The following is a 45644-nucleotide window of genomic DNA, read 5'->3' as shown; positions in this document are numbered from 1 at the left end:
GCGATGGCGGAGGGGTTCCACGCGTACCCATCCCGAACACGACCGTTAAGTCCTCCAGCGCCGATGGTACTTGGACCGAAGGGTCCTGGGAGAGTAGGACGCTGCCAAGCGAAGAACCACTGTTGATAATAATCGACAGTGGTTCTTTTGTGTTATCCGAAATTATTCTCTGATACTCTATCATGATTCTTATAATAGTTTGACTAAGGTGCACAATGTGTCTTCAAAGCAGTGGTAAAATGAGGGGGAATAATTTTATCAGTGCTCTGGAGGATACACCGATACATACAACAATACCATGTTTGTAAGAGATGCTGAATGTCGAATACATGGATTGATTAGCCGGGCATGATAAGATCAGATGACGATGAAGGATTTTATGGGTTCCGGGCGATTTAGAATTTGCTTTAACGTGCATCCTAACTGAAGGGATCTTTACTCAGATTCCTGATATCGGAACAGGAAAAAATAATGGAACTCATCAAATCGATGTATGAAGCTTACGAAAATTGGACATCCCACCAAGGGATGTATTTTTTTTGTGGGTTGTCTTGTACCAGTGGACATGTATTTGCGGGTATTAGACAAGTACATCTTCTGTTAGCTTTACCAGTCTCAATTCCTTGACAGGCTCACAGCGCCTTTGCTAAGATGGCAATAATATATTTTCAGAAAATGATTTTCAGGCCTTGTAGTATAAGGGTTTTGACGAATACAATTCATGACAAATGAGGGGGAAATACCGAGGTGTGGGAAGACAAATTCAGTAAAGAAGGATTTACTTTTGACGATGTATTGCTGGTGCCGCGTAAGTCTGAGGTGCTGCCGAAGGAAGTGGACGTGTCCACAAGATTAAGCAAGCATGTGAAGCTTAACATTCCGCTCATCAGTGCCGGTATGGATACCGTTACCGAATCCGCGATGGCGATTGCTATTGCAAGAGAAGGCGGAGTCGGAATCATTCATAAAAATATGTCGGTTGAGCAGCAAGCTGAAGAAGTAGATCGTGTAAAACGCTCGGAAAGCGGCGTTATTACAAATCCATTTTCCTTGACACCTGACCACCTTGTTTCCGATGCTGAGAGAGTGATGGCCAAATTCCGCATCTCCGGAGTTCCGATCGTGGACGAGCAGCATAAGCTGGTTGGGATCCTGACGAACCGTGACCTGCGTTTTGTGCATGACTACAGCATTCAGATCAAAGAAGTCATGACTCACGAAAATCTGGTAACGGCTCCGGTTGGAACTACCCTAGGGGAAGCCGAAGTACTACTTCAAAAGCATAAAATCGAAAAGCTCCCTTTGGTTGATGAGAACAACGTGCTGAAGGGCCTTATTACCATTAAGGATATTGAAAAAGCGATTCAGTTCCCGAATGCAGCGAAGGATGCTCAAGGACGTTTGCTGGTTGGAGCAGCGATTGGTATCTCGAAAGACGGATTTGACCGTGCTGAAGCTTTGGTAAAAGCCGGTGTGGATGTGATTGTAGTCGATTCCGCTCACGGACATCACATCAACATTATTGACGCGGTTCGTAATCTGCGTAGCCTGTATCCAGAATTGACCATCATCGCTGGTAACGTGGCAACCGGCGAAGCTACACGTGAGTTAATTGAAGCCGGAGCATCGGTGGTCAAGGTCGGTATTGGTCCTGGATCCATCTGTACCACACGCGTTATTGCCGGTATCGGCGTACCGCAAATTACGGCTATTTATGATTGCGCGAAAGTGGCACGCGAGTATGGTATTCCTCTGATCGCGGACGGCGGCATCAAATACTCTGGTGAGATTACCAAGGCACTGGCTGCAGGCGGACACGCGGTTATGCTCGGAAGCATGTTTGCCGGTACGGAAGAAAGCCCTGGGGAATCGGAAATTTACCAAGGTCGCCGTTACAAGGTATATCGCGGTATGGGCTCTATGGCTGCCATGAAGCAGGGAAGTAAGGACCGCTACTTCCAGGATGATGACAAGAAGCTTGTACCGGAAGGTATCGAAGGCCGTGTCGCTTATAAAGGTCCACTCGCTGACACCATTCACCAATTGATTGGCGGGCTTCGCTCCGGTATGGGATATTGCGGAACGAAGACACTTGAAGAACTGCGAGAAGATACCCAGTTCGTCCGCATTACAGGTGCGGGCCTGCGCGAAAGCCATCCGCATGATATCCAAATTACGAAAGAAGCTCCAGATTATTCCTTATAATTCAGAAGTAGGTTTGCACAAAACCAACATCTTCTTGTACAGACAGGTCGAATTTCGTCCTGTCTGTCTTTTTTTGATTAATTCCCTGTGATAGAATAGAACAAGTAAGAATTTGAGTAGGGCAAGAGGGGAGATAGACTTCATTGAGTAAGAAATGGAAACGGACAAGCCGTGTGGCTGGTCATCAAAAACACAAACATCATCTCGTTAAAAAGAGCGTAGCTTCGGTTATGCTTTTGAATATGCTATGCTTATCCGCTTTGCCGGCTGCAATGGTATTTGCAGAAAAGGCTCCGGCAAGTACAGCAGCAACTACCAACACTGCGCAGACAACTGTTGCGGGCAGTATCCAAAAGCCTGACCTGAACGTGTTGTCAGCGGTTCTCATCGAACCGACAACAGGCCAGATACTTTTCTCTGAGAATGCGGATAAACCGCTTCCTCCTGCAAGTATGACCAAGATGATGACGGAGTATATCGTCGCTGAACAGGTCAAAGAGGGAAAGCTGAAGTGGACCGATAAAGTAACCGTAGGCGAGAATCCTGCCCAGACCGTTGGCTCACGAATTTTTTTGGCTCAGGGAGACGTACATACCGTAGAGGAATTGTACACCGCGATGGCGGTTGGTTCAGCGAATGACGCGACAGTGGCTCTTGCCGAGCGCGTGTCGGGTTCCGAACAGGAATTCGTCAAGCTAATGAACAAGACTGCCCAGGAATTGGGGATGAAGACGGCCTATTTCATCAACGCAACCGGGCTTGATAAAAAGGACATGCCTGAAAAATATCGCCCGGATACGGATAAAGAAGATGTCATGTCAGCAATGGATGCGGCCATTCTTGGTAAACATATTGTTATGGATCATCCTGATTTTGCAAAATTCACTTCTATTCAATCGTATAAATTCCGGGAACGTGATAAGGCTCCAATTGTGAACTACAATTGGATGCTTGAATCGAATAAGAATGTCCCGAACTTCAAAGCTTATGCATATCCAGGTCTTGATGGACTTAAAACAGGACACACGCAAAATGCCGGCAACTGTTTTACAGGAACGGCGGAAAGAGATGGAATGCGCCTGATCAGCGTCGTTATGGGAACAGATTCTGAAGCACACCGTTTTACGGAAACGAAGAAACTGCTCGATTACGGCTTTGATAACTTTGAAATCAAACAGGTTGTCGCAGGCAAATCCAAGGTGGAGGGTCTTGATACGGTTCCTGTGAAAAAAGGCAAGGCCACGGAAGTGGGCGTTGTAACGGATTCGGACGTCAGCTTTATCGTACCAAAAGGCAGCGAAGTGAAAGGCGTTCAGTCCAAAACACAGCTCGAGCCTGAGGACAAGTTGGTAGCTCCGATCAAGAAGGGAACTAAGGTGGGTACCGTTACTTATACGTACAAAGCCGAAGGAATAGATCAGCCACAGACCAAAACTGTGAACCTAGTGACTTCCGAGGAAGTCGAAAAGGGCGGCTGGTTCCGTTTGTTCTTCCGTGCCATCAAAGACATGTTTGGAGACCTGTTTAACAGTATCAAGAATCTCTTTTAAGATGTCAGAACGTTTTAGCTTGATGAATACTCTCTGATATCGCAAGCATAACTGCCGCGGACAGCGGCCCTGTCTTCTGTGAAAATACATCAATAATGATGTTTTCTTCATATCGATTTAAGTTCATTACATGATATACATTTCGGGAGGCGTAGATATGGAAACGGGAACTTCGAGAGTCAAAAGAGGTATGGCAGAAATGCAAAAAGGCGGCGTCATCATGGACGTCATGAATGCCGAACAGGCAAAAATCGCTGAGGCGGCAGGCGCGACAGCTGTAATGGCTTTGGAACGCGTACCATCCGATATTCGTGCAGCTGGTGGCGTAGCCCGCATGGCTGATCCTACGATCGTCGAGGAAGTCATGAAAGTCGTATCCATTCCGGTTATGGCGAAAGCCCGTATCGGTCATTTTGTAGAAGCAAAAGTATTGGAATCCCTTGGCGTTGACTATCTCGACGAGAGCGAAGTTTTGACTCCGGCAGATGAAGTATTCCATATCGACAAATGGGACTTCACCGTTCCATTCGTATGTGGAGCGAAGGATCTGGGTGAAGCACTGCGCCGCATCGGCGAAGGTGCATCCATGATCCGTACCAAGGGCGAGCCGGGAACAGGCAACATTGTTGAGGCTGTCCGCCACATGCGTTTTATCAACAGCCAAATCCGCAAGGTGCAAAGCATGTCGAAGGACGAGCTTTATGCCGAAGCGAAGAACCTGGGCGTGTCTTACGACCTTCTCGTTGGTGTTCATGAAAACGGCAAGCTGCCCGTTGTAAACTTTGCTGCAGGCGGTGTCGCTACACCAGCTGATGCTGCATTGATGATGCATTTGGGTGCAGACGGCGTATTCGTTGGCTCTGGTATTTTCAAATCGGATAATCCGGAGAAATTTGCACGTGCGATTGTAGAAGCAACCACTCACTACCAAGACTACAAGCTGATTGCTGAAGTTTCGAAGAACCTAGGCACCCCAATGAAGGGCATCGAGATTTCGAAGCTGAGTCCAGCTGAACGGATGTCGGACCGCGGCTGGTAAGAGAGAGAAGGTAGGGCGACATATGAAAATCGGGGTTTTGGCACTTCAGGGTGCTGTAGCAGAGCATATCCGCAGCATTGAACTTGCAGGTGCACAGGGCGTTGCCATTAAGAAGAAGGAAGAGCTTCAGGAGATTCAGGGCCTGATTATTCCGGGCGGCGAGAGCACGACCATCGGCAAGCTGATGCGTAAATACGATTTTATAGAAGCCATCCGCCAGTTTTCGGCGGACGGCAAGCCTGTTTTTGGAACCTGCGCAGGTCTGATTGTGCTAGCCAAGACAATAGAAGGTCAGGAAGAAGCTCATTTAGAGCTAATGGACATGACTGTGGCGCGTAACGCGTTTGGGCGTCAGCGGGAGAGCTTTGAGGCCGATCTGGATGTCAAAGGAATTGATGAGCCAATCCGCGCTGTATTTATCCGCGCACCTTTGATCCGCGCTGTAGGAGAGCAAGTAGACGTATTGTCCTCCTACAACGGTGAGATTGTAGCGGCGAGACAGGGATATTTGCTGGCATCGTCGTTCCATCCGGAGCTGACCGATGATTACCGATTCCATCAGTACTTCGTGGATATGGTAAAAGCCAGTCAAGCGTCATAAAATCCTGCCTTCGTACCGATATATAACATGACAACACCTTGACTCTTTTGATGATATCTGGGGCCTCCAATAGGGTAAGCTTTGGATAGGAAGACAATAACAGCCTGCTTGTTCCGGATCTATAGCCGGCTGCAGGCTGAGCGTCTTCACAGAGTCGGGGTTATTTTTTTGAAGAAATCAGTAAGTAATAGCTGTTACGGATACTGGTAAGATTTTTAGGAGGATTGTCCAATGTTGGATGTAAAGATATTGCGAAGTGACTATGCCAAGGTTGAGCAAGCGCTCAAAAACCGGAATAAATCGCTGGATTTGATCGCAGGATTTCCGGAGCTAGATACACGCCGCAGAGAACTGCTTCAGGAAAGTGAAACACTGAAAAACCGCCGGAACATTGTCTCGGGTGAAGTAGCCAAACGGAAGAAAAATAAGGAAGATGCTGAAGAGTTGATCCTCGAGATGCGTGAAGTTTCGGACCGAATTAAAGCGATGGACGAGGAAGTCCGTGAGCTTGAAGCATCCATTTCTGAGATGATGATGGCGATTCCGAATATTCCGCATGAATCGGTTTCGGTAGGAGCCTCTGAAGAGGATAATGTCGAGGTTCGTCGCTGGGCAGAGCCTACGACATTCGATTTTGAACCCAAAGCCCACTGGGATATTGCGCAGGGGCTGGATATTCTGGACTTTGAAGCAGCAGCCAAAGTAACGGGATCGCGGTTTACTTTTTATAAGGGACTTGGAGCGCGTTTGGAGCGTGCCCTGATTAACTTTATGATGGATCTTCACAGCAGTGAGCATGGCTATGAAGAAATGCTTCCACCGTATATCGTCAACGGAGACAGCCTGCGTGGTACGGGACAACTGCCGAAGTTTGAGGAGGATCTGTTCAAGATCCGTGATACGGATTATTACTTGATCCCTACTGCGGAAGTGCCTGTAACCAACTACTACCGCGACGAGATTCTGTCGACAGAAGATCTGCCGAAACATTTTGTGGCATACAGTTCCTGCTTCCGTTCCGAAGCCGGTTCGGCAGGACGGGATACCCGTGGTTTGATTCGTCAGCATCAATTCAATAAAGTGGAGCTGGTGAAGCTCGTTTCTCCAGAAACCTCATATGAAGAGCTTGAGAAGATGACAGCCAATGCTGAGCATGTCCTGCAGCTGCTGAAGCTGCCATACCGCGTCATGGCGCTCAGTACGGGTGATATGGGCTTCTCAGCCGCCAAAACGTATGATCTTGAAGTATGGCTGCCTGAGAGCGGTATGTACCGCGAAATCTCCTCCTGCTCGAATACAGAGGACTTCCAGGCGCGCCGGGCGAATATCCGGTTCCGTCCAGAACCGAAAGCTAAACCGGAATTTGTGCATACTCTGAATGGCTCTGCACTTGCCGTAGGACGTACCGTCGCTGCCATTTTGGAGAATTATCAGCAGGCTGACGGCAGTGTGGTTGTACCTGAAGTACTGCAGCCTTACATGGGGAATGTGCAGGTAATTCAACCCAAAAATAAATAGGGCTTGATCATCTAAATAATCTGTGGTAAGATATTTTTGTTACGCTTTATGTAATTGAAAAATGTTTACCACCTGGAGAGGTACCGAAGCGGTCATAACGGGGCGGTCTTGAAAACCGTTAGGGGGCAACTCCACATGGGTTCGAATCCCATCCTCTCCGCCAGAACTAACAACGACAGAAGTCATTCTTGAAAAAGGAAGGCTTCTTTTTTTGTGCCATTTTTCTCCTTCAAAATAACAGCTGCAATGGTGGCTATAACGAATAAATAAGCATGCTTCTCCGCACATTAAAGTGCAGGGGGTGTGATGACATGAACCGAGATTTTCAACTAAACCAAAACCAGTTGGTCGATGCTTGGCAGTCGCAGTTGCCGAAGAATTTGGATCCGTCGGATTCCGCTCAGGTTTTGGCCGATGAGGCAAATCCTAATGCCCTCCGTATCCATATTGATACTGCAGGCCGCCAGATGTATTCCTTTGACTTTCAGTGCTCTTATTTGGATACGCGTGAGGTAAAGGTCGATCTGGTAGATGTCGAGAGGGAAGGGCAAACCGTGGACGAGCGAACAGAAGTCATTCAGGATATGACTCAGGGATACGCCCGCCAAATTCATGAATGCGCACAAGCACTCCATGATTTGACTCATCACTCTTACAAGGGAAATGAGGGAAGAAGATGACTAAGGCTAAGCCCGGGCTGGACAAGAACTTGAGCAACGTCATTGATGAACTGAACGAATCACCAGTAAACAGCCATCATGCGCAGCAAATCCAGCAGGATGAGAATGATCGCAGACATAAAGATGCAGATAATCGTGACAAGCCTACAGACCTGATTCATCCTTAATCTGAAGCATGGGGGGAATTATCGATGAGTAAACCGAAAGCCACTCCAGTACCCGAAGCTCAGCGTTCGGAAGGACGTCGACATCATCGGAATAATGATGGTAACACGATGAAGGAACCTCTTTCCGGCTCTAAAAAAGTGAAAAATCGTAATCATGTGGATCATCTGAATAAAGAGGGCTAAGCTTCTGGAAAATTGGAAATTACGAAAAGCATCTCGGTACATGCCGGAATGCTTTTTTTTGTTGTTATTTTTATAACGTATATGTTGAAATTTACTTATAACAAGCCGTTTTCCGAATTTTTGAAACCCAAAGATACGAATGACGTATAACTGAATGTGAGCTCACACAACAGGAAAAAAAGGAAATAATCTAATTTGCGACCATAAAATTTCCAAAAATCTGTTCCAGTTATAGTTGAAATGGTTTATGATGAATAGGTGTGTTATTGCCGTACAGATGAGAGGGGAGAGAGAAATTGATGAAAAAGAAGTTTGGTATCCTGATTCTTACACTGCTCATGTCCATGACAGTGGTCCTTGCAGGGTGCTCAAGTAAGCAGGATCCGAAAGACGCGATGAAGAGCGCCACGGGAAATGCGATGAAGATGACTTCGTATGAAATGAAAAGCAAGGTGGTCATTAAAGATCTGAAGGTATCCAGCCAGGATACCGTAGATCCAGCGGCTACCGAGCAAGTGCTCAGCATGCTCAAAAACGCAGAAGTGACTATTGATGGGGTATATCAAAACGATCCAATGCAAACCGAGCTTACCATGGGAATTAATTTGAAGGGCGATATGTCCATGAGCTTCAATATCCCAATGGTGATGACGAAAGAAAAGATGTATGTTAAGATTCCAAGCATTCCAATGCTGCCACTTCCGGAGAATGTGGTGAACAAGTATCTTGTTCTGGATATGAAGGAACTGGCTCAGCAAGGTGGAACAACATTCAATCCTGATTCACTCGACACCAAAAAAACGCAGCAGCTTACCAATGAAATCATGAATACGTTGTTTGGCGAATATGACGGAGCGAAATATTTCAAGGATATCAAGGTAAAAGAAGCAAACTTGCCTGAAGGCGTAGATGCCAAGCAAGTGGTGCAGTTCTCTGTAACCAACGAGAATGTGAAGGAAGCGGCAGAAATTTTCGTCAACAAGGCGCTACCTAAAATTCTGGATATCGTCGGCAAGGATGAATACCGCGATATGCTGGGTCTGACTAAAGAAGATATCGATAAAGCTAAAAGCGACCTGAACTCTACAAATAAAGATGAGCTCAACAAAGGCCTGAACGAACTTAAGAACAACCTGAAAATCAACCAGTTTAATGTGAATACGGCAATCGACAAGAAGGATTTCCCTTCCTATCAAAACGCCGTTATGGATGTAGAAATCAATGATCCTGAAACCAAGGATAACATGAAGCTTTCCATGGAAATGACGAACCAATACAGCAAGATCAACGAAAAACAAACCTTCAAAATCGGCATTCCAAAAGACAGCGATGTTATCACGATGGAGCAGCTTCAACAAGAAATGGGCAGTGCTTCTTACTAATTAATGAATAAGCGGTAGTAACACAACAGCCTGGCAGGGTATGAACCCCGTCAGGCTGTTTGTTTGTTGATCCTCATCATTTCCGGCGCAGCTTGCGAAAAAACTGTGTCAGCATAGAGGAGCATTCCTCCTGCAGTACACCCTGAATGATCTCCGTCCGGTGATTAAACCGCGGTTCCTGCAGCAGGTTCATCAGCGTACCGGCACACCCGGCTTTAGGGTCTCCAGTACCATAGATCACCTGAGGAATCCGGGACTGTACAATAGCTCCTGCACACATCGGACAAGGCTCAAGCGTCACATAGAGCTTGCAATCAAGCAGACGCCAGGCACCAATGGCTTGGCTCGCTTCCCGGATGGCTACAATCTCTGCATGGGCCGTGGCATCCTGGGAGGTCTCCCTGAGATTGTATCCGCGTCCGATAATTTCGTTACCCCGCACAATAACAGCCCCGATGGGGACTTCGCCAATATCTTCAGCCAGTTTGGCCTGAGTCATCGCTTCTCTCATCCAGTGCTCATGCACATCTTTATCCACAGTTTCATCCACAATGAGAGGATGTTTCTGCTGTTCCTCCAAGGTAAAAAGCCTCCTCTGTTCTAAAAACGGGTTATTCAGCGAACAAACATTCGGTTGTTAACATGCTGTGAATACTTTTGTTGATAACTTTTTGTTTACGCACAGATTTATCCACAAATTATTCCTAATAAAATGTGGATATGTGTATAAAGTTAATAAGTCATCTTCTTATTTTAGAGAAGGATGAACCGAATATCAATCTAATATGATTCATTTTCGTTATTTTTCGGTAATATGAAGCGATTCGGTTTTTCGGGCAGTCTTTTCAAATGAGAGGGTTTGGGGTTATGATGAAGATGCATTGCCATTAAGAACGTTTTTTAGCTTTCAGTGCCAAGAGGTGGTCCTTTGTCTATTAAAAATAAGCTAACCCTGATCATGTCTGGCTCGCTTCTATTGATATTATTGTTGTACATACTACTAAGTCTCTACACCACACAAGCGAATCTAAAAAAAGACAGTGAGAGTAAAATGCTCATTACTGCCAGGCAAATCGCTACAACCATAGAACAAAGCCAATACAGCTCGGATTATGTGGAAAAGCAGCTCGGGGAGATGCTCAGAATGGCTTCTATTCTGGCAGCTAAGGAATTGCCGGACGACTATCATGATATAGACAATAGACAGCTTAAAAAACTGAGCGAGGAAGTCGGCGTCACCGACATTTCCCTTATGGCACGTACAGAGGACGATATTATGATTATTAAATCCTCGGATCCCAATGAACTGGGAATGTCTACACGCGACTGGGGATACTGGTACAAAGCCTTTAACCAGCTGTTTAACATGCAGGAAGTCACGGTTTCCCAAGGGATGTACATGGACAAGTTCTGGACAGGCCCTTTCGAATATTCAACCTCGAGTCCCGATTATATCGACAAATGGGGCTATTATTACGATGGTAAACGCAACTACATCATTAATCCTTATATAAGAAGCAATGCCATCAACGATTATGAAAAAAAGGTAGGCCCCGAAGCCGTACTAGAGAAAACCAAGAAAGTTAATAAGCACATCCTGGAGATCACATGTATTAATCCCCAGGCATTCGGAAACCAGGGCATATCAGCCACAGGTTTCGACAGTTATAATATCCAATTGCGCAACCGCCCTATTCAGTACGGGACCTATACGTATAAAGATGCCAAGGACACGAAAGCTGTATCTCAGGCTATAGAAACGGGGAACAGCGTTGTATTTGATACGAAGATTCATGGTAAAAAGGTGATGAAAAGCTTCATTCCGATCTTTAACCCAGATCAATCGGTTTATATTATCAGCATCGTTATGGATTATAATGCGATCTCCCAAGTTCTGAAAGGACAGCTGGTGAACTATATCGTAATATCGGCGTCGCTGCTTATTATTATTATCCTTGGCAGTTACATAGTTTCAGGTTTCATTATCCGTCCGATTAAGTCGATACTCGTCAAAGTCAAGGATGTATCGGAAGGACGTTTTGACACGCCGCTGATCATCAACAGCAAGGATGAACTCGGGCTCTTGTCCTCTAAGATCAACTCGATGACGGATAGTCTCAGTGACTACACGAATCAGCTTAAGGAGGCAGTAGAGGAAAATAAGTCGGTCAAAGATCACTTGGAATCCATTATCCAGCAGATTGCCGATGCCATTCATACCGTGGATTGGTCAGGGCGGGTATTACAGGTGAATAAGGCTTTTGAGGAGTTGTACGGCTGGAAAAGCCATGAGATTATTGGGAAGAAGCTGAAAATTGTACCCGATTTTCTCGAAAACGAGGAAGCTCAGAATATTCAAGCCTTGAGGCGAGGAGAACAGCTTCCTCCGACAGAGACCCTCCGCCTCAGAAGAGATGGCTCTCTGGTCGAAGTCAGTATTAGTACAGCGCCTGTAAAGGATGAGGAAGGGCATATTACTTCTTTTATAAGCGTATCAAGGGATATGACGGAGCGTAACAAGATGGATGAGCTTTTGCGGCGCTCCGAGAAGCTGACCACGGTTGGACAGCTTGCCGCAGGCGTGGCGCATGAAATACGCAACCCGCTGACAACCCTGCGCGGATTTCTGCAGCTACAGCGGGAGACTAACCGACTGTCGCCACAGCATAACGAGATCATGCTGTCAGAGCTCGACCGTATTAATCTGATTGTCAGCGAGTTTCTGATTCTGGCCAAGCCTCAGGCCGTTCAGTTTCAGATCAAAAGCATCCGGAGCATTCTGAATGGCGTGATCTCTCTGCTCGACAGCCAGGCGCATTTATTCGGCATTGAATTCAAATTTGAATTCGAGCCGGAAGATTTCAAAGTGCACTGTGAAGAGAACCAGATGAAACAGGTATTCATCAACATCATTAAGAACGCGATCGAAGCCATGGAAGACGGAGAAGACGGTGGAGTTATTACGATCGAATTATTCCAGTTAAACCAAGAAGAAATAGGGATAACAATTACTGATCAGGGCATTGGCATACCGAGCGATATGATGCCGAAGCTTGGAGAACCATTCTTTACCAGCAAGGAAAAAGGCACCGGTCTTGGGCTGATGATCAGCCAAGGTATTATTGAAGGCCATAAGGGTATGCTGGAAATATTCAGTAAGCCCGGAAAAGGGACAAGGGTTGACATCGTTCTGCCTTTAGCAGGAGTGAGGCAACAAACCTACAGATATCATCATAAGGAGGAAGAACCCATTGCGGATTAACAAATTTATTAGCGAGACGGGGTTCTGCTCCCGCCGTGAAGCGGATAAATGGGTAGAAAGCGGTAAAGTAACGATTAATGGCATCACTGCGGTTCTTGGGAGCCAGGCGGAGGAAGGAGACGATGTACGCGTAGGTGGACAGCCTCTGCAGGCGAAAAAGAAGAGTCACGTCTATATCGCTCTGAACAAGCCTGTAGGCATCACCAGTACGACAGAGCAACATATCAAGGGCAACATTGTAGACTTTGTCGGACACCCCGAGCGGATTTTTCCGATTGGAAGGCTGGATAAGGATTCAGAGGGCCTCATTCTAATGACCAGTGACGGCGACATCGTTAACAAAATCCTGCGGTCGGAAGGCAAGCATGAGAAGGAATACATCGTTACGGTGGACAAGCCAATTACGACTTCTTTTCTGACAGGGATGGCTGGAGGCGTAAAGATCCTGGGCGAAATGACGCTTCCGTGCACGATTACGCGTATATCCGAGCGGGTATTCAAAATCATTTTGACGGAAGGGAAGAACAGGCAGATCCGGCGGATGTGCAGCGCATTCGGCTATAGCGTGCGCAAGCTGCAGCGCATCCGGATCATGAATATTAAGCTCGGTTCCCTGCAAAAAGGAAGCTGGCGTGATCTGACGGATGACGAGAAAATGGAGCTCAGCGGTCTGCTCAACTATGACCTTCAATAACAGCCGTGATGAGTCAAATGATCCGAAAATGATTAAAAGCTGTATTTATCGTATATAACGATTAATACAGCTTTTTGCTTTTTAAGGATTTTATTTGGTTTTAACTGATGTTTCCTGCGTAACGTCTGTATATTTGCGGAGAATGGACACCTCAACCCGGCGGTTTATCGCCCGGCCTTCTTCCGTTACGTTAGATGCGATGGGATGATATTCCCCGTAAGCAGTCGATGTAAACTTCTCCGGATCCAGATTAGGGTTTTGCAGCAGGATCTTCATAAAGTGAAGCGCCCGGTCGGAACTGAGGTCCCAGTTGGAGGCATATTCACTGTTAGAGATCGGTACGTTATCCGTATGACCAGATACGACGACATTATAGGTTGGGAACTGCTGAAGCATATTACTGATCGCGATCGCCAATTGCTTGGATTCCGGCTTCACGACTGCACTGCCTGATGCGAATAACGCAGTGTCGCTGATCGTAATGGTGAGCTGGGATTGATTCAGCTTTGTATTCAGCAGATTGGTCAGCCCGTTGTTGTTAATATATTGATCCAGCTGCTTTTTCAGCTTCTCCATGTCTTCTTGTTCCTGCTTCGCGAGCTGGGATTTTTGCTTTTGCTTGTCAGCATTGTTCAAGATGTTTTCGTGGCTGTCTTTTTTACCTTTATCCATGTTCTTGTCCGAAGGTAAAGCTGAATTGAAACTCAGGACACCATTACCGGTGGTGAACGCCGAGTTAAAAGCTTCGCTCATTTCCTCGAATTTCTTGCTGTCAATAGCGCTCATGGCGTACATAACGATGAACAGGGCCAGCAGAAGTGTCAAAAGGTCGGCATAGGGCAGGAGCCACGATTCATCTGCGTGCTCCTCATGAGGCTCATGTCTAGTCTTTTTGTTCACCTGCAGCAGCCTCCTTCTCATTCATTTGAGCACGCTCGGAAGGGGTTAGGAATACCGAAAGCTTTTGGCTGATTGCAATGGTTGAGACACCGGATTGAATGGACAGCAGCCCTTCAATCATCATGAGTTTCAGCTCGATTTCCTTTTTGGACAAACGTTTCAACTTGTTGGAAATCGGATGCCACAATACGTAGCCGGTGAAAATACCGAGAAGTGTTGCAATAAACGCTGCACCGATCGCATGAGCGAGCTCGCCCATATTCTCCATCTTGGTCAGAGCGGCGATCAGACCGATAACGGCCCCGAGCACACCGAGGGAAGGAGCGTACATACCGGCTTGTGAAAAGAGCAAAGCACCCGCACGGTGCCGTTCTTCCGTAGCCGCAATATCTTCCATTAAAACGTCACGTACAAAATCCTGATCGTTGCCGTCGATAATCATCCGCATGCCGTTCCGTAGAAAATCGTCATCGATTTCCTCAACCCTGGTTTCCAGCGCCAGCAGACCTTCGCGGCGGGTAATCGAGGCCCATTCCATGAACGTGGTGATTAAATCACGGCGTTCTATCAGATTTTGCTTCACGAATACCATTTTCAGCAGCTTAGGGAACTTTTTGATCTCCGACATGGGAAAACCAATGAATAACGTGGCGGCCGTACCCCCAAGGATAATAACATAAGCAGCAGGGGTCAAAAGGGCTACCAAAGGAGCGCCTTTGAGTATCATGCCGACTAAGACCGCAAGTACACCGAGTATCAGGCCGATAATTGTTGAAATTTCCATTGCACACCTCATCCATGAGAAATAGAATTGAATCCTTTCGTGCACCAAGATTGCATCCTTGCAAAAATGGTGTGTCGCACAAGAAACGTAATATATTATTTATCGTCAGGATTCTCTTTTTTTTTAAGGGGGTTTTTCCTGTATAATGAAATTGAGGGGTTCATCAGTCCTATCATTGCTTGGTCTTATCGGCCAGTTTATAAAGTCTAACCCTATACAGAATGGACTATAAAGATTAAAAAACGTCGGCGGGAATAAAAATTACGAAAGTCTAGAAGAATATGTAACTAGGGCGGAGGGGAAATGCCATGGGAGTAAAGCATGGTCGTGAATATAGCGAAATTTTGAAAGATCTGACGAATGCGGTGGGTGAAATTCCAGACAGTTATCTGTTCTTCGAAATGGAAGCGAGTGAATGGCACCAGCTGAGCCCTGAGGAGAAGCGGGAAGTGCATGAGGCGCTGGCGGAGGATCTTTTTTATGGTCTCGGAACCGAGCCTGTTATTGAAGTTGGAAGCGGTGTCGTGATGTATGACAAGGATCACCACCGGATCAATCTTCTGATCGGGGATGAGGAACTGACTGTAGTCCCACTGATCTAGTCCGTGCGCCGAATGGATTTTTGATTACTGGGCGTGATAAGATATAACAAGTGTCTGACACTCAAAGACGGCCATATTCATAAATATTCAGTAACCGGAATACAATGGGAAAAGTTAGAAATCCAGGTAAAGACGCATCCTTAAAGCTCTGCTTGAGGGATGTTTGGTTTCAAGGAGGAAATCGAATATGGTTTATACGCACGAAGAAGTAGATGCACATTTAGCGAAGCTGGAAGGCTGGGAACTGGAAGAGGGACGCTGGATTGTGCGCAAGTTTATTTTTTCCAGCTTCATGAAGGGAATTTCATTTGTCGACGAGGTTGCGACCATATCGGAGGCGTTCGATCACCATCCCTTTATAACGATTGATTATAAAAACGTGACACTCAGGCTGACCTCCTGGGATGATGGCGGGATTACCTCACTCGACATCAAGGAAGCCCATCAATTTAATGAATTGTTCGAAAAAATGCGCTCGGGTGAGAAACGTTAGGGTAATTTATAGGTACAATAAAAAACACGCTTCGGTCAAGACCTTTAGGGTCATGAACATGAAAGCGTGTTTTATTTCTTTATGGAAAAAAATCATTATTTTTTGGCTGCAAGCCACTCTGCTACGTTGGCGATTTCTTCACTCTTCAGCTTGTCTTTGAATGAAGGCATGCCACCTTTACCTTTAGTAATAATTGTATAGATTTCTTCGGCAGAAAGCTGGGAGCCGATTTTTTGCAGGTTAGGTCCGACACCGCCCTGCAGTTGATCGCCGTGGCAGCTAATGCAGCTTTGGGCTTTCATTGTTGCTTCAGCCGCTGCAGCATCCATTGTCACTTGAGGCATGGTTGGTTTTTCTTGTTCTGCTACTTGTTCTTTGCCAGGCAGTGTAAACATAAGCACAATGGCAAATACGCATGCGATAGCTACTATACCGCTCATGATCCATTTTTGCATCCGTTTTCGTCCTTTCTATGTAAACGTTCTTCATTTCTTCATTATAACGGAACAAGCTGGTACATCAAATAGTTTGTGACAAAAAAGCAAACGAAAGTAGGGTAAATCCACCAAATATACACAATTTTGTACCATTTATCATTGACGTATTTCAATCTTCCCCATAGACCATGCAGTGAAAGCGCCCGATACCCTCAGGGGTCTGCTTTTCGTAGGTATCGGTAATCACAAATCCCGCCTTCAGATAGGTGCGTATAGCCCGTTCATTCCAATCTTGGACCTCAAGGTCGACAGGCAGCTCGGGATAACGGGCCTTGGCCGCATCGACGACAGCATTTACAAAGCCTTTACCTCTTCCGAGACCGCATAAATCTGGACGCATACCGATTCCCAGCCGGGTGACGTTAACCATAGGGAAGAGCTGTGCAAAGCCACACAGGGTGTTCTCAGCGTCCAAAATGGATATATACTGCTGCTCCCGTATTTCAGGATCGCCAAACTCAACACCAAGCGCCTCCATCTGCTCCCAGGGAAGCCAGCCGTAAATTCGGTCATAGGGCGGTTCATACCTCCAGCTGCAGCAGGTCTCGGCATGCTCGCGGCTCATGAGTACAACACAGAAAATAGGTTTGGAAACGCTCATCACGTAGCCTCCTTTCATAAGAGACAGCGCTGCTAGGTAGGATTTGAATATTTTTGATAAACTATTCCTTATTTTTTATGATGCTCGCATGTTTATTTACCGGCACCAGGATGTCAAGAAAAACGTATATCGAAGTAGATATCTAAAAAAACCCGCTACTTGAGATTTCGGCAAAAACCTCAAGTACGGGCTGTCGTACAAACCTTGCAGATGATTAGAAAAAAATTATTGCACGTCATCATTGTCTTCGGAATCAACGGCGGCGGTTTGATAAGTATCCGTGCTCATGACCCGTTTGGCGCCAACGTAGCGATTGGCGTAGTAGCTGTCACTAAGCGAACTGATCACAACTCCACGGGAAGTAGAGGCGTGTGCAAATTTCCCATCGCCGACATAGATTCCGACATGGGAAACGCCGTGGCCGGAGGTATTGAAGAATACCAGATCTCCTGCTCTCAGGTCGCTGCGTGAAACGGAAGTGCCCATACTGAACTGCGATCCGGATTGATGCGGCAAATTAATGCCCAGTTGCTTATATACGTACATCGTGAATCCGGAACAGTCAAAACCGTTTGTGGTGGTTCCCCCGGTTCTGTACTTCGTGCCAATGACATCATCGATGACTTTGTCCATTTTGGAATCCGCGAAAGCGCTTCCTGTTCCAATGGTAAGTACGATGGCAAAACTCATAACTGCTGCTGCTAGCTTCTTTTTCAAACCAGTATACTCCTTCCGGTGCCTGCGAGGTTAGCTTAAGGATTCGGTAGAAGGTCCCCTATGATCCCTTTGTTGCAAGATCAATTCACCCGTAAATGGTTCCCCCGCTTCCCTAGTGTGAGGAAATTCGGCATGTGCTTTACACTATATACTTCAGGAAACGTCTTTTATTACAAACGGTTCTGCAAAGATTACAAAGTTGTTACTAACAGAACTTATTTTAACAAAGGAATAGCGCTTTGGCAATTGTTTCTATCATAAAAGATCTAAAAACAATCGAATATCATTAATAATGAAGGAGCTTTATAGAACATTTTACAGGAAAAGATCTTTATTTGTTGGACAGGCAAATAAAAAGTCACAGGAGCGAGGGTCGTGTTTAGATGTGGTTTTTCTTGCGATTATAGAATTTATATAAATTTTTTGAAAATCTGTTACCTTTTGACCGTTTCATCCGTTTAATAAGTAACAAGAAACCCGCGAATGGGATTTCGGCAAAAATCTCATCGCGGGCATGTTGTCTTCATATGTTTATGGGTGAGTATTAGTTGTAAACGGCCGCTTTATATTTCGTGGGACTCATGATTCGTTTGGCGCCAACGTAGCGGGGGGCAAAATAACTGTTGCTTAGCTTGCTGATGGTAACACCCTTAGAAGAGGATGAATGTGCAAATTGTCCATTTCCGACGTAGACTCCGACATGTGAAACGCCTGCGCCAGTCGTATTGAAGAATACCAGATCTCCGGGTTTCAAATTGCTCTTGGAGACGGAGGTGCCTTTTTTATACTGAGCGCTGGATTGGCGTGGAATGGAAATACCCAGTTTTTTATACACATACTGTGTATATCCGGAACAGTCGAACCCACTTGTGGTGGTTCCCCCTGTTTTATAGCTGACTCCGATGGTTTTATGGACGACATTGTTCAGAGATGAATCCGCGAATACACTGGTTCCCATCGAGAATATAAGCGTGAATCCAAGCGCCACTGCTGCAAACTTCTTTTTCAAAAAAATAAACCCCTTCCGGTTGCCTGCGAGGTTAGCTTAAGGATTCGGTAGAAGGTCGTCCCCTATGATCCCTCTGTTGCGAGATCAATTCACCCAAAGTGGTTCCCCCGCTTCCCGGTGCCAAGGAATTCGGCCCTAATCGAGCACCTGAAAGTAAGTAACAGCAAATAGTATCTTATCAATTGGAATTTGTTGTTGAAAAATCGTTACAGCACAGTTTGAATAGTTACAGCAAAAATTACAAAGTTGTTACTATGTTCGTACCCGGATAATTGTACCAGAGGAAAGGTGTTTTGGCAAATACATCCGGTACTTTAAAACAATAAAACCCCAGCCCTTTTCATCAAAAAGGGTGGGGTTTTTCTTCTATCAGCGAGTTGAAGTGATGACAAAAAATTAACCATAAATTTTCATTTTTCCGCATGTTTATAAGCTTGCTGATGCCAAAGGTCGAATTTGGCTGAAATGCACCATATCTTCATCACGCAGCTAATCAGATGATATCCCTGCTGAAGGATCAGCGACAGTATGCCGGCCCATATAAGTGATATGCCTGTACAGACACTGAACAGAAGTAGAGTCAATGCTCCAAGGACGAGTGAGATGCCGACGAGAGACAGCGCACCCCGCAGGCAGAGCCATAAAGGAGCAAGGAAGCCGGTACCGCCGGTCTTGCCGAACTGCATGAAGAGCACGAGCTGATGAACTATATAGCTGTATAGAAGCCAGGCTCCCACAAAGGGAAGGACCTGCAGAGCGATCGTTTGCAGCTGCGCTCCTCTTAGAAGCGTCTCATAAGCCTTTGGAATGATCCAGTAAGCGGGTATCGCGATCAATAACCATTCAACCAAGTGGAACAGGAACACCACCTTGCCATGAAGCTTCATTCCCTGGAAGAAAAACAGTCCGAGTTCGCCTTCACGTTCCCGGTGCAGTCCGTAAAATATCCCTGCATTTATGAAGGGTGTAAACAGCATACGCAGTACAAACATGCCTAGCAAAATCCAGAGATACGAGTGCACGGTGCTGCTGGTGGATATGCTCATTTTTCCTTCAAAATAGTAGAGCAGCTGGCTCAGCTCATTAGGCGGAGGGTCGGGATAACGCATCAGAAGCGGCGTGACAGCTGAATGGACCACACGGTACAGAAAGTAGCCCCAGATGAGCTGGTACAGAAAGAGAATGATGACGATATAAAATTGATTTTTAAGACTTTTCCAGCCACTTGAAATATGGGATTTCATCGGTTCTCACCTCACCAGGACAGACTTCCAAGCAGAGTCTCAATCAGCTTGGTGATACTCACGTTCCAGCGGATCAGAACCTTTTTATCCATATCCGCTTTTAAATAGTTGTTAATATGTTTGTTCTCCATCACAATCGAGTACTGCGGATCCACCATCGCCCAGGCTAGAGGAGCGCTATATTCGAGTTTGAACTCGGCGCTGTCGCCTGAGCCGTTCCAGACCTTGTTCAGTGTGTGACCATCCGTAAAGGTGAACAGTACCGGCACTTCCGGGAAGTCTCCGCCCTTCTTCGATATCTTGACGGTGGATTCGTAGATCGGCGATGCATCACCATCTTTTTTGCGTACGGAGATGGAGTCGACTGCGAAATCGGCCATCTCGCTGCCATAAATATATTGGTCAAAGAAGGTTTGCCAGGATTTACGGGTGACCTGCTCGACCACTTTTTGAAAATCAGCTGTTGTCGGATGCTTGAACCGATACTTTTTGGCATAGGTGCTCATAATCTTGCTCATCGTCTGGGCTCCGACCTGCTGTTCCATTCCTTTCAGCAGCAGCTTGGCGCGGTAATATACATTTAGTGCATATTGATCCTGCGAGCCGTATTTCCACGCATCCTGTGTCAGTGACATCGGTGAGGAGATCAGAGATGCCTGTACAGGCAGGTTCGGAATGACACCGTATTCCTGTTCCATGAGCTTATCCTCCGCATAAGAGGTAAAGCCTTCATCCAGCCAAGCTTCTTCAAATTCATTGCTGGCCAGCATGCCGTAAAAATATTGATGCCCGATCTCATGGATAACGGTCCGTTCCAGATCGTAGCCGGGCGAATCATCCTTTGCCCCGAAGGCGGTGACCAGGGTCGGATACTCCATCCCGCCAGCTCCGTTGCCTGATTCAGGCGGTACAACAATGGACAAGGTGGAGTAAGGATAGGAACCGTACCATTTGCTGAAATATTTGAGTGCGGCTTTCGCGGCAAAGAAGTACCGCTCTTTCAAGTCTTTATGGGCAGGGTCCAAATACAGCTTGATTCTTACGCCCGGAACCTCCGCCGAGGAGAAAGGCTCTTCAGCGAATATGAAGTTCGGTGAAGCTGACCAGGCGAAGTCGTGAACATCGTCAGCGTAGAACTGGTAGATTTTTTCCTTGTTCCGTACCTGGGAATTCACCGGAAATCCGGAGGCGGCTACGATATAGTTGTCCGGCACGTGAATGCGGACGTTGTAGATGCCAAAGTCGGCGTAAAACTCGGAGTTTCCATGGTACTGATGTAGGTTCCAGCCTTCTGTCGTCCGGCCTCTTACACCTGTAGGCTCATAGACGCAGATCTTGGGGAACCATTGTCCAGCCATGACAAAATCGTCTGCTGTGCCCATCCGGGCGAATATTTTGGGGAGTTTGACCTCAAACTGGATGCTGAGGGTAATGCTTTCACCGCTCTTGACCGGTTTGGGAAGCCGGACCTTGATAAGGGTCTTGTCCTTGGCATTGCCGTCATCAGGCTGGACATACTGGATACGGTGCATCAGTGAAAGGCCATCGGCGGTTTTCATATCCGTAATGGTCATGGAGCCAAAGCCATCCGAAGGCATCGTGTCATTCCGGAGCTTGCCTCCGGATTCTTTCATAAACGTGGAGTCCATAGATGAGAAGGCGTTGGGATACAGATGGAAGTACAGCTCGTTCACCGTTTTTTTGCCGGGGTGGATCCATGTAAGTGTCTGGGTTCCTTTGATGATGCGGTTATCAGGATCGAGTGTCGTGTCGATATGGTATTCCACAACTCGTTTGCTGAGAATCTCGGCCGTTGGTTTCTGTACAGGTTCCTGCTGAACGATCGGAGCGGGTACCTTGGGAGGCTTGGCCTGATTCGGAGCATACGAGGGCTGTGATTCCAGAGTATCCCTGAAGATGAGCCACCCTGTTCCCGCAAGCAGGAGACAAAGGACAAGTAATGAAGAAATGATGGTTTTGGCGCGTGCTGGAGCCATATACGAATACCTCCCGTTGACAAGCATCTACAGCATGTATATGTTGGCTTTCCAGTGATTATTAGTTAAAATAAAATTAAGTTGGTAGATAAATTGAACTAAAGTTCATTACGGATAGACATTTTTCTTAATAGGAGGAACTACGCCAATGGATAACAAGGAGCAAATCGGTAAAAAACAAATCGCACTCAACATTGTCAGCGGCAAGAGTAAGCATAAAATGGGCTTTGGCGCTGGCTCTATTGATTTGAATAATATTTCACCGGTCATTATTGACCGCGGGGTAGCAAGCATTGATATCGGCGCGATGCATGCCAAAAGCAAGCCGGAGCGCCGGATCCGTTTCTCCACAAACCGTGAGGATGTGCCGAACGGACGCCAGGTGTGGATTGTTTGGGTGGCGGTCGACCGCGATGCGGAAGGTCAATTTTACGGCGGGGCAACTGCCAGCGAAATGTGGATTGATGAGGAAGAGCGCCGGGGCTGGAAAATTCTCGCGCAACATGTGAACCAGATGGATGCTGCGCTCAAGCGTAAATTTATGCTGGATGAGCTTGGAGCCGAGGAGAAGAAGCTGCTGAAGGACCTGCTTGTTTCGCATAACGAAGAATGGTGGGAGAAGTCGCCAGAAGAGCTGAAGCAAGCGCTGGAGGCTTAGAAGACTCATCTGCCGATATCAAAGAATAAAAGGGTCTGCCGACTGCTTGTTGTGAACAACAAGAGTAGGGCAGGCCCTTTTGAATTGAAAAGGAGAATCACCTTTTATTTCAATTTAAACTCGGCTGTAACCGGGTTATGGTCACTGTACTCATGTTTCAGGTCATGGCCTTGAACTTTAATAATCTCGACATTCGGGGAAACTAGAAATCCGTCTATAACGGCCCGGAAATTCACGCCCTCCTGATAAGGTACATCAACGGTTCGAACAGATGGTGTGTTTTTATCCACAGCCCACTGAAAGCCTTCCGGCTTGAAGCTTTCCGGAAAAGGCTGCAGCCAATCCGGCCAGCCCTGAGTCGCTGGAAATGCCTTGGGATCGGTACCGGGCAGTGAGTGGTTCCAGTCACCGCCCACAATCAGATAATTGCCTTTTTCCGTTTCCTTCTTTATATAGTCACCCACAAACTGCAGCTGCTGCTTGCGGATTTTGCCGCCTTTATCAAAAGCAGACAGGTGAAGGTTGACGAGAACCAGCTCTTTGCCATTTTCCACAGGAATCCGGTTTTCAATGAAGGCACGATCCAAATCAAACAGCTGCTGCGGCCATTTTTCATTACCAGGAAGATCAAACCGTGTGGCGCTGGTGCTTTTATAAGAAGAGAGAGTCATGATTCCGCTATGGGTATGGCCTAAGGGATGAAATACTGGAACAGGCACCCACGGAACCTTGTAATTGTCAGCGTAGGAGAAGCTGTAGCCCTGAAGCGATTTTTGCAGCTCAGCGACCTCGTTGATGTCATAACTACGCGAAGATTTAACATCCACCTCTTGAAGAAAATACATATCGGAATGACGGCTGCTTAAAAACGATTGTATACCCTTCAAATTGGCGAGTGTCTGCTTCTTGCTGCTCGAGCGTGAATGAGTCCCGCCATCCATGAAAAAGTCTTGATTCTTGTCCAGCCCGGCATATCCGATATTAAACGTCGTTAAAGTGAAGGATTCCCCCTTCTTCAGCACGCGGTCCTGATTACTCTCGATTGCAATCGGTTCGGTTGGAGCAGGCTTATAGTCGTTCAGTGTCACGTATAGCAAAAATCCTCCGACAAACAAAACGGCGGCGAGTACGATACTACCGAGGATCCATAGGGTTTTTTTGGCCATTCGGAGTCTCCTTTATATAGAAAATATGATAACCATTCTATCACCCATATCTTGGATGCATTCCTAATGTATCATGCGGCTCCGGAGAGGTCTAGCATAGTCGGATGAGAAGAGAAGGCCTTGCCTGGGGCACATGAATGACCGCAGGAAGGCCTTTTGACATAAAGGTTTATTGGGTCAGCCACCGTTTGAAATCACCCCACCAGGAGTGCTCTTCAGGATTGCCAGTTTGTTCGTCAGGCTGCTTTTTCTCTCCCCCGTGAAGCGAACAGTATTCGGTAGGTTCTGTGCCGGCGATGAACACTTCAAGCTTCTTGTCCGGACAATCAGCGGTAGCCAGCTTGCCTGACGATTCATCCACATATACGGTCACCACCCCGCTTGGGATCGCAAAAATCTTTGGAGGCACACTTTCCAAAGCTTTTTCGGTGTACTGGGCAAAAATCGGTGCAGCCCGGTGTCCGTCGAGCGTTGTAATATCACGGCCTTTGTCATATCCGACCCAAACGGCTGTCGCCAGCTCCGGTGTATACCCGACCATCCAGGCGTCGGTATTCGTCGTGCCGGTTTTGCCTGCGACAGGACGCTTGATCATAGAGGAGACCCGGCTGCCGGTTCCCCCGGATTCGAATACACTTTCCATCAGATGCGTTAGCACATAGGCGGCCGCAGGATCGACCGCCTGCTCCCCGGTTGCTTCCGGGGCCTGATACAGCACTTCGCCTGCAGCATCCGTAATTCGAAGAACAGCGACGGGAGGCATGCGCTTGCCAGCGTTGCTCATCACGGCGAAGGCGGACGCCATCTCGAACGGACTGATGGGGGAGGTGCCTAGTGCCAGCGACGGTACGGGCCTAAGCGGGCTGACAATGCCGAGCTTCCGGGCCGTAGCAATGACGTTGTCGGCCCCTACCTTTAGGAGTGTATTCACCGCATAAATATTGTCCGAGGCTGCGATCGCCTCCTGCATGTTGATCTCGCCCAAATATTTTCCACCGAAATTGCTGGGCTGGTACGTCTTACGGTTATTGTCATAGTGGAAAAGGGTCGGTTCACTATTAAAGGTACTGAGTCCGGTCATCATCTTGGAAGACAAGGCGGTTAAATACATGACCGGTTTAAAGGAAGATCCCGGCTGGCGTGTTTTGGCGAGTGCATGGTTAAACTGGCTGGTTTTATAATTTTTGCCGCCGACCATGGCTTTGACATAGCCTGTACGGGGGTCAATGGATATAAGCGCCGTTTCCAGCTCGCTCTGGGAGTCCATGTTTTGAGCAACTGCACCCTCCGCTGCAGCCTGTGCATGGGCATCTAGCGTCGTATAAATATTAAGCCCGCCATGATCTAGCTGCTCTTCGGTGATGCCTAGCTGAGTCGTGACGAGATTTTTGACATAGTCGCGGAAAAAAGGAGCGGACACGCTTATCTGCTGCTGACCCTGCGGCTTGAAGAGCAGCGCCTCGGCTGCAGCCTGGTCTGCTTCCTGCTGCGTAATATCTCCAGTTTCCACCATGGTACCGAGAACAATCTTTTGCCGCTTCTTGGCATTATCCATATGGTTATATGGGGAATAATAGGTTGGGCCTTTCGGAATGCCAGCCAGCATGGCGCTTTCCGCTAGATCGAGCTGAGACGCTGGCTTGCCGAAATACATCTGCGAGGCAGCTTCAATCCCATAAGCCCCATGGCCGTAATAAATCTCATTCAGGTACATCTGCAGAATTTCGTCTTTGCTGTACTTCATCTCGAGTTGGGCAGTATACATGGCTTCCTTGATCTTACGGGTCCAGGTTTTGGCATGAGACAAATACAGATTGCGGGCAAGCTGTTGAGTAAGTGTACTGGCTCCCTGTGCCCGGTCCATTTCCTTCAGATTTACGAGGATCGCTCGGGCCATGCCTTTCAGGTCAAATCCGATATGGTCATAAAATTTCCGGTCTTCTACCGACAGTGTTGCTTGAATCAGTTTTGGAGAAATTTGTTTGAGGGGTACGGGATCATAGCTGCGTCCGCTTGCCGAGAAGGTCGCGATAATGCTGCCCTGGCTGTCGAGTAAGCGGGAATTGCGGTCGGCGTCGGCGACAGGAAGGCTTTTTTGATACAGATATCCCAGCAATATCCCCGCGGCAACAAGCGCGGCCATGGTCATGACCAGCATCAACTTGATGAATGCAGCAAACCGGCTCTTTTGTTTCGTTTTCTTATGACGTGGTTGCGGCATGCGCTCTCGCCCCTTCCATTTATATACATTTATTATGGGGAAGGAGATGCGGAGATATTCACAGGCAGGGATATAAACGCGTGGATAAAGGACAAATAACTGCAGAAATCGACGATTTCCAAGGAAGGCCATCTGCAATATTTTGTTATAAAAAGAGCGAGAAACTGTATCTTTACAGTTATTTCTTACATCGCGTATAATTCAAAGGATGTGTTTATACATCTATAGTTTGGTACAATGTAAAAGTATGAACTTTGTCTTATGACAAGGCGGGGATTCAGCCAGACCGGGAATCATCCGGGAGATCTAAACAACTGAATTAAATCCCCTCTATTCTAGCGGAAAGAAGGTAATAACGATGGAATTGTGGTTCACGGAGAAGCAGACCCCCGCTTTCGGGATTACGGCTAAAATCAAACAAACGTATGTAAATGAGAAAACCGATTTTCAGGATCTGGCTATGGTGGAGACTGAAGAATTTGGAAATATGCTTTTACTGGACGGTATGGTAATGACTACCGAGAAGGATGAGTTCGTTTATCATGAAATGGTAGCGCACCCTGTGCTCAATACGCATCCGAATCCTAAGCATGTGCTGGTTGTCGGCGGTGGTGACGGCGGCGTCATCCGCGAAATCATCAAGCATCCGGAAGTGGAAAAAGCGGTGCTGGTGGACATCGACGGCAAAGTTATCGAATATTCGAAAAAATATCTCCCGTCGATCGCTGGCAAGCTTGAGGATCCACGGGTAGAAGTTCATGTGAACGATGGTTTCATGCATATTCATGAACACAAAAACGAATATGACGTTATCATGGTTGACTCCACTGAGCCGGTAGGCCCTGCTGCTCCGCTGTTTGAGCGCGGTTTCTATCAAGGCATCTATGAAGCGCTGAAGGATGACGGTATTTTCGTGGCCCAAACGGACAACCCTTGGTTCAAGGCTGACCTGATTCAAAAGGTAAACAGTGACGTAAAGGAGATTTTCCCGATCGTGCGTGTATATGGCGCCAACATTCCTACTTACCCAAGCGGTCTGTGGACATTTACGATGGGCAGCAAAAAATATGATCCGCTCGAAGTAAACGAAGCGGATATTCCAGAAATAGATACGAAGTATTACACGCCTCGTCTGCATAAAGCAGCGTTCGTGCTGCCTAAATTTGTGGAAGATTTGACGAAGTAAGGGGGATTTCACACGATGAAACTGGATCAAGCTTACTCCGGCAATGTATTTATTTGCAGCTCCGAGGATTACGAAGGCTCCAAGGCCGTGATTTACGGCATGCCGATGGACTTTACCGTCAGCTTCCGTCCGGGATCGCGCTTTGGCCCATCCCATATTCGTCAGGCTTCCGTTGGTCTGGAAGAATACAGTCCTTACCTGGACAAAAGCATTGACGACATGACATATTTCGATGCCGGCGACCTGCTGCTGCCTTTCGGCAATGCGGCACGTAGTCTGGACATTATCCGCGAGTACGTAGGCAAGCTGCTGGATGACGGCAAATTCCCGATCGGTCTGGGCGGGGAGCATCTGGTGACCTGGCCGATCATCGAGCAGATGTACGCTAAATATCCGGATCTTATTCTGATCCATATTGATGCGCATGCAGATTTACGCGAGCAGTACGAAGGCGAGCCGCTTTCGCACTCTACGCCTGTCCGTAAGGCGGCTGGGCTTATGGGCGGCAAGAACATTTACCAGTTTGGTATCCGTTCCGGTTCGCGCGAAGAGTTCAAATTCGGCCATGATAACATCAACTTCCATCCGTTTGATGTGGCTGCACCGCTGAAGGAGGCCCTTCCGAAAATGGGCAATCGTCCGGTATACGTTACGATTGATATCGACGTATTGGATCCGTCCGCGGCTCCAGGCACAGGCACAGCCGAAGCGGGAGGCATCACCTCCAAAGAGCTGCTGGAAGCCGTGCACCTGATTGCAGGCTCTGCCGTTAACGTGGTAGGGTGCGATCTGGTAGAAGTGGCGCCGATCTATGATCCAACGCAGCAGACGCAAATCGTGGCAGCCAAGCTGATCCGCGAAATGCTGCTCGGTTTTGTAAAATAAAATTTGTTAAAAAGCACCTTTACGGGAAACAGGAGATACGGACGCAAGTCCGCCCTCGCTGAACGTAAGGGTGCTTTTTTATAAGCGGATATGGTTGAATTGAACCAGGGAACTGGATATAGTATTACAATAGGAAAGAACAGAATGGAGCCGTATACTTATGCAAGAAGCTAGAAGGGTCCGCGTTCGTCTTCAAAGCCGACATGAAGGTAAGAATGTGGTACAGGAAACAGAAGCTGAAGTGTTTGAACGCGGCGGTGCGCTCTATCTCAAATATGAGGAGCCGGAAGCGGATTTGCAGGGGAAGAAGACCCGGACGCTGCTGAAGATTACTCAAGATAGTCTGAAAATGATCCGTCACGGTGCGGTGGAATCGGAGCAAACCTTTCAGGAAGGACATATGCTGCCGGGTTTTTACCGCTCGCCATATACCTCATTTAATCTATCAACACAGACAAGCTCACTCAAGATCGAATGGGCCAGCGGGTCAACAGGCATGATTGCCTGGGCGTATGACCTTTACGTCTACGAGGAATGTACGGGACATTTCGACATTAGTTTGCATATACAGGAGGATAATCAATGACAACCAATCCATTAGAACATATTAACCAGCTGGTGACCGAAGCGCTTGCTGATGCCGTAGTCGCTGCAGGTATCGTGAGCCGTGAAGAGCTACCGGTTTTCGCGCTGGAAGTGCCGAAGGACAAGTCCCACGGGGATTTGGCGACAAATGCTGCGATGCAGCTGACACGGATTGCCAAGAAAAATCCACGCCAGATCGCCGAGGCGATTTTGGAGCATTTCGACATGAAGAAGGCTTCTATTGAAAAAGCTGACATTGCCGGCCCGGGCTTTATCAACTTTACGCTCAATAAAAGCTACCTGTACCCGGTGGTACAGCAGGTTCATGAACAGGGTGAGAACTACGGTCGCATTAGTCTGGGTCAAGGACAAAAGGTTCAGGTGGAGTTCGTCAGCGCCAATCCGACAGGCAGCCTGCATCTGGGCCATGCTCGTGGTGCAGCGGTAGGGGATGCACTATGTAATCTGCTCGACTTTGCGGGATATGAAGTGACACGTGAATATTACATCAACGATGCCGGCAACCAGGTGGAGAACCTGTGTAAATCCATTGAAGCCCGTTATCTGCAGGAGCTTGGACACAATGCCGAGATGCCTGAGGACGGATATCATGGTGAAGACATTAAGGGCTTTGCCAAGGAGCTAGTTGCCGAGAAGGGCGATTCTTTGCTACAGATGGACCCGGGAGAGCGCTCGGCGTTTTTCCGCCAGTACGGACTAGAAAAGGAGCTTAATAAGATCAAGCGCGATCTGAGCCGGTTCAGAGTCCATTTTGATGAGTGGTTCAGCGAAACCTCGCTTTATCAAAAAGGACTGGTTGTGGAATCCCTGAATGAACTGAAATCCAAGGGACAAGTATATGAACAAGACGGAGCAACATGGCTTCGCACCACCGATTACGGCGACGACAAGGACCGCGTGCTTGTGAAGAATGACGGCACCTATACCTATTTGACGCCTGACATCGCTTATCACCGCAACAAATACGAGCGGGGTTATGACCGCCTGATTAATATTTGGGGTGCCGACCACCATGGATACATCCCACGGATGAAGGCAGCCATGGAGGCCATTGGCTATGATCCGGAAAAATTGACGGTTTTGATTGCTCAAATGGTCAGCCTGTTCCAAAACGGAGAAAAGGTGAAAATGTCCAAACGGACAGGTAAAGCCGTCACGATGGAGGATCTGATGGAGGAAGTCGGCATCGATGCAATCCGTTATTTCTTTACTATGCGCAGCATGGATTCGCATCTGGATTTTGACATGGATCTGGCGATTTCGACATCTAATGAAAATCCGGTATTCTATGTTCAGTATGCGCATGCCAGGATTTGCAGCATCTACCGCCAAGCTGAGGAACAGGGCGTTACACTGCTGCCGCTGTCTGAAGTTGATCTCAGTCTGCTGAGTACCGAGCATGAATATGATCTACTCCGCAAAATCGGTGAACTCTCTGAGGAGATTGCTACAGCGGCTGCCAACTATGCACCACATCGTATGATCCGCTATGTCTATGACCTGGCGTCGCTGTTCCACAGCTACTATAGAGCACAGCGCGTCATTACCGAGGATGCTGCACAAACGCAGGCTCGTTTTGCCCTGCTGGGAGCGGTTCGTACAGTTATCGCCAATGTGCTTAAACTGGTTGGTGTAAGTGCACCGGAACAAATGTAAGATTGAAAAGAGAAAATTTGGTGAATCAGTTAAAAAGCCGTTCCTGCTGTCAGTCAGCAGGGACGGCTTTTAAGATTGTGAATTTAGCGGTTTTCTTTTCATGCCTTCCTTCAGCAGCTTGAGTGCATTGACTTCCAGCCCCTCGGTTGATCGCCGCTGTCCCTTTTTGCTTCGCAGCGGTGTGGCGGTTTCCAGAAGCAGAGCTTTGATCTCATCGATCTGTAGATCGGGATTCTGCGCAAGCAATAGCGCAATGGAGCCGCTCACATGGGAGGTTGCCATGGAAGTGCCGCTCATCTCGTGATATTTGCCATGAGTCCAGCATGAGATAATTTTGTCTCCAGGCGCATAAATATCAATAAACTCACCGCGGTTGCTGAAACTGGCGATGCGCCGGTGCCGGTCTGTTGCCCCAACCGAGATCGTTTGCGGGTATTTTGCTGGATAGTCGATGTTCCGCCGCTTTCCGTCATTGCCGGACGAAGCGACAATGAAGATGCCGGATAGGTAGGCTTTATTCACTATATCGAGCAAGGCCTTGCTGCGTGTCTTCATGCCAAAGCTCATATTGATGATATTCATGCGGTTGCGGATACACCAGTCGATTCCCTGAATGATGTCGGATACATAGGCAGAGCCGTTATGGTCAAACGCTTTGACCGGATAAATCGTGGCCCGCGGTGCTACACCGATCATACCCTTTGTACTGTTGGCAGCCGCAATTGTACCTGCGATATGAGTTCCATGGCCATTGTCATCGAATGGTATTAAATGCCGGTTCAGCAGATTGATCCCTTTTGCCAGCGATTCCCTGAGATCGGGATGGTAGTAGTCGGCGCCAGTGTCGATCACGCCGATTTTTACCCGGTATCCGGTTGAAGTAGACCAAGCCTTGGGGGCCTGTATTTGCTTGACGCCATAGGGAATGCCCGGGCCTTGATCGACTTTGTTTGGTAGAGTGTGCACCTGGATCAAGCTGTCTTCTTCGATAAGAATGTCATTTTTATAAGAATCCAGATGTTTTGTGTTGCCGATAAGGGGCGTCAAGACGGATTTCAGCAGATGGGACGACGATAGATCGGGCCAATCAGGATGGTGGGCTTTGAGTTCCTGCCATGTTTGTTGGAAACCGTCATAATGCCGGGGATTTACAAAAGTGAGTATTCGTTTGGCTCCGGATGGTGCGGGACTCTCCATGTTCTCAAGCAGCATCTGTATAAATCCGGTGTAGTCCATATTGGGCAGTCCCCCTCATAATGAACCCTGCTTTTGCATTGTATGTGAGAGGCGGCTGCTTCGAGTGGGAACTTGCCCTTTTTAAGGATATAGAAGTTATAAATTTTTAGTGGAACGAAAGTAATTCGATACTCGAGGGGAAAAGTCTGTCTACCTGGTATGTGCGCCCAATTACGTTTTTTATGGAAAATGGGTTCTACCTTAATGTCAAAAGCTGCACAAGGACATAGAATAAATGGAAGAGACGATTGCCGTTCTTTTCGAAATTCCCGGTGGGCAGGCCCTTTCGGGATGGATACAGTCAAAGGGCAGGGGCTACCCTGCCTTTTTTTGTTTGGATGGAGGTACGCTTGTTCACAACATTAAAACTTGCAATTTATTTCTAAATAGGTTTTACTTAGTTTTGATAATGGATATGTTGTTATAAAGTAGGATGTTATACGGGCTGAACAACTTCAAGATTTCCGTATAAGTGAACATTGCGTGAGAGGAAGTGTCCGTTAGTGAGTAACTCACTCCAATTAAAGCTGGACCCTGAAAAGATCAGGGAAATGCCATTGGTGGATTTGGCTTTTGCCGTACTGAAGGCAGCGAATACGCCATTTTATTATCTTGACCTGATGAAAGAGGTTGCCAAGCTTCGCGGCTTGACGGAAGAAGAAATTCAAGATACCGTTGCGCAGCTATATACAGAAATTAATATCGACGGCCGTTTTGCCTGCGTCGGAACGAATCTTTGGGGACTGAAACGTTGGTATCCGATCGACCGCTCCGAGGATCCGATTGCAAGCTCCAAGCGTCCGCGCATCATCAACGATGACGATGACGAGGATGAGGATGACGACTATGCTGATGAGGACGATAGCTTCAGCGTGGATGACAGCGACGAGGATTTCGACCGCATCGATGAGGACCATGACGATATCTACACCGACGAGGATTCCGAGGATGAGGCTGAGGATGACGGCATCATGGAAGAAGATCTCGACGAGGAAGAAGAAGATCTCGACGAGGATGACGAAGAATCCGACGACTCCGACGACTCTGACAAAGACTAATTATTAATACGTTTGTCTTTCTCTCTTGACAGGGAACAAGGCACAGAGTAAACTATTGCATGGGCTTATGATTGAGATTTAAATATGCGTAAAATAATAAAAAGTGCCCCGTCCTACGGGTGTCACTTTTTTTGTTTTTTGAGGCAAAATTTGCCTGTTTTTCAGGCGGTTTTGTCTCTGTAGAATGGACTTTTTTGTTAAAAGTTCACTCTATATAGATGCCGTATTACCCACTTTGTGCCATTTGATTTCAAATGGCGCATTGTTGTTCAAGCGGACGGTAAAAAGCAATAAACCAGCGCAGCTTTGTTTTCGTGTGGAATTCGCGAAAAAAGGTTACGCTAAACATCATATGTCGCCTGAATTTACTGGACTTTAATAGGAGGGTTTTTATAGTGACAAAGTATATTTTTGTGACGGGCGGGGTTGTGTCTTCCCTGGGTAAAGGGATTACTGCGGCTTCACTGGGCAGGCTGCTGAAAAACAGAGGACTCAAGGTTACGATCCAGAAATTTGATCCCTATTTGAACGTGGATCCGGGTACCATGAGTCCTTATCAGCACGGTGAAGTATTCGTTACCGATGACGGAGCCGAGACGGACCTCGATTTGGGGCATTATGAGCGTTTTATTGACATTAACCTGTCCAAAAACAGCAATGTCACCACAGGTAAAGTGTATTCGTCGGTGATCAGCAAGGAACGCCGCGGTGAGTATTTGGGCGGAACCGTTCAGGTTATCCCTCACATTACCAATGAGATTAAAGAGCGTGTATTCCGTGCAGGCCGCGAAGCGGGCTCGGACGTTGTTATTACAGAAATTGGCGGTACTGTGGGCGATATCGAGAGCTTACCGTTCCTAGAAGCGATCCGTCAGATCAAAAGCGAAATCGGCCGTGAAAATGTGATGTACATTCATGTCACGCTGATTCCTTACATTAAGGCAGCCGGTGAAGTGAAAACCAAACCGACCCAGCACAGCGTGAAGGAACTGCGCAGCATCGGGATCCAGCCGAACGTAATCGTATGCCGAACCGAGCATGAATTGTCTGCAGACATGAAGGCTAAGATTGCCTTGTTCTGTGACATTGACGAAAATGCCGTTGTGGAATGCCGCGACGCGTCGACCTTGTACGAGGTTCCGCTGAACCTGCGTGACGAAGGACTTGACGAAATCGTTGTGAACTACCTGAAGCTTACGACACCGAAGCCGGACATGACCGAATGGGAAAGCCTTGTGGACCGGATTAACAAGCTTGAGGAAACAGTGGAAATTGCCATTGTTGGTAAATATGTTGCACTGCATGATGCTTATTTGAGCGTGGTTGAATCCCTCTCCCATGCCGGATTTGATGCTAATGCAGAGGTTAAGATTCGCTGGGTGAACGCAGAAGAGATTACTGATGAGAACGTGGACGATCTTCTTCGTGGTATCGGCGGCATCCTGGTGCCAGGCGGCTTCGGCGACCGTGGTATCGAAGGCAAAATCTCCGCGATCCGTTATGCCCGCGAACGTCAAATTCCGTTCTTCGGCATTTGCCTAGGCATGCAGGTTTCGGTTATTGAATACGCACGTTCCGTTTTGGGTATGGAAGGGGCGAACAGCTCGGAGATCAACCCGGCCACTCCTTATCCTGTGATTGACCTGCTGCCGGAACAGAAAGATATCGAGGATCTTGGCGGCACCATGCGTCTGGGACTGTATCCGTGCAAGGTTGCCGATGATTCCCTGGCGATGAAATGCTACAATGATGAGCTGGTATACGAAAGACATCGTCACCGCTATGAATTTAACAACCAGTATCGTGAGGCGATTGAAAAAGCGGGGCTGCGCATTTCTGGTACCTCCCCGGATGGACGTCTGGTTGAAATTGTGGAGCTTCCAGGTCATCCGTGGTTCCTGGCTGTTCAGTTCCACCCTGAGTTTACGTCGCGTCCGAACCGCCCGCAACCGCTGTTCCGCGAGTTTGTCAAAGCATCGCTTAAACATAAATCCCTATAATTCGATATATAGCAATAATGGACCTCTCCGGAGGTCCTATTTTCATTTGTACGCATAGGCAGGAATTCGTAACTAGAGAGCGAATAACACTAATTGGATATATAGCGTATGGATTTAACATATAAAAAAGATTTAAGGGTACGGTAGGGTCAGGCTGAGTTGGGAGGTTTGCTTAGTGGATAAGAAGAAGGTTTTGATCGTCGATGACCAGAACGGAATCCGCATTTTACTAATGGAAGTGTTCAGCAGCGAGGGTTATACGACGTATCAGGCAGCCAACGGCAAAATCGCATTAGAGATCGTAGAGAATGATGCGCCCGATCTGGTTCTGCTCGATATGAAGATTCCCGGAATGGACGGACTGGAAATTTTGAAGCATATCAAGGAGATGAATCCGGATATCAAAGTCATTATGATGACCGCCTACGGTGAGCTTGATATGATCAAGGAGGCTACCGAGCTTGGGGCTCTAATGCATTTTACGAAGCCGTTTGATATCGATGAAATGCGCGTTGCCGTTAACATGCAGCTCAAACAATAGCCCCGTACAATTCGGGTAACGGACCCTGGATTCTGCTTAGGCAGAATTCTTTTTTTTGCCCGGGTGTATCATAGGACACAGCTTAATTTGAAATGCTTGTTTAGTATTTGTGACATGATGTGGTATAATAATTCCGAATGAGAGAAGTCGGCTAAAAACCATAGACAAAACAATACTTAGGAGTGAATGAACCATGCCATTAGTATCCATGACTGACATGTTAAACAAAGCACTTGAAGGCAAATACGCTGTAGGTCAATTCAACATCAACAACCTTGAATGGACACAAGCGATTCTTAGTGCTGCTGAAGAAGAAAAATCTCCAGTGATTCTTGGCGTATCTGAAGGTGCTGCCCGTCATATGAGCGGTTTCTATACAGTAGTAAAAATGGTCGAAGGCCTTATTCACGATATGAAAATTACTGTTCCTGTGGCAATTCATCTGGACCATGGATCCAGCTTTGAAAAATGTAAAGAAGCGATCGATGCCGGATTTACTTCCGTTATGATCGACGATTCCCACAGCCCAATCGAACAAAACATCGAAACGACTAAAAAAGTGGTTGAATATGCTCATTCCAAAGGCGTATCCGTTGAAGCTGAAGTTGGTACTGTCGGTGGACAGGAAGATGACGTTATCGGCGGCATCATGTATGCCAAGCTTGAAGACTGCGTTCGCATCGTAAAAGAAACAGGCATCGATACACTTGCGCCTGCCCTCGGTTCCGTACACGGTCCTTACCAAGGCGAACCAAATCTCGGATTTAAAGAAATGGAAGAAATCAAAAATGCCACTCACCTTCCACTTGTTCTTCATGGTGGTACAGGCATTCCTACGCATGATATTCAAAAAGCCATTTCTTTGGGAACATCCAAAATTAACGTAAACACCGAGAACCAAATCGAATTTACCAAAGCTGTCCGCGAAGTGCTCGCTGCAAAACCGGATGCATACGATCCGCGTAAATACATCGTGCCAGGACGCGACGCCATTAAAGCAACCGTTATTGGTAAAATCCGTGAATTCGGATCCAACAACAAAGCGTAAGACGCTTTTCATTGTTTCTGAACTTTACCGCATAAGAGAACTTAAGAGTGTTGTTTGAAGGAAGCGGGCGGCCCCTTCGGGGCTGTCCAATTGAATAGGTTGGAATGGAGAGCACACCGCTTAGCCGGTGTTTTTCCATTTCATAACCAAAATTGACACCAAACGATTTTGCTTCTGCGAAGTTTGTGGGGGGAAACTGAGACTTATGGAAAAATTGATGATTAGCGGTGGACGTCCACTGCATGGTACCGTAACAATCAGCGGAGCTAAAAACAGTGCCATTGCCCTGATACCTGCCGCGATTTTGGCCGAGTCCGAAGTAGTGCTCGACAACCTGCCTCATCTGAGTGATGTGGCTGTTTATGGCGAGATTCTGGAGGAACTGGGCGCGAAAGTAAGCTGGAAGGACAGTCAGATGAAAATTGACCCTTCCGATATCAAGTCGATTCCGATGCCGAACGGTCCTGTCAAAAAGCTGAGAGCTTCTTACTACATGATGGGGGCCATGCTCGGTCGTTTTAAGGAAGCTGTCATCGGTCTTCCAGGGGGCTGTAATTTCGAACCCCGTCCGATCGACCAGCATATTAAAGGTTTTGAAGCGTTGGGAGCAAAGGTTACTAACGAGCATGGAGCGATTCACCTTCACGCCAAAGAGCTGAAGGGCGCTAAAATTTATCTGGACGTATCCAGTGTGGGTGCGACCATCAACATTATGCTAGCGGCATCCAAAGCCAAAGGCTCTACAATTATTGAAAACGCGGCCAAAGAGCCTGAGATTATAGATGTAGCAACTCTTCTGAACTCCATGGGGGCAGTGATTAAAGGTGCAGGTACGGAAACCATCCGCATTGAAGGTGTTTCTGAGTTGCATGGCTGCCGTCACTCCATTATCCCGGACCGGATCCAGGCGGGCACCTACATGATCGCCGCAGCCGCCACCCGCGGAGATGTTTTGATCGACAACATTATTCCCAAACACCTTGAAGCACTCACGGCCAAATTGATTGAAATGGGAGTACACATCGAAGAATTGGATGAAAGCATCCGAGTTCTCGGTCAACCGAATTATGGGCATGTGGACGTGAAAGCACTGATTTATCCAGGATTTCCTACGGATTTACAGTCGCCGATGACCAGTCTGCTGACGCAGGCGGAGGGCGTAAGCGTTCTGAGCGATTTTGTCTATAGCAACCGATTTAAGCATGTACCCGAGCTTGTCCGCATGGGCGCTAAGATCCGGGTGGAAGGCCGTGCCGCGATTATTGAACGAAGCCGCCTGAATGCGGCCAAAGTGAAGGCGACAGATCTTCGGGCCGGAGCTGCACTGGTTATTGCAGGGCTTACCGTTGCCGATGGTATTACGGAAGTCAGCGGCGTTGAATTTATCGACCGAGGCTATGATCATTTGGTGACCAATCTTCGCATGTTGGGAGCAGACGTGTGGCGTGAAACCAAAGAAACAGAATAAGAATGTAATGCAGAAGGGGATTATGCATTTTTACGTTTTGTAGTCGAAATAACTATTTTGCAATAAAACTGCATATCTCCTTCTCATTTGGGTAATGCTATTCTAATAAGGATTTTTCAAGATTTACGTCAATAGACGTTTTTCTCATAGACTTATAGAAACATAAAAAGCTTAACGTTCGACTGAGGACTTATAAAATTGAATAGGTGGTTATTACATGGATTTACAAATTGCCGATTTGGAAGAAATGAAGCTGACCGATCTGTACAAGCTTGCCAAGAAGTATCAGATCCCGTACTACGGCCAGTTGAAGAAAAAAGAGCTGATTTTTGCCATCTTAAGAGCACAGGCGGAGCATAGCGGACTCATGTTCATGGAGGGTGTTCTGGAGATCCTCCCTGAAGGGTACGGCTTCCTGCGTCCTATCAATTACCTGCCAAGTACCGAGGATATTTACATCTCAGCTTCACAGATTCGCAAGTTTGATCTCAGGACAGGGGATCTGGTCTCGGGGAAATGCCGGACGCCGAAGGAAAATGAACGATATTTCGGTTTGCTGCAGGTTAATGCGGTCAATGGTGAAAGCCCGGAAACAGCCGCGGAACGCCTTCACTTCCCTGCACTCACACCTCTCTATCCGCAAAAGAAACTCGTGCTTGAAACATCCCCTAACCATTTGTCTACCCGAATCATGGATTTGCTCGCTCCCGTCGGTTTAGGACAGCGCGGTTTGATCGTTGCACCTCCGAAAGCAGGTAAAACGCTCCTCTTAAAAGAAATTGCCAACAGCATCTCTACCAACAATCCCGAAATTGAACTTTTTGTACTGCTTATTGACGAACGTCCTGAAGAAGTGACGGATATGCAGCGTTCCGTTAAAGGAGAAGTGGTTGCTTCAACATTCGACGAACTACCGGAGAACCATATCAAAGTGGCGGAGCTTGTTTTGGAGCGTGCACTTCGTCTGGTAGAGCATAAGAAAGATGTTGTCATTCTGATGGATAGTATTACCCGTCTGGCACGTGCCTACAACTTGGTCATTCCACCGTCCGGACGCACGCTGAGCGGCGGTATCGACCCGGCTGCATTCCACCGTCCGAAGCGCTTTTTCGGTTCAGCCCGGAACGTGGAGGAGGGCGGCAGCCTGACAATTCTGGCAACGGCGCTGATTGATACCGGTTCCCGGATGGATGACATCATTTATGAGGAATTCAAAGGAACAGGCAACATGGAGCTTCATCTGGACCGTAAATTGGCGGAACGCCGTATTTTCCCTGCGATCGATATCCGGCGCTCAGGAACGCGCCGCGAAGAAGTGCTGTTAACGAAGGAAGAACTGGATACCATTTGGGCGATCCGTAAAAATATGAATGAATCAGCTGATTTTGTAGAAGGCTTCTTAAAGAAGCTGCGTGATTGCAAGACCAATGCGGAATTTTTGGCATCCTTTGATGTCAGCAGCGTAGGTAACGGAAACGGCAAAGGAACCACCAGCAGCAACAGCAGCAGTGGCAACCGCCGGACATCAAGACCTGCTGCCGCATCTGTACCGCTGACTTAAACTTTTACGAACAAAGAGGAGAAACATCATGTACCTGGTGTATGCAGATGAAAAAGGCAATGTATTCGATCATCCATCGCTCTACGGGCTTGCCCGAAGCGGTGATATGATCGTGGAAATCTTGGAGGATGAACTGATTCCGCTACCTGATGGAGCCACGCTCGTGGGACTTCCTAACACGCGGGCAATCGGCATGGATCCCGAAACCGGGGAGATGATGTCGATGCCGGGGGATGCTCAAGCCGTAGGGGCGCTTCTTCCACAAGGTTTTACCCGGCTGTGTCTGCCCGGCTATGTGAAGACAGATAAGGAATACAAACTGCCGCTGTTCGGATATTCCGCAGTGGTATGGAAGGACGGCCGTTTCTATACAACCGCGCGTCTTTCGGATGATCCGGAGAAATGGAATCCACTTAATTGCGATCTGAATGAGTTGAAGCTGGGCGTAAAACAATTGACCCAGAAGTACCCGGATAATCGGCTGTACGAGCATTTATCCAATTGTGCCCTTGGCTATGAATGCCTTACCGCTTCGAACACCTTCCTGAATCGCTGGGAAGGGGCCGTCCCGGTGTCTTATTCTTGTAACGCGGGCTGTTTTGGCTGTATTTCTGAGCAGCCGGATGACAGCGGCTTTGTCGCGCCTCAGACACGTATGAATTTCAAGCCCAAGGTGGAAGAGCTGGTCCAGATCATGCTGGAGCATCTGAAAACACCGGAATCGATCATTAGCTTCGGACAAGGCTGTGAAGGCGAACCGTCCACACAGGCCAAGATTATTATTGAAGCCATGCGCGAGGTGCGTTCCATTACCGATATGGGTTACATCAATATCAACACCAATGCAGGTTTGACCGATTTTATCCGGGGGATTGTTGATGCCGGTCTTGATTTGATGCGCGTTAGCACGATCAGTGCGCTCGATGATCATTACAACGCTTATTACAAGCCGCGTAAGTACACGCTCGCCAATGTGGAGAAGTCCTTAAAGTATGCCTCGGATCAAGGGGTGTATACGTCCATTAACTACCTCATTTTCCCGGGCGTTACGGACCGTGAGGAAGAAATTGAGGCCATGGTGGAGTTTGTGCGCCGCACAGGTCTGAAATTGATCCAGATGCGTAACTTGAATATTGATCCGGAGAGCTATCTGGAATTGATTCCGCCTGCTAAAGGTGAGATCCTCGGGATGAAGCAAATGATTGAGATCTTCCAGGCCGAGCTGCCGGATGTCGTAATTGGTTCTTATACCCATGTACCACCAGAGGGCATGAGACGTCCTAAAAAGCCTATACTTGCGCGGGATTGACAGTTTTTGAGCAATTCGTTGATTATTGTATTTGTCCCTGTTATAATATATGTATTGTGTCATTATAACTCTGTGTACGCATGAGACTCAGGGCAAAAAGAGGTGAAAGACATGAAACAAGAAATTCAACCAAAATACCACGTAACTACCGTAACATGTGCTTGCGGCAATACGTTCGAAACAGGTTCCATTAAAGAAGATCTGCGCGTTGAGATTTGCTCCAACTGCCATCCATTCTTTACGGGCAAACAGAAATTCCTGGATGCCGGCGGCCGTGTTGATAGATTTAAGAAGAAATACGGTATCTAATACGTATACAACCAACCCCTTGTTCGTTTCGCGAACAGGGGGTTTTTTCTGTCTGGGAAAGGCTCGGTTTCGAAGTTGGGGGCTTCCTGATTTTTCAAATAAATTGTAAGCGAACAGCGGGAAAGCTGCGTACTGAGTGCACCGACAGACGTTTCTGCAGCCAACTTTTGGTGTGGGTTGCACTTTGCCTTGAAATGAACTATACTATTCCTTGCCGTGCTAGACGGGGAGGTAGCGGTGCCCTGTAACTCGCAATCCGCTATAGCGAGGTTGAATTCCTGTTAGAGGTTTTGTCGATGTGAGGTCTGGTCCCTGCGTGCAATGTTGACGGTTGGGTCCTCCGCAATGAGCACTTGTGAACCTGGTCAGGTCCGGAAGGAAGCAGCCATAAGCAAGCCCGCTCTTGTGCCGGAGGGTAGCCTAGCCCGAGTTGTTACTCAGGGGTGCCGCTTGGATCGCAATTATCAATAACAGGTGCACGGTATTACATATGATAAAATATCAGCATCTTTGTCCGAAGGGGCAAGGGTGCTTTTTATTTTGTTGTCCACAATACGGCCTATGAGTGTTCCGCGAGAATGGAATGGCCCAATTGTTAAAAAAAGCGAATACATCGATAGCGCGTAGACGTTTTGTATAGCGCTGGATTATAGTATAATGAATAAGCGACGAACGCACGCGTAAGTGGAAGTTGAAAGAGGGTATAGCGAAGTGAAACATATAGCGCTCTACCGTGCCTGGCGGCCGCAGTCGTTTCAGGACATGGTTGGACAACAGCATATTATTCAGACACTGCAGAACGCCATTCGCGAACAGCGGGTTTCCCATGCATACCTGTTCAGCGGTCCGCGCGGAACCGGCAAGACAACTGCTGCTAAGGTCTTGGCCAAAGCCGTCAACTGCGAAAGGGGCCCGGCAGCTGAGCCCTGCAACGAATGTGAGTCCTGCCGCAGAATTACGGCCGGTGCTGTCATGGACGTACAGGAGATCGATGCCGCTTCGAACCGGGGCGTGGAAGAGATTCGCGATTTGCGTGAGAAGGTAAAGTATGCGCCGACGGAAGTTAGACAAAAGGTGTATATTATTGACGAAGTGCATATGCTGACGACAGAAGCGTTTAACGCGCTACTGAAGACATTGGAGGAGCCGCCTCCGCATGTGATGTTTATTCTGGCAACAACGGAACCTCATAAGCTTCCGGCGACCATTATTTCGCGCTGCCAGCGTTTTGACTTCCGCAGGGTTTCCTTGGAAGAGCAGACGCAGCGGCTTCGGCAAATCGCGCAGGAAGAGGGAATGGAAGCTGATAATGAGGCTCTTCAATATATAGCCCGATTATCGGATGGCGGTATGCGGGATGCCTTAAGCATACTGGATCAGATTGCATCTTTTACAGGTGGTCATGTATCCTATGAACAGGTGCTGAGCATGACCGGGGGAATTCCCTCTGAGCAGTTTGGCAGACTGGCGGGAGCTATTCATAAGGGTGACGCGGGTCTTGTGCTCCAAATGGTGGAAGACTTTATGCAGGAGGGCAAAAGTGCCGATAAATGCATGGAGAACCTTCTATACTATTTCCGCGACCTTCTCATGATTCAAATGATTCCGAATGCTGACAAACTGACGGACCGGGTGCTGCATCCGGAGGAATACAAGGAGATGGCTGCTTCCTTTTCAAAACAGCAGTTGTTCCATATGATCGACACCTTGAACCACTACCAAAGTGAAATGAAATATGCTTCCCAACCGCAAACACTGTTTGAAGTGGCGCTTTTGAAGCTGTGCGGTATTCCGCAGGGAGCTTCAGGGATGGATCAGCAGCAGACGCAGCAGCATCAGGCTGCAGCACCTGCAGACTCCGCTGAGGTGAATCAGCTTAAGCGGCAGGTTGCCGCGCTGGAGAAGAAGCTGGAGAAGCTCATTCAATCCGGCTCAGTGCCTTCCGGAGCTTCATCTGGGGGATCCGCTCGATCATCTCATAGTGCTCCGGCGCCGAGGGTATCCTCTGCGGCCAAAATACCGCCGAATATGGAACAGTTCCTCGCTCAAAAGAGCAGTCCAGAGTTTGTGGAAGTACAGCGGCAATGGGGACAGGTTCTTCAGGGGGTCAAGGAAGAGAAAGTTACGGTTCACGCCTGGTTTATGGACGGGGATCCGGTATCGGTGCTTGAGGATGCTGTTTTGGTAGCTTTTAAAAACAATATCCACCGCGAAACGACGGAGAAACCTGCGAACAAACAGGTCATCGAAAGCGTGCTCCACGATAAGCTCGGCAAGCCTTATCATCTGGTTACCATGATGCAGAAGGATTGGGCTGCGGCGCTTGAGGGTGCCGGAACCCAGCAAAAAGAGGAATTGAAGCTCGAGCATGAGCATGATGAAGGCAAGGACCCAAACGCAAAGCCATGGATTGATGAGGCACTCCACATTTTTGGAGAAGATCTCGTGATCATAAAGGATTGATCCGCACGTAAGTGCACCCCAATAAGCCTAAGAGGAGACGATACGTATGAATAATATGAACCAAATGATGAAACAAGTGAAAAAAATGCAGGAGCAAATGCTGAAAGCTCAAGAAGCTCTCGCTGACAAAAAGGTTGAAGGCAGCTCCGGTGGCGGCGTGGTAACCGTAGAAGTGAACGGCCACAAAAAATTGCTGTCCATTACCATCAAACCGGAAGCCGTTGATCCAGAAGACGTAGAAATGCTGCAGGATCTTGTTATAACAGCTGTTAACGACGCGTTGACTAAAGCTGATGACATTGCCAATGCAGATATGGGCAAATTTACAGGCGGAATGAAAATCCCGGGCCTATTCTAATTTAGAGCTGAAGGAGAGGTCCGCGTTTTGTATTATCCCGAACCGATCGCTAAGCTGATCGACGCATTTACACGACTGCCGGGCATTGGGCCGAAAACTGCGGCCCGCCTGGCTTTTCACGTGCTGAATATGAAGGAAGACGACGTCATTGATTTTGCCAAGGCACTGGTCAGCGTGAAGCGCAATCTTCACTACTGCTCGGTTTGCTGCAATATCACAGATACCGACCCTTGCCGGATTTGCCAGGATAAAACGCGCGATTCATCCGTTATCTGTGTGGTACAAGATCCTAAAGATCTTGTGGCCATGGAACGTACCAAAGAGTTCAACGGCTATTACCATGTCCTTCAGGGTGCCATTTCACCAATGGAGGGTATCGGACCCGATGACATCCGTCTAAAGGAGCTGCTGACACGCCTCAGCGATGAACGCGTAAAAGAGCTAATTTTGGCAACGAATCCGAACATTGAAGGCGAAGCGACCGCGATGTATATTTCACGGCTTGTACGCCCGTTTGAGCTCGTTGTCACGCGGATTGCGCATGGATTGCCGGTGGGCGGCGATTTGGAATATGCGGATGAAGTAACGTTATCCAAGGCTCTGGAAGGCCGGCGCCAATTAAACTGATTGTTTTAGTTGAATACAAGCTGCAGAGGGAAGTCCTGATCAGGGCTTCCTTTTTTTGTTCTAAGTTTGTCCCCCGAGCCGTATGAATGAAAATGGAGAGCGCGAAATGAAACTTCACCATTTTCAGGAGGGGGCGTTACATATGGCATGGTTTCGCAGTAAAGAGCCAAAAATACCTGCATGGCAGCTTAAGGAGAAGCAGAAGGAAGAGCTGGAAGTCTATATGGACGTGCGGAAGGCCCAGACAGAGTGGGAGCGGGCAAGGATGTTATTCGAAGAGGCAGAAGGTGAGGAACAGATCGACTATGCGATTTATATGCTTGAGGCGGCGGAACGGAAGTATCAGATGAACTTAAGAGTGGCTAAGCGGATAGGCCTTAATCGAGCACAGCTGCCGGTGCACCTCAGAGTGGAAGCTTGAGAAACGGGCAGGATTGAATAAAAGGAGGGGAAAGCATGAGATTAGCCGTTATGGGAGTTATGATCGTATCATTACTGCTGCTCTTATTTATTATCGTGCGTAAGAAGATTGGGTTTGGCTGGCTGACGGCCTTTGGAACGCATATGGTGCTCGCAGCGCTGGGGTTGTATCTGGTCAATTTCTCCGGCTTAATGCCGGAAGTCTATATCCCGTTAAATCCGACAACAGTGGGAACTGTCATGGTACTCGGCCTTCCGGGAGTGGCTCTTCTGTACAGTTTGAAAATTTCTTTGATGGGGTAGTTGACGTACACCTTCAATCTATGGTAAATTAATTCTCGCCCCTTTCAAAAAGGTACAAGCTTGCCGGACCGGTAAGCAAGTAAGAAAAAAAGATTTAAAAAAAGTACTTGACGAAATGCTGGGCAACATGATATATTATAAGAGTTGCTGCTGAGCTAAACGAGCGGTAACGAAAACGAAAGAATTTGATCTTTGAAAACTGAACAACGAGTGAGATACAGGCTTCAGCAATGAAGTCAAAACGCAAAGCAGTTCGGTCCCCGAACTGTGGAGCGCAAATGAGATTTAAATCTCGTCAGATTCAAAATGAGTCACAAACTTTCTTGGAGAGTTTGATCCTGGCTCAGGACGAACGCTGGCGGCGTGCCTAATACATGCAAGTCGAGCGGACTTGATGAGGAGCTTGCTCCTCTGATGGTTAGCGGCGGACGGGTGAGTAA

General features: G+C 47.6%; 43 protein-coding genes, 1 tRNA gene, 2 rRNA genes, 1 other RNA gene and 2 riboswitches. Of the genes, 35 read left to right on the top strand and 12 right to left on the bottom strand.

All coding sequences use genetic code 11. The features are described 5' to 3' along the window. From rrf to MUG84_RS26340, 11 genes are all read left to right on the top strand, one after another. Positions 1–110 (top strand): 5S ribosomal RNA (gene rrf, locus MUG84_RS26390); the annotation flags it as partial. Between the two features lie 637 nt (positions 111–747). Beyond that, entirely contained in the window at positions 748–2205 is a 1458-nt protein-coding gene (gene guaB / locus MUG84_RS26385; RefSeq protein ID WP_244731145.1) for an IMP dehydrogenase, read from the top strand. A 230-nt stretch (positions 2206–2435) separates the two neighbouring features. After that, positions 2436–3755 carry a D-alanyl-D-alanine carboxypeptidase family protein gene (locus MUG84_RS26380; protein ID WP_244731149.1) on the top strand — a complete coding sequence of 440 codons (1320 nt, stop codon included), beginning with the start codon at positions 2436–2438 and terminating at the stop codon, positions 3753–3755. Between the two features lie 157 nt (positions 3756–3912). Continuing rightward, positions 3913–4794 carry a pyridoxal 5'-phosphate synthase lyase subunit PdxS gene (gene pdxS, locus MUG84_RS26375; protein ID WP_244731144.1) on the top strand — a complete coding sequence of 294 codons (882 nt, stop codon included), beginning with the start codon at positions 3913–3915 and terminating at the stop codon, positions 4792–4794. A gap of 22 nt (positions 4795–4816) precedes the next feature. Then, positions 4817–5395 carry a pyridoxal 5'-phosphate synthase glutaminase subunit PdxT gene (gene pdxT / locus MUG84_RS26370; protein WP_244731143.1) on the top strand — a complete coding sequence of 193 codons (579 nt, stop codon included), beginning with the start codon at positions 4817–4819 and terminating at the stop codon, positions 5393–5395. Between the two features lie 231 nt (positions 5396–5626). After that, complete coding sequence (gene serS, locus MUG84_RS26365) at positions 5627–6913, top strand: serine--tRNA ligase (protein WP_244731142.1); 1287 nt, start codon at positions 5627–5629, stop codon at positions 6911–6913. A 74-nt stretch (positions 6914–6987) separates the two neighbouring features. Then, a tRNA-Ser gene (locus MUG84_RS26360) sits at positions 6988–7076 on the top strand. Positions 7077–7224: 148 nt separating this feature from the next. Continuing rightward, positions 7225–7593, top strand: a complete 369-nt coding sequence (locus MUG84_RS26355; RefSeq protein WP_244731141.1) for a hypothetical protein — start codon at positions 7225–7227, stop codon at positions 7591–7593. Further along, entirely contained in the window at positions 7590–7760 is a 171-nt protein-coding gene (locus MUG84_RS26350) for a hypothetical protein (protein ID WP_244731140.1), read from the top strand. Before MUG84_RS26355 ends, MUG84_RS26350 begins: the two co-directional genes overlap by 4 nt. Before the next feature lie 24 nt (positions 7761–7784). After that, the gene (locus tag MUG84_RS26345; protein WP_244731139.1) at positions 7785–7943 is read left to right on the top strand and encodes a small acid-soluble spore protein P; all 159 of its coding nucleotides are present in this window, start codon (positions 7785–7787) and stop codon (positions 7941–7943) included. A gap of 299 nt (positions 7944–8242) precedes the next feature. Then, a complete protein-coding gene (locus tag MUG84_RS26340; protein ID WP_244731138.1) occupies positions 8243–9325 on the top strand; it encodes a DUF6612 family protein in 1083 nt (360 codons plus the stop codon). 76 nt (positions 9326–9401) lie between these two features. On the opposite strand, the gene tadA is transcribed toward MUG84_RS26340, so the two are convergent. Continuing rightward, a complete protein-coding gene (gene tadA / locus MUG84_RS26335) occupies positions 9402–9905 on the bottom strand; it encodes a tRNA adenosine(34) deaminase TadA (protein ID WP_280521517.1) in 504 nt (167 codons plus the stop codon). 348 nt (positions 9906–10253) lie between these two features. Between tadA and MUG84_RS26330 the strand changes: the two genes are divergently transcribed. Then, a complete protein-coding gene (locus MUG84_RS26330; RefSeq protein ID WP_244731137.1) occupies positions 10254–12587 on the top strand; it encodes a HAMP domain-containing sensor histidine kinase in 2334 nt (777 codons plus the stop codon). Continuing rightward, positions 12577–13281 (top strand): 23S rRNA pseudouridine(2604) synthase RluF, encoded by a 705-nt coding sequence (rluF, locus tag MUG84_RS26325; RefSeq protein ID WP_244731136.1) that lies wholly within the window; start codon positions 12577–12579, stop codon positions 13279–13281. Before MUG84_RS26330 ends, rluF begins: the two co-directional genes overlap by 11 nt. Before the next feature lie 90 nt (positions 13282–13371). On the opposite strand, the gene motB is transcribed toward rluF, so the two are convergent. Together motB and motA are read right to left on the bottom strand one after the other, a co-directional pair. Then, entirely contained in the window at positions 13372–14181 is an 810-nt protein-coding gene (gene motB, locus MUG84_RS26320; RefSeq protein ID WP_244731135.1) for a flagellar motor protein MotB, read from the bottom strand. Continuing rightward, positions 14165–14965, bottom strand: a complete 801-nt coding sequence (gene motA, locus MUG84_RS26315) for a flagellar motor stator protein MotA (protein ID WP_244731134.1) — start codon at positions 14963–14965, stop codon at positions 14165–14167. Before motA ends, motB begins: the two co-directional genes overlap by 17 nt. A gap of 308 nt (positions 14966–15273) precedes the next feature. Here motA and MUG84_RS26310 point away from each other — a divergent pair, with 308 nt between their 5' ends. Both MUG84_RS26310 and MUG84_RS26305 read left to right on the top strand, forming a co-directional pair. Then, a complete protein-coding gene (locus MUG84_RS26310) occupies positions 15274–15567 on the top strand; it encodes a hypothetical protein (RefSeq protein ID WP_244731133.1) in 294 nt (97 codons plus the stop codon). 187 nt (positions 15568–15754) lie between these two features. Further along, complete coding sequence (locus MUG84_RS26305) at positions 15755–16060, top strand: 4a-hydroxytetrahydrobiopterin dehydratase (RefSeq protein ID WP_244731132.1); 306 nt, start codon at positions 15755–15757, stop codon at positions 16058–16060. A gap of 95 nt (positions 16061–16155) precedes the next feature. Here MUG84_RS26305 and MUG84_RS26300 read toward each other — a convergent pair whose 3' ends face one another. The 6 genes from MUG84_RS26300 to MUG84_RS26275 form a co-directional block, all read right to left on the bottom strand. Beyond that, on the bottom strand, positions 16156–16515 hold the full coding sequence (locus tag MUG84_RS26300) for a c-type cytochrome (RefSeq protein WP_244731131.1): 360 nt from the start codon (positions 16513–16515) through the stop codon (positions 16156–16158). 151 nt (positions 16516–16666) lie between these two features. After that, a complete protein-coding gene (locus MUG84_RS26295) occupies positions 16667–17158 on the bottom strand; it encodes a GNAT family N-acetyltransferase (RefSeq protein ID WP_244731130.1) in 492 nt (163 codons plus the stop codon). A gap of 225 nt (positions 17159–17383) precedes the next feature. Next, positions 17384–17875: a C40 family peptidase gene (locus MUG84_RS26290; protein ID WP_425313285.1), complete on the bottom strand. Its 492-nt coding sequence runs from the start codon at positions 17873–17875 to the stop codon at positions 17384–17386. Positions 17876–17879: 4 nt separating this feature from the next. Beyond that, positions 17880–18018, bottom strand: a riboswitch (cyclic di-AMP (ydaO/yuaA leader). 401 nt (positions 18019–18419) lie between these two features. Then, a complete protein-coding gene (locus MUG84_RS26285) occupies positions 18420–18884 on the bottom strand; it encodes a C40 family peptidase (RefSeq protein WP_244731129.1) in 465 nt (154 codons plus the stop codon). 5 nt (positions 18885–18889) lie between these two features. After that, positions 18890–19029: riboswitch (cyclic di-AMP (ydaO/yuaA leader) on the bottom strand. A gap of 265 nt (positions 19030–19294) precedes the next feature. After that, on the bottom strand, positions 19295–20128 hold the full coding sequence (locus MUG84_RS26280; protein ID WP_244731128.1) for a hypothetical protein: 834 nt from the start codon (positions 20126–20128) through the stop codon (positions 19295–19297). 11 nt (positions 20129–20139) lie between these two features. After that, entirely contained in the window at positions 20140–22125 is a 1986-nt protein-coding gene (locus MUG84_RS26275; protein WP_244731127.1) for a M1 family metallopeptidase, read from the bottom strand. Between the two features lie 148 nt (positions 22126–22273). On the opposite strand from MUG84_RS26275, the gene MUG84_RS26270 reads away from it, so the two are divergent. Next, positions 22274–22783: a YwhD family protein gene (locus tag MUG84_RS26270; protein WP_244731126.1), complete on the top strand. Its 510-nt coding sequence runs from the start codon at positions 22274–22276 to the stop codon at positions 22781–22783. 104 nt (positions 22784–22887) lie between these two features. On the opposite strand, the gene MUG84_RS26265 is transcribed toward MUG84_RS26270, so the two are convergent. Together MUG84_RS26265 and MUG84_RS26260 are read right to left on the bottom strand one after the other, a co-directional pair. Beyond that, positions 22888–23949 carry an endonuclease/exonuclease/phosphatase family protein gene (locus MUG84_RS26265; RefSeq protein ID WP_244731125.1) on the bottom strand — a complete coding sequence of 354 codons (1062 nt, stop codon included), beginning with the start codon at positions 23947–23949 and terminating at the stop codon, positions 22888–22890. Positions 23950–24118: 169 nt separating this feature from the next. After that, positions 24119–26170 (bottom strand): transglycosylase domain-containing protein, encoded by a 2052-nt coding sequence (locus MUG84_RS26260; protein ID WP_244731124.1) that lies wholly within the window; start codon positions 26168–26170, stop codon positions 24119–24121. A gap of 358 nt (positions 26171–26528) precedes the next feature. Between MUG84_RS26260 and speE the strand changes: the two genes are divergently transcribed. From speE to argS, 4 genes are all read left to right on the top strand, one after another. After that, entirely contained in the window at positions 26529–27356 is an 828-nt protein-coding gene (gene speE / locus MUG84_RS26255; protein ID WP_244731123.1) for a polyamine aminopropyltransferase, read from the top strand. A gap of 15 nt (positions 27357–27371) precedes the next feature. Continuing rightward, on the top strand, positions 27372–28241 hold the full coding sequence (gene speB, locus MUG84_RS26250; RefSeq protein WP_244731122.1) for an agmatinase: 870 nt from the start codon (positions 27372–27374) through the stop codon (positions 28239–28241). 160 nt (positions 28242–28401) lie between these two features. Next, positions 28402–28827 (top strand): YwiB family protein, encoded by a 426-nt coding sequence (locus tag MUG84_RS26245; RefSeq protein ID WP_244731121.1) that lies wholly within the window; start codon positions 28402–28404, stop codon positions 28825–28827. Next, positions 28824–30503: an arginine--tRNA ligase gene (gene argS / locus MUG84_RS26240; protein ID WP_244731120.1), complete on the top strand. Its 1680-nt coding sequence runs from the start codon at positions 28824–28826 to the stop codon at positions 30501–30503. The genes MUG84_RS26245 and argS overlap by 4 nt, the downstream gene beginning before the upstream one ends. Positions 30504–30572: 69 nt before the next feature. Here the strand turns inward: argS and MUG84_RS26235 are convergent, their stop codons facing one another. Next, the gene (locus tag MUG84_RS26235; protein WP_244731119.1) at positions 30573–31739 is read right to left on the bottom strand and encodes a S8 family peptidase; all 1167 of its coding nucleotides are present in this window, start codon (positions 31737–31739) and stop codon (positions 30573–30575) included. A gap of 503 nt (positions 31740–32242) precedes the next feature. On the opposite strand from MUG84_RS26235, the gene rpoE reads away from it, so the two are divergent. The 15 genes from rpoE to MUG84_RS26160 form a co-directional block, all read left to right on the top strand. Next, the gene (gene rpoE / locus MUG84_RS26230) at positions 32243–32797 is read left to right on the top strand and encodes a DNA-directed RNA polymerase subunit delta (RefSeq protein ID WP_244731118.1); all 555 of its coding nucleotides are present in this window, start codon (positions 32243–32245) and stop codon (positions 32795–32797) included. Positions 32798–33192: 395 nt separating this feature from the next. Next, positions 33193–34797 carry a CTP synthase gene (locus MUG84_RS26225; RefSeq protein WP_244731117.1) on the top strand — a complete coding sequence of 535 codons (1605 nt, stop codon included), beginning with the start codon at positions 33193–33195 and terminating at the stop codon, positions 34795–34797. Between the two features lie 175 nt (positions 34798–34972). After that, positions 34973–35338 (top strand): response regulator, encoded by a 366-nt coding sequence (locus MUG84_RS26220; protein WP_342346150.1) that lies wholly within the window; start codon positions 34973–34975, stop codon positions 35336–35338. Between the two features lie 193 nt (positions 35339–35531). Further along, positions 35532–36386 (top strand): class II fructose-1,6-bisphosphate aldolase, encoded by an 855-nt coding sequence (gene fba, locus MUG84_RS26215; protein WP_244731116.1) that lies wholly within the window; start codon positions 35532–35534, stop codon positions 36384–36386. Between the two features lie 205 nt (positions 36387–36591). Next, a complete protein-coding gene (locus MUG84_RS26210; protein ID WP_244731115.1) occupies positions 36592–37854 on the top strand; it encodes a UDP-N-acetylglucosamine 1-carboxyvinyltransferase in 1263 nt (420 codons plus the stop codon). Positions 37855–38071: 217 nt separating this feature from the next. Next, positions 38072–39415, top strand: coding sequence for a transcription termination factor Rho (gene rho / locus MUG84_RS26205; RefSeq protein WP_244731114.1), 1344 nt, complete (start codon positions 38072–38074; stop codon positions 39413–39415). Positions 39416–39443: 28 nt separating this feature from the next. Next, a complete protein-coding gene (locus MUG84_RS26200; protein ID WP_244731113.1) occupies positions 39444–40724 on the top strand; it encodes a radical SAM protein in 1281 nt (426 codons plus the stop codon). Positions 40725–40835: 111 nt separating this feature from the next. Beyond that, complete coding sequence (rpmE, locus tag MUG84_RS26195; RefSeq protein ID WP_244731112.1) at positions 40836–41033, top strand: 50S ribosomal protein L31; 198 nt, start codon at positions 40836–40838, stop codon at positions 41031–41033. A gap of 214 nt (positions 41034–41247) precedes the next feature. Next, an RNA gene (gene ffs / locus MUG84_RS26190) (signal recognition particle sRNA large type) lies at positions 41248–41515 on the top strand. 229 nt (positions 41516–41744) lie between these two features. After that, positions 41745–43496, top strand: coding sequence for a DNA polymerase III subunit gamma/tau (gene dnaX, locus MUG84_RS26185; protein ID WP_244731111.1), 1752 nt, complete (start codon positions 41745–41747; stop codon positions 43494–43496). 46 nt (positions 43497–43542) lie between these two features. Continuing rightward, positions 43543–43854, top strand: coding sequence for a YbaB/EbfC family nucleoid-associated protein (locus MUG84_RS26180; protein ID WP_244731110.1), 312 nt, complete (start codon positions 43543–43545; stop codon positions 43852–43854). 27 nt (positions 43855–43881) lie between these two features. Beyond that, on the top strand, positions 43882–44481 hold the full coding sequence (gene recR / locus MUG84_RS26175; RefSeq protein WP_244731109.1) for a recombination mediator RecR: 600 nt from the start codon (positions 43882–43884) through the stop codon (positions 44479–44481). A 142-nt stretch (positions 44482–44623) separates the two neighbouring features. Beyond that, positions 44624–44902: a DUF2508 family protein gene (locus MUG84_RS26170; protein WP_244731108.1), complete on the top strand. Its 279-nt coding sequence runs from the start codon at positions 44624–44626 to the stop codon at positions 44900–44902. A gap of 35 nt (positions 44903–44937) precedes the next feature. Further along, positions 44938–45204 (top strand): pro-sigmaK processing inhibitor BofA family protein, encoded by a 267-nt coding sequence (locus MUG84_RS26165; protein ID WP_244731106.1) that lies wholly within the window; start codon positions 44938–44940, stop codon positions 45202–45204. A gap of 320 nt (positions 45205–45524) precedes the next feature. Beyond that, a 16S ribosomal RNA gene (locus MUG84_RS26160) occupies positions 45525–45644 on the top strand; the annotation flags it as partial.

The sequence above is a fragment of the Paenibacillus mangrovi genome (assembly GCF_022898935.1).
Taxonomy (GTDB): domain Bacteria; phylum Bacillota; class Bacilli; order Paenibacillales; family Paenibacillaceae; genus Paenibacillus_AQ; species Paenibacillus_AQ mangrovi.
The sequence above is the reverse complement of the archived record's forward strand: the minus strand, read 5'-3'. Positions and strand labels throughout refer to the sequence as shown.

Excerpts from the sequence above, each read along its gene's own strand:
- MUG84_RS26340 (WP_244731138.1), top strand. The coding sequence starts at position 8,243 with ATGAAAAAGAAGTTTGGTATCCTGATTCTTACACTGCTCATGTCCATG.
- rho (WP_244731114.1), top strand. The coding sequence starts at position 38,072 with ATGGATTTACAAATTGCCGATTTGGAAGAAATGAAGCTGACCGATCTG.
- serS (WP_244731142.1), top strand. The coding sequence starts at position 5,627 with ATGTTGGATGTAAAGATATTGCGAAGTGACTATGCCAAGGTTGAGCAA.
- MUG84_RS26300 (WP_244731131.1), bottom strand. The coding sequence starts at position 16,515 with ATGCAAAAATGGATCATGAGCGGTATAGTAGCTATCGCATGCGTATTT.
- MUG84_RS26345 (WP_244731139.1), top strand. The coding sequence starts at position 7,785 with ATGAGTAAACCGAAAGCCACTCCAGTACCCGAAGCTCAGCGTTCGGAA.
- MUG84_RS26180 (WP_244731110.1), top strand. The coding sequence starts at position 43,543 with ATGAATAATATGAACCAAATGATGAAACAAGTGAAAAAAATGCAGGAG.
- MUG84_RS26245 (WP_244731121.1), top strand. The coding sequence starts at position 28,402 with ATGCAAGAAGCTAGAAGGGTCCGCGTTCGTCTTCAAAGCCGACATGAA.
- MUG84_RS26210 (WP_244731115.1), top strand. The coding sequence starts at position 36,592 with ATGGAAAAATTGATGATTAGCGGTGGACGTCCACTGCATGGTACCGTA.
- MUG84_RS26265 (WP_244731125.1), bottom strand. The coding sequence starts at position 23,949 with ATGGCCAAAAAAACCCTATGGATCCTCGGTAGTATCGTACTCGCCGCC.
- MUG84_RS26380 (WP_244731149.1), top strand. The coding sequence starts at position 2,436 with ATGCTTTTGAATATGCTATGCTTATCCGCTTTGCCGGCTGCAATGGTA.
- MUG84_RS26170 (WP_244731108.1), top strand. The coding sequence starts at position 44,624 with ATGGCATGGTTTCGCAGTAAAGAGCCAAAAATACCTGCATGGCAGCTT.
- MUG84_RS26260 (WP_244731124.1), bottom strand. The coding sequence starts at position 26,170 with ATGCCGCAACCACGTCATAAGAAAACGAAACAAAAGAGCCGGTTTGCT.
- MUG84_RS26280 (WP_244731128.1), bottom strand. The coding sequence starts at position 20,128 with ATGAAATCCCATATTTCAAGTGGCTGGAAAAGTCTTAAAAATCAATTT.
- argS (WP_244731120.1), top strand. The coding sequence starts at position 28,824 with ATGACAACCAATCCATTAGAACATATTAACCAGCTGGTGACCGAAGCG.
- speE (WP_244731123.1), top strand. The coding sequence starts at position 26,529 with ATGGAATTGTGGTTCACGGAGAAGCAGACCCCCGCTTTCGGGATTACG.
- MUG84_RS26275 (WP_244731127.1), bottom strand. The coding sequence starts at position 22,125 with ATGGCTCCAGCACGCGCCAAAACCATCATTTCTTCATTACTTGTCCTT.
- fba (WP_244731116.1), top strand. The coding sequence starts at position 35,532 with ATGCCATTAGTATCCATGACTGACATGTTAAACAAAGCACTTGAAGGC.
- MUG84_RS26200 (WP_244731113.1), top strand. The coding sequence starts at position 39,444 with ATGTACCTGGTGTATGCAGATGAAAAAGGCAATGTATTCGATCATCCA.
- MUG84_RS26305 (WP_244731132.1), top strand. The coding sequence starts at position 15,755 with ATGGTTTATACGCACGAAGAAGTAGATGCACATTTAGCGAAGCTGGAA.
- rpmE (WP_244731112.1), top strand. The coding sequence starts at position 40,836 with ATGAAACAAGAAATTCAACCAAAATACCACGTAACTACCGTAACATGT.
- MUG84_RS26235 (WP_244731119.1), bottom strand. The coding sequence starts at position 31,739 with ATGGACTACACCGGATTTATACAGATGCTGCTTGAGAACATGGAGAGT.
- MUG84_RS26310 (WP_244731133.1), top strand. The coding sequence starts at position 15,274 with ATGGGAGTAAAGCATGGTCGTGAATATAGCGAAATTTTGAAAGATCTG.
- speB (WP_244731122.1), top strand. The coding sequence starts at position 27,372 with ATGAAACTGGATCAAGCTTACTCCGGCAATGTATTTATTTGCAGCTCC.
- pdxS (WP_244731144.1), top strand. The coding sequence starts at position 3,913 with ATGGAAACGGGAACTTCGAGAGTCAAAAGAGGTATGGCAGAAATGCAA.
- MUG84_RS26295 (WP_244731130.1), bottom strand. The coding sequence starts at position 17,158 with ATGAGCGTTTCCAAACCTATTTTCTGTGTTGTACTCATGAGCCGCGAG.
- MUG84_RS26350 (WP_244731140.1), top strand. The coding sequence starts at position 7,590 with ATGACTAAGGCTAAGCCCGGGCTGGACAAGAACTTGAGCAACGTCATT.
- pdxT (WP_244731143.1), top strand. The coding sequence starts at position 4,817 with ATGAAAATCGGGGTTTTGGCACTTCAGGGTGCTGTAGCAGAGCATATC.
- MUG84_RS26270 (WP_244731126.1), top strand. The coding sequence starts at position 22,274 with ATGGATAACAAGGAGCAAATCGGTAAAAAACAAATCGCACTCAACATT.
- MUG84_RS26355 (WP_244731141.1), top strand. The coding sequence starts at position 7,225 with ATGAACCGAGATTTTCAACTAAACCAAAACCAGTTGGTCGATGCTTGG.
- MUG84_RS26165 (WP_244731106.1), top strand. The coding sequence starts at position 44,938 with ATGAGATTAGCCGTTATGGGAGTTATGATCGTATCATTACTGCTGCTC.
- motA (WP_244731134.1), bottom strand. The coding sequence starts at position 14,965 with ATGGAAATTTCAACAATTATCGGCCTGATACTCGGTGTACTTGCGGTC.